The following is a 54,965-nucleotide window of genomic DNA, read 5'->3' on the forward strand; positions in this document are numbered from 1 at the left end:
ACCGCCGGGCCGGACGGCGCGTCGACGTGTCCCACCAGGACGGCGTTGCCGGTTTCACCGGGGCTGACCCCGTGCCGGTACCAGCCGGCGAGGGTGGGCCTGTCCAGTGGCGGCACCTCCAGCACCCCGGCGGCGTCGGCGCCGACGGGGACGATGTCGGCGCCTACGCCGATGGCGGGGATCTGCACCCGGACCGGCGCGGCGGGTGGCAGCGGAGCCAGGTCCGGTGCGGGGTGGGTGCGGGTCGGCGCGTCGGCCGACGGTCGTGGTGGCCGCGCCGGGTCGGCGGTGAGGCCGACGGTGATCAGCCCGAGCCCGGTCACGCCGAGCAGGGCCACCACTGCCGCCAGGGCCCGCCGCGACCGCACGTGTGCACCTCCGTACCGGATCGTCGGGGTGCCCGCACCGGTGTCACCGGCGCGGGCACCCGTCTCAGGGATGGAACGGCCGCCGATCAGGCGACAGTGGACACCGGACGGCGCCGGCGGATCAGGATCACCGCGCCGGCGAGGGCGGTGCCGAGCAGCGTGCCGCCGGCGGCGAGAGCGCCGGTGTCACGGTTGTCGCCGCCGGAGCCGGCCGGCGCGCCGCCGATCGGGGTGACGGCGAAGGTGGCGGTGCCGGCCGAGCTGCCGTCGCCGCAGGTCGCCGCCACCGTGTACGTGCCCAGGGTGAACCCGGCGGTGAAGAGCTCGGCGCTCAGCCCGCCGCCGGCGGCGGCCGTGGTGGATCGGACGTTCTGGTCGCGGTTGGGGCCGGTGACCCGGAAGAGGGCGTCACCCGACTTCGGGTTGCAGGTCGTCGCGGTGAGCACGACGGTCCCACCGACCGGGGTGGTGGCCGGTGACACAGTGGTGTCGGCCAGTGCGGCGCCTGGCAGCAGGAGCGTGCCGAGGCCCACGCCGAGCGCCGCCGAGCAGAGTGCTGTTGAGACCTTCATACGCGTCTTCCCTCACTTTTCGTCCGCTGACTGCGTGGGACGTCGTTCGGGTGGCCAACTCCGTGACTAGCACCGGTGTGCCCAACACTAGGTGGGTTGGGTCCTCGATCAGGTGAAAATGAGAAATCCTCGTTGCCGTCACGTGTCCACCCGAAGGCGGGGAGAGCTGCGGAAAGGCCCGGACGGCCCGACCGGCACCGGTGCTCCGATCGATGGCCATCCGGTCGGGCTGTCGTCGCTGTGTCGATGGCGAGGTATTGCCGGAGACGGCGGAAATGCACCGCCTGGCCGCCCGCGATCGACGACCGGGCGCGTCGGGTGCGCGCTCGGGTCAGTGGGCCTGGGCCGGGGTCGGGTCGGGCATCGGCTCGCCGGTCTCCAGCAGGGTCTTGAGGCTGGCCAGCAGCTCCGGCCAGCCGCCGCTGCCGTCGAGCTGGCCGCTGATCGCCCGGTGCATCTCACTGTCGGGGGAGAAGTCGTCGTGGATGACGGTCAGCCGGACGGTCGACGCGCTGTGCGGTTCGATCTCGAAGGTCACCGTCGACCGGCGCTCACCGAGGCGGGCGGCCAGCTCCTCGGCGGACCAGCCGAAGTGCTCGGCGTGCTCGGGTTGGAAGCCGTGCCAGCTGTAGGAGAGACGTCGGTAGGGCTCGGCGACGAGCACCCGTTGGCCGAGGTCGCGCGGCTCGCCGTCCGGTGCGTCCTGCCACAGCACTGGTGACCCGACCTGCCAGTCCGAAACCAGCGCGACTCCACCCCAGTAGCGACGGGTGAACGCCGGTTCGGTGAGCGCGGACCACAGTCGCTGCGCGGTGCTCGTGACGTAGGTGGTGTAGACGAAGGTCGGGCTCTCCATGGGTTGTCGCTCCAATGCGGTGGTCAGGTCGGCCAGGGTGGCAGCGCGCTCGCGGTCGTAGCGGCTGAGCCACCGGTCGGCGATGGCGTTGATCGGGGCGGCGTTGAGGTAGTGCAGCTTCTCTCGGCCGCGCCGCACGGTCGTGACGAGATTGGCCGCCTCCAGCACCGACAGGTGCTTGCTGACGGACTGTCGGGTGCCGGCCAGCCCGTCGCACAGCTCCCGCAGGGTCTGGCCGTTGCGCTCGTTGAGTCGGTCCAGCAGTCGACGCCGGCTGGGGTCGGCCAGCGCCCGAAACGCGTCGTCCATCGACCCTTCCCGCAACAGGCAACCATTCGGTTGCTTGTCAACTTAGGCAACCAATGGGTTGCCTGTCAACCTGGCTGTCGGGTGGCGGCACGCGTGCGAACCGGACCGTGTGGCAGCGTGGTGCGGGTGACCGACTCCGCGCCGCTCGACGTCGACCTCGCGCTGCTCGGTGGCGGCGGCGCCGCGTCGTTGCTGCTCGCCGCACTGGACCGGCACGGCGTCCGGGATCTGCGGATCGCCATCGTCGACCCGGTGCGCCGCCGCGGTCAGGACCGCACCTGGGCGTTCTGGGGTCACCCCGACAGCGACCTGGACCCGCTTCTGAGCGCGAGCTGGCAGCAGGTCGAGGTGGCGACGGCGGCGCGACGCCGCGTCCTGGACCTCACCCCGCTGCGGTACGCCATGCTCCGCTCCGGCCCGGTCTACGACCGGGCTGCCGACGCCGAGCGTCGCCTCGACACCATCCGGATCGTCGCGCCCGCCGAGACGGTGCGCGACGACGGTGACCGGGTGCTGGTGGGCACCGGCGACGGGCGCGGCGTACGGGCCGGCTGGGTGCTCGACTCCCGTCCCCGACCGCCGGCGCGAGCGGGGCGAACCACCTGGTTGCAGCACTTCCGGGGGTGGTGGCTGGAGGCTGACCGGCCGGCGTTCGACCCGACGCGCGCGGTGCTGATGGACTTCCGTACCCCGCAGCCGCCCCGGGGCGTCTCCTTCGGCTACGTGCTGCCGGTCAGCGACCGCTACGCCCTTGTCGAGTACACCGAGTTCTCGCCGTACCTGCTGACCGACGCCGGGTACGACGCGGCGCTGGCCGGCTACCGGGATCTGCTCGGGCTGGATCCGACCGGGCTGCGGGTGCGCGAGGTGGAGAACGGGGTGATCCCGATGACCGACGCGCCGTTCCCGGCCCGGCCCACCCCCCGCGTGGTCCGCCTCGGCACGGCCGGTGGCGCGACCCGCCCCTCCACCGGCTTCACCTTCTCCGCCATGTACCGCCAGGCCGACCAGGTGGCCCGCGCCCTCACTGCCGGCCGCGCGCCGGTGCCCGAGCCGGCGTACCCGCGCCGGCACCGCTGGATGGACGCGGTGGCGCTGCGGGCGCTGGACCGGGGCGGGGTGGGCGGTCCCGAGTTCTTCGACCGGCTCTTCGACCGCAATCCGGCCGAGCGGGTGCTGCGCTTCCTCGACGGCGGCACCACTCCGGCCGAGGAGGTCGCGATCATGAATTCGACCCGGCTGTGGCCGATGATCGCCGCGACCGCCGGTGACGCCGCACACCGGGTCCGCGACCGGCTGCGCCCCACCCGGCCCGCGCCGGCCATCCCACCCGCGGTGGTGGGTCCGGCGCCGACGGCTCGGCGCGCCGGCCCCCCGAGCGGGGAGGACGACGTCCGCGCCCGGTAGGTTGCCGGGCATGGTGGACGCGGCGGCCGGCAGGGGCGTGCAGATCTGGACCGACGGGGCGTGCAGCGGCAACCCCGGTCCGGGTGGTTGGGGTGCGCTGCTGCGCTACGGCGATCACGAGCGGGAGCTGTGCGGCGGTGAGGCCACGCCCACCACCAACAACCGGATGGAGCTGATGGCGGCCATCCAGGCGTTGGAGAGCCTGAACCGGCCGGTCACCGTGGAGCTGCACACCGACAGCACGTACGTGCGCAACGGCATCACCAGTTGGCTGGCGTCGTGGAAGCGCAACGGTTGGCGGACCGCCGCGAAGCAGCCGGTGAAGAACGCCGACCTGTGGCAGCGGCTGGAGGCGGCCTGCGAACGGCACGAGGTCACCTGGCTGTGGGTCAAGGGGCACAACGGCCATCCGGAGAACGAGCGGGCCGACGGGCTCGCCAACAAGGGTATGACCGAGGCCCGGGGCGCGCTGACCAGCCGCTGATCCCGGGTCAGCGAGTCGCGTCCGGGTGCCCCGGCATGCTGGAACCGCCGCCGCTGCTGCCGGAAGAACCACCGGCGACGCCCGAGTTGTCGGGCTCGGTCACGATGTCCGGCCGGACGTCGGTGTCCGCCGGTGCGGGGACCTCGGTGTCCGTCTCGACCTGCACCAGTGGCGCCTGGCCGGCCTCGTCCTCGCTGTGCTGTGGGTCGCCCGGCTGCTCACCTTGGCGATTTCGGTAGCCCACGCCGTGCCCCCCGTCGATACCGGTCCGCGTCGGCGCTGGCTACCCGGCGTCGTCCCGGCCGAAACCTGACCCGCCGGCGGGGACCGCCGACCCGACCGTTTCGGCCCGCGGCGCAGCGGACGGCAGCCGCAGCGTCCGGCGGCGGCTGAGCGCGACGACCAGCGCCAGCGCGAGCGCGCCGACGACCACCAGGAACGCCCAGGTGTTACCGAATTGGTCGTTGACCACGCCACTGGTCGCGGAGCCGGCGGCGATGCCGAGTTGCCCGGCCGTCTGCAACCACCCGTACGTCTCGGGGAGCCGGACCGCCGGGGTGGACCGCGCGAGGATCTCGTCGGTGACGGCGAGGAACGGCGCCAGCGCGAGACCGAAGACCGCCAGCGCCACGGCCATCTGTGGCACGTTGCGCGGCAGCAGCAGCGCCACCGAGGTGGCGGCCAGTGTGCCGAGCATCGTCAGGTACGCCGCCGCCGGGCTGCCGGGCCGCCCCCGGCTCGCCAGCAGCACGCCACCGGCCAGGCTGCCCACCGACCAGATGGTCACCAGCAGCCCGGCCTGGTCCGGGTGCCCGACGGTGGTGGCGAACGCGGGCACCAGCACCCACATCGCGCCGATCCCCATCATGTAGCCGACGTGGGTGCCGACGACGGTGCGGCGGGTGGCCTGGCCGGGCAGCGCGGAGCCCTTCCCGCGAGGCTGCCGGTCGGCCTCGCGCGGTGGCAGCACGGCGACCATGCCGAGCAGCCCGGCGCTGCCGATCACCGCGAAGGCGAGCAGTGCGGCAGTCGGTCCGCTGATCAGCAGGCTCAGTGTCACCGCCAGGGGGCCACCCACGTAGAGCACCTCCTGCCCGACGGCGTTGACCGCGTACGCGCGGGCCAGCGCGGCGGGGGCGACGAGCCGGGCCAGGTGGGCGCGTCCGCTGCCGACCGCCGGTGGGGTGCTGACGCCGGCCACTGTGGCCAGCGCCACGAACGCCGCCGGTTCGGTGGTGACGGCCAGGCCGAGCAGGGCGAGCAGGTGGGCGAGGCCGGTGGCGAGCAGCACCGGCCGGGCACCGAGCCGGCCCAGGAGTCGGCCGACCAGCGGCGCGGTGACCGCCAACCCGATCCCGCAGCCGGCGCTGGCCACGCCGGCGGTGGCGAAGCTGCCGGTGTTCTCGTGGCCGAGCAGTACGACGAGCAGCTGCCGCAGTGCGACAGGTAGCTGCGCCACTGTCATCAACACGATGAGCAGCACCGCCCGTCGGGGTACATTCACAACTTATGAATCTACCCGAGGACGGCTCGCCCAACCTGCTGGGCGCACTCGCCCTGCTCGTCGGCTCGCGGATGCGGGCCTCGGTCAGCGCGTCCGCCGGTGCCGGTGGCGCGCTCGCCGAGGCGCTCGTCGTCCTCAAGGACCAGCCGGGGGTGACCGCCGAGTGGTTGGGCCAGGTGCTGGGGCTGACCCAGCCCGGCGTCGCGCACCTGGTCCGGCGGCTCCGGGAGCAGGGCTGGGTGGAGCGGCGTCCCGGCGCCGACGCGCGCAGCCGCGCCCTGCACCTCACCACCGAGGGCACGGCGGCGGCCGCCCGGACCCTGCGCGCCCGGCAGGAGGTGCTGACCGCGCTGCTCGCCCCGCTGACCGTCGAGCAGCGCGCCCAGCTCGCCGACCTCGCCCGCGCCCTGCTGCACGACGAGGTGGCCGACGCCGCCAGCCTTGCCCACCTCTGCCGGCTCTGCGACCGCGCCCGCTGCCCACAGTGCCCGGTCCATGCCGGCTTCCAGGAGTTGACGGCAGCGTGCGGGGGATCAGATCAGGCCGTTCCTACCGGCGACGGCCCCGACGGGCGGGGGAGCGGGCCGGCTGACGGACCGGGGTGAGCGGCAGCGCCGTCCAGTGCGCCGGCCGGGTGAGCGTCTGCGGCAGCCCCGTGTGGGTGTCACCCCGGGCGGCGTCCAGCTGGGTCTGGTGCAGGAAGAGCGTGCGCCGCAGGTCCGCGCCCCGCAGGTCGGCGCCGCGCAGGTCCGCGCCGGTGACGTCGGCCAGGCCGAGGTCCGCTCCGCGCAGGTCGGCGCCGATGAGCAGCGCCCCGCGTAGGTTGGCCCGGCGGAGGTCTACGCGGCGCAGGTCCACCCCGAGCAGGTGCGCTCCCCGCCGGTCGGCGCCGCCGGGGGCGCGGGCCGCGTCGCTGGCTTGGGACAGCAGCGGGTTGACCCGGCTCCGGTGGTCGGCGACGTCCACCGCGCGAAGCTGCGCCGGGTCGCCCTCGGTGAGCGTCAGCGTCTCGGCGCGGGCGCGTTCCAGCTCGGCGCGCAGATCGGCCGGCGGGCGCAGCGCCACCGCCTCGGTGAGGTACCAGAGCAGTTCGTGCAGCGGTCGCAGCACCGCGAACGCCTCCGCCATCGCCGGCAACGTGTCCGGCGCGTCCCGCCAGTCCCGCCCGCCGAAGGTCACCTGGGCGACCTGCTGCCCGGCCCCGAAGCAGTCGAACACCGTGCAGCCGGGGAAACCACGCTGCCGCAGCTCGGTGTGGATGCCGCAGCGGTGGTCGGGGCGCAGGTTGGGGCAGGGCGAGCCGGCCGGCTTGTCGATGGCGAAGTCCGCCGACGCGGCGAAGGCGGGCACCACGCAGCACAGCCCGAAGCAGCGTCCGCAGTCGGCGCGTAGCTGCGCCGCCCCGGACGGCGGTGCGGTGCGGTGCGACACGCCGACGGTCCTCCTGACGATCAGGGTTGGGCCACCATTGTTTCCTGTGCCGCACCCACGGGTCGGTCGGGGGTCACCGTGCGTGCGTGTCGCCGGCCGTCGCGGGGCGCGGTGCCGGGGTGCGGGCATCGCCCGGTGGCGGCACCAGTCGGCGGACGTCCCGCTCGCCGTCGTCGTGCCCGTACTTCTGGTCGAAGTGCCGTTTCACGACGGCGACCGGCGTACGGTCCCCGTCGGAGGGCTCGGCCAGGGCGAACACCCCGGGCGCCGCCCCGGGCGCGCGGGGCGGCAGCACGGCTCGCACCGACAGCGGCCCGGTCACCCGGAACCCCCGGCAGTCGACGTAGTGCTGCCCGTCCACCGTCACGAACGGCACGCGTACCTCGACCACGTCCGACTCGTCGTGGCGCAGCGTGACCATGACCGACCAGTACCGTTCCAGGTCGAGGGTGGCCTGCTCGTGCTCCCACAGCTCCTCGAACCGGGCGTGCACGAACCCGCCCCACGGGCTGTCCATGTCCACCTCGAGCTGCGGCACGTTGAACGACAACTTCCCGATCGGGAAGAACGAGATCAGCGCCCGCCCGTCCCACTGGTAGAGCTGGATCGACGGGGACGCGTCGTAGAGCCGGACCTGTAGGCGGTGGCGCAGCCGCGAGTCGAGCGCGTCGGCGAACGCGGCCAGGTGGCGCAGGTTGGTGCGGATCTGTCGGGGCACGTCCACCCGTTGCCGTTCCAGCTCCTCGGAGCGCTGCTGGGCGGCGGTACAGTCGGGGTCGAGCAGGAGCAACTGCACCTGGGCACCGTTGGCGAGCGCCGCTCGCACCGCGCTCAGCGTCTCCTCACGGTGCCGTTGCTCCAGCAGGATCGTCCAGGTGTCGAGGATGCGCACCCGACGGCCGGAGCGGTGCAGCCGCGTCACGAACGCCTGTTGGTCGAAGCTGAGGTGCTCCTGCACCCGCGCCTTGCGGGCCTCTTCGAACAACGGGTCGAAGATGACGTACGAGATGGCCGCGAGGACCACGCTGGCCCCGAGGTTGAGCAGCAGGTCGCTGAGGAAGCCGGTGCTGCGCCAGGCGGCCAGCAGCATGACGACGGCGATCGCGAAGAGTGCCCCACCGACGACGAAGGCCCGTCGTTGCCGCCCGCCCCGACCAGCCCACCCGGGCATCCGGTCCCCTTCCGCCGTCGGTCGGCCCCACTGCCGCTTGCTGGTCACCGGAGTTCGGAGGATACGTGCCCGCTTTGCTGGGCGCTGTCCCGTTCTCCGAGCGGCTGGTTCGCCGCTCGGACCCGCTCCACCGCTCATAGGGTGACGGTAACGGAGTCGTGCGACCACGGAGGGTGGCGGGGTGGACAAGAGTGAACGCGAGCAGGCGCTCCACACTGTCCTGACCACTGAACGCTGCTGGTCAGACGGATCGCCAGTCGTCGTTCGTCAACGCCGCGGCCTGGGGACCCATCAGCAGCATGCCCCCGTCGACCGGCCAGGACGCGCCGGTGACGTAGCTGGCGGCGGGGGAGGCGAGCAACGCGACCACGGCGGCCACCTCCCGGGCGTCGCCGGGCCGGCCCAGCGGCACGCCGGGCCGTTCCTGGGTGAACGGGTCGACATCCTCCTGACCGGTCATCGGCGTGGCGATCTCGCCCGGGGCGACGGCGTTGACGGTGATTCCGTCGGCGGCCAGTTCCTGGGCCATCACCCGGGTCAGCAGCCCGAGCCCGCCCTTCGCGGCGCAGTACGCGGCGGAGCCCACCCGGGGCGCGTGCTCGTGCACGCTGGTGATATTGATGATCCGCCCGCCGGCGCCGGTGGCCCGCATCCGTCGCGCGGCCCGCTGGGCGCACAGAAATGGCGCGTCCAGGTCGACGGCGAGCACCTCGCGCCACTGCTCCCACCCGGTGTCGACGAACGGCGTCGAGGCCCCGGTGCCGGCGTTGTTGACCAGAACCCCGATGCCGCCCAGCCGGTCGGCCAACTCGTCCACCACCGCCGCCGCGTCCGGCAGTCGGGTCAGGTCCACCTCGGCGACCTCGCAACGTCGTCCTGTCGCGCGGACCTCGGTGGCCGTCCGCTCCGCGCCGTCGGGGTCGCCGTACCAGGTGATGCCGATCTCGAAGCCGGCCTTTGCCAGCGCCACCGCGCAGGCCTTGCCGATGCCGGAGTCCGCACCGGTGACGACGGCGATCCTCGGGTAGTTCTCGTATCGCTGTGGCATGCTGCCGCACTACCCCGGCAGGGCCGGCCCAACCGCCACGAGGACCACTGCTCATCTGCCGGCGGCGTACCGTCGCCTGATGCGGATCACCCGATTCACGCACGCCTGTGTCCGCGTCGAGCACGACGGCGGGGTGCTGGTCGTCGACCCGGGGACGTGGAGCGAGCCGCGGGCCCTGGTCGGCGCGGACGCCGTCCTCGTCACCCACGAGCACACCGACCACATAGACGTGTTGCGGCTCGCCGGTCTCGGTGTCCCCGTGTACGCGCCGGAGGGCGCCCGCCTGCCGGATCTCGCCCCGCTGCCGGTGACCCGGGTCCGTGCGGGCGAGCGGTTCACGGCGGCCGGCATTCCGGTCAGCGCGCACGGCGGCCGGCACGCCGCGATCCACGAGGGGCAGCCCGACTGCGCGAACCTCGGCTACCTGATCGGCGGCGAGCTCTACCACCCGGGCGACGCCCTGCACGTGCCGGACGAGCCGGTACGCACCCTGCTCGTCCCGGCCCAGGGGTCCTGGCTGCGCCTCGACGAGGCGATCCGGTTCGCCGGCGCCGTGGGCGCGGCGGCGGCGTACCCGATCCACGACGCGCAGCTCAACGAGCGCGGTCTGGCCGGTGTCGCGGGTTGGTTCGCCGAGACGATCCCCGGCTACCGTCACCTGCTGCCCGGCGACACCGCCTGACCCCTGTCGTCGCCCGCCGCCGGGGTGCGGAAACGCGGCGCGGCGGCGGTGAGCACCGCGGTCGCTGTCGGGGCGGCCCACCCGTCGGTCAGCTCCGTCACCAGGTCGGTGACCAGTCGGGTCACGGCCGGCCCGCCACCCGGGTGCAGCGCCTCGGCGACGATCAGCACCGACGAGGTGCCCGCCCGCACCGCCGACCAGCCGCTCTGCCGGTTCGTCCACCGTCGGGCGTGTGCCCGCCCGGCGGAGTCGACGAAGGTCACCTCGCCCGGCTCGGGATGCTCGGTGTCGCCGGCGAAACTCAGGTACGCCTCGTCGCCGTGCGCCGGCCGGACCACCAGGTCGCCGTCGACCCGGTCCAGGTCGAGCGCCGCGACCGGGATGGCGTACGCGGCCGAGATGGCGTTGCAGAGATCGACGAGCGGGTGCACCCGGGGCAGCTCGCCGTCCAGGCGTAGCCGGCGCAGCAGCGCCTCGGCGGCGCACCGGTACCTGGTGGGCCGCAGCCCCATCGCCGCGTACGCCCGCCGCCACGCCTGGATCTCCGGGAACCCGCTCTCGGCCCCACCGGCCAACCGCCGCCGCGCCTCGGTGAGATGGGCGGCCGTGCGTGCCGCCACGTCGGCGGTGGCGGTGATCCCGGCGGCCTGCACCACTCCGGCGACCAGGTCGGGGTACGCGTCGCGGAGCCGCGGGGAGTGTTCGAAGTACACGGTGGTCCTATCGTTCGGTGAGGGCGAGGGTCACGCCGAGCGCGACGAACGTGCCGGCGGCGGATCGGCGCAGCCAGTCGGTGACCCGGGGTCGGGTCAGCACCCGGTCGCGTACCCGGGCCGCGAAGATGCCGTAGCCGCTGAACACCACGAAGGTGAGCAGCATGAACACTGCGCCGCAGCCGAGCATCGCCCGGGTCGAGCCCGGCGCCGTGGTGTCCACGAACTGCGGCAGGAACGCGACGAAGAACATCGTCGGCTTCGGGTTGAGCAGGTTGACCAGCACCCCGGAGACGATCACCCGGATCGCCGAGCGGGGCGGGGCGTCGGTGGTCACCGCGAAGGCGTCGCGGTCCCGTGCCATCGACCAGGCCAGGTAGAGCAGGTAGCCGACGCCGAGGTAGCGGACGGTCTCGAACGCCACGGCGCTGGTCTGCATCAGCGCGGCCAGCCCGGTCATCGCGGCGAGCAGATGCGGCAACGTCCCCAGCGTGCAGGCGAACGCGGCCAGCACCCCGGCCCGCGCACCCCGCGACAGGCCGGCGGAGAGCGTGAAGATCACCCCGGTGCCGGGGGTGACCACCACGATCAGCGTGGTGATCAGGAATGGGATGGTCACGATCGTCCTCCGGCGGAGTTGGCAGGTGTGGCTTCTGTTCACTCTGCTGCCACAATGGTCCGATGGGCAGAGCCAAAGTGACTGCGTCCGAGAGGTCCATATCGGCCGGATCCGACTTCCTGCACCTGACCATCACCGACGCGACGCCGGGCGGGCGCGCCGACTGGCTGACCGACCGGCTGCGGCAGGCCATCGCCGAGGGGCGGGTGCCGGTCGGTGACCGGCTGCCCCCGACCCGGGTGCTCGCCGCCGACCTCGGTGTCTCCCGGGGCGTGGTCACCGAGGCGTACCAGCGCCTGACCGAGGAGGGGCACATCGCCGGTCGGGGCCGGGCCGGCACAGTCGTCGTCGCCGCGCCGGCCGCGCCCACACCCACCCCGACCGCCGCGCCGGCACCGGTCACGACCTTCCCGCCGGCACCGGGCACCGACATCTTCGACGCGGTACGCGCGGCGCACGCGACAATCGACCTGACGCCCGGCGTACCCGATCTGGCTGCCTTTCCCCGCGCGGACTGGCTGCGCGCCGAACGGAGCGTGCTGCGCCACCTCGCCGCGGCCGACCTCGGCTACGGCGACCCCTGTGGCACGCCCGCGCTGCGACAGGCCGTCGCCGCCTGGCTGGCCCGCAACCGCGGCATCAGCGTCGACCCCACCGAGGTGATCATCGTGGCCGGCGTCTCCCAGGCGCTCGGGCTGCTCGCCCAGGCACTCACCGCCGCCGGCGTCGACCGGATCGCCGTCGAGGACCCGGGCTCGCTCGGGGTGCGCCAGCACCTGAACAACTGGCGGATGGACACCCCGCCGATCAGCGTCGACGACGCCGGGCTGCGGGTCGACGAGTTGACCGCCAGCGGCGTGCCGGCCGTGATGCTCACCCCCGCGCACCAGTTCCCGACCGGCGTGGTGCTCGACGGTGACCGCCGCCGCCAACTCGTCGCCTGGGCGCGGGCCGGCGGTCTGATCATCGAGGACGATTACGACGCCGAGCACCGCTATGACCGTCCTCCGGTGCCGGCCCTGCGTGGTCTGCTGCCCGAGCAGGTCTGCTACGCCGGCAGCGTCTCCAAACTGCTCGCCCCCGCCCTGCGGGTCGGCTGGCTGCTCGTGCCGCCGCGACTGCGCGAGGCGGTGGTGGCCGCCAAGCGCAACGCCGACCTGGGCAACGCCGTGCTACCGCAACTGGTGCTGGCGGAGTTGATGACCTCCGGCGCCTTCGAGCGACATCTGCGGCTGCTGCGCCGGCGACACATCCGCCGGCGGGACGCGATGATCACCGCGCTGGCCCGGGCGTTGCCGTCGGCGACGGTGCACGGCGCCGCCGCCGGCCTGCACCTGATGATCACGCTGGACGACACAGTGGTCGACACCGAGTTGGCGGCGGCGACGCTGGCGCGCGGGGTGAAGGTGCAACCGCTGTCCTGGCACTGCCAACGGCCGTACCGGCCCGGCCTCGTGCTGGGCTACGCGGCCCGTACGTCCACCGAGATCTCCGACGGCGTCGCCGCTGTCGCCGCCGCCCTCCGCCACGTCCAACGGCCCTGAGCAGGGGGGTGGGTGCAGGGGACATGTCAGCGGTGGCGGACGTGTCGGTCGCCGTCATATCTGGTGTGGTCTATGTCACGGTAGCTTCGGCGCACGCCGACGCCCGTTGGCGCTGCCGAGAAGAGCGCTCATGCCCACACCGTTGAAAGCCGCCACCACCCTCGCGGCCGTGCTCCTGCTGATCCTGACCGTTGCGGCACCCGCCCAGGCCGCCAACCCAGCCACCAAGCCCCCGGTCTCCGGGTCACTGGGCACCTACAGCGTCTCCGGCGTCTACGTCGCCGGGGTCTCCTCCGGTGGCTACATGGCCACGCAGTTGCACGTCGCCTACTCATCCCGGATCCGGGGAGCGGCCGTCTTCGCCGCCGGGCCCTACTACTGCTCCCAGAACACCCTCACCCAGGCGCTCTACGGCTGCGGCGACAACCGGTACCCGACCAACGTGTCCGCCCTGCAGGCGTACACCCGGACCTGGGCGTCGTACGGCTGGGTCGACCCGGTCGGCAACCTGTCCGGCGATCCGGTGTACGTGTTCCACGGCGGCAACGACACCACGGTCAAGAAGTCCGTCACCGACGACCTGGTCCGCTACTACCAGCACTTCGGGGCCAGCGTGCAGTACGACAGCGGCTCCGCCGCCGGTCACTCCTGGGTCACCCCGTACGGCACGCTCGGATGCGCGCCGACCGCGTCGCCGTACCTCAACGACTGCGGTACCGACCCGCAGAACGCACTGCTGCGCAAGCTGCTCGGCGGGGTGAACGCACCGAACACCGGGGCGCTCGGCGGCTCGCTCATCCGGTTCAGCCAGAACACGTTCGCGGTCAACGGCTGGGCCAACGGGTTGAGCATGGACGGCAACGGCTTCGCCTACGTCCCGTCGGCCTGCGCGGCCGGCCAGTCGTGCCGGCTGCTGGTCGCCCTGCACGGCTGCGTGCAGTCCGCAGGCGCGGTGGGTACGACGTTCGTCGACCGGGCCAACCTCAACCAGTACGCCGACACCAACAACCTGATCGTCCTGTACCCGCAGGCGGCTGCCTCCCTCAGCAACCCGAACGGCTGCTGGGACTGGTGGGGCTACCTCGGAGCGACCAACTTCCCGATCAAGGGCGGCGCGCAGCTCGAGACCATCATGAACATGGTCCGCCGGCTGGACGGCTGAGTGCCCCCGGGCTGGCCGGACGGACCGGTCAGCCCAGGAACAGCTGGACGAGGACCAGCACGGCGAGCAGCGCCGGCCCCCGTGACCCCTGACGCATCAGGTCGACCGGGATCATCCCGAACGGTGTGTTGACCGTCGCGCCGCCGTAGTCGATCGGCGGGCGGGTGCCGGCCCGGAACGCGGCGGCCACCACCCCCAGCGCCAGCGTCGGCGCCAGCCAGGCCGGCCCCGGGTCGACGGTCGGCAGGGTCAGCAACCACCACAGGCCCGCGCCGACAGCCGGCACCACCACGTGGATCCCGCGCAGTAGGTTGTCGCTGCCACCGAGCGCCCGGCGCAGCCCGGGTGAGCGGCTGACCGACCGCAGACCGCCGGTCAGCCGGTTGGCGGCGAGGTACGCGAACACCACCTGCGCGGCCCCGGCCAACCCGGGCAGGGCGAGCGCGGCAGCGTACTGCACCCCGATCAGCGCCGCCCAGATCAGCACGGCGCTCGGGTGGCGGCGCAACCGGCGTACGTCGGCCTGGAGCAGCGCCCACCAGCCGGGGCCGGGCCGGAACCGGCGGCTGCGAACCCGGCCGATCCGGCGCCAGCGGCGGCTCTCCACCAGGCCGGCGAGCAGGCTCGGATCCAGCAGGATCGTGGCCGTGGCGGCGGCGTTGGCGAACTGCGCGCCGGTGGTCAGGGTGGCCCGGTCGACCCGGGGCAGCGCGCGTATTGCGAGGATCATGCCCACGCCCGCGAGGGGCACCGCGGCGGCGAACAACGCGACGATCGGCGTCGTCGCCGGCCGGGACAGCCCGTCGCCGAGGCGACCGACGAGCACCACCAGGGCGGTGATCACGGCCGCCGCCACCATCGGCACCGCACCGACCACTGTCGGCCAGCGTCGCCCCGACCGGCTGCTCTGGGCGACGACGCTGAGCGCCAGCGCCGCCGCGCCCCACCCGGCGCCGGCCGCCGCCGCCCAGCCCAGGGCGGACGGTTCGCTGACCCCACCGAGCGCCGCCACCGCCACTCCGAGCGCCGCGGTGCCGGCCGCCGCACCCAGCAGCAACAGGACGAAACGCGGCGCCAGCCAGGCCCGCCGGTCGATGGGCGCGCTGGTCGCCCAGCTCTGCGTCGCCGGGGTCACCAGCAGCGGGCCGAGCGCGCGCAGACCACGCCACGCTAGCCCCGCGCCGGCCAGCAGCGCGGCGACCGCCAGCCACCACCGCACGCCCGGCTCGGCCTGCCCCACAGTGGGGGAGTCCAGCAGGTCGCGGCTGGCGCTGATCGCGAACCAGCCGTACATGCCGACGAACAGGACCATGACGTACGCGTCGCCGAGCACGTCGCCGAGGGAATGGTCGTGGTGCCGGCTGCGGGCCTTGCGCAGGTGCGTCCGCACCTGTCGGGCGCTCGGCACCCCGACCGGCGTGTCGGCGATCGTGGCCGGCGCGGCGGTCACGTGCCGATCTCGATGCGCTCGTCGACCACCGCGTCGATCAGCTCCGGGTCGTGCGAGGCCAACAGCACGGCCGTGCCCGCCGCCCGTTCCCGCAGGAGTCGGTCGGCGAGCCACTGTCGCCCGCGGACGTCCAGCCGCTGCTCGGGCTCGTCCAGGATCAGCACCCGGCGGGGCCGGACGAAACAGGACGCCAACGCCAGCCGGCGGCGCTGCCCGCTGGACAGCGTCACCGGCAACTGGTCGCGGGCCGGCTCCAGACCCAACTCGGCGAGGACCTCCTCGACCGGCTCGGCGTCACCCCCGTGGGCGTACGCGACCAACTCCAGGTGCTCGACCACCGACAGGTCGGGGAAGAAGTCGATGTCGTCCAGGGCGGCCGCCACCAGCGCCCGCACCTGAGGATCGGTCTCGTCGGCCCGACGGCCCTGCACCAGCACCTCACCCGCGTCCGGCCGGTCAGCGCCGACGACACAGCGCAGCAGGGTCGTCTTGCCGCTGCCGTTCGGGCCCAGCACCACCGCGATCCGGCCCGCCGGGAGCGTGAAGCTCACCTCGTCGAGCACGATCAGGTTGCCGAAGTTGCGACTGAGTCCCCGTACCGAGAGCGCGTCCACGCTCACAGAGTCTCCCAGAGCCATGCCACCGACCAACCCGAGCGACCTACGTCACCCGGGTGTCGGCGTCGTCCTCCAGTCGGGCGTCGGCGGCGGCCAACCCCTGGGCGTCGGCGACCTCCTCGGCCACCGCCGCCGCGTCCGCCCAGTGCCGCCGCGCGTCGGCCCGGTCGCCCAGCGCGGCGCAGGCGTCACCCAGGTAGAGCAGGGTACGCGCCAGCCCGGCGGTCGGTCGGGTCTCCTCGCGCAGCCGGCGGCTCTCGGCCAGCAGCTCGTACGCCGTCCGCGCCTGCCCCGGGGTGCTGCTCAGCAGCGTCGCCCCGGCGTTGAGCAGCGCCGTCGCCCGGCTGGTCGGGTCGTTTACCGACTCGTACTCGCGCAGTGCGGCCCGCCACGCCTGGGCGGCGTCCAGGTGCTCGCCGAGCGCCGCGTGCACCAGCACCAGGTTCGTCAGCGCCGCCGCGTACCCGCGCGCGTCGCCAATCGACCGGAACGTGTTGGCCGCCCGCACCAGGTGGTGGTGCGCGGTGTCCGGTTCGCCCCGGGCCAGTTGGGCCGCGCCCAGGCCCAGCTCGGTGAGGGCGTGCCCGGCCCGGTCGGCGCCGGAGCGGTGTCGGCGGGACATCTCCAGGTGCTCCACCGCGTCGTCGAGCTGCCCCAGGTCGAGCAGGGCCAGCCCGAGGTTCATCCGCGCCTGGGCGTTGCCGCGTCGCCCCCGCTCGTTGACCGCGAGGGTGAGCGCGGCCGCCGCCCCCTGCGGGTCGTGCCGGCGTCGACGCAGCACCCCCAGCTCGTTGTGCGCCCATCCGGCGATCTCCGGACGGTCGTCGGCGGTCGGGGTGGCCAGCACGGTACGGCAGACCTGCTCCCACTCGTCGAGCCGCTCGGCGTACGCCAGCCACCCACACAGCGCCACGGCCAACCGGAACCACCACCGACGGACCCGGCGGGGCAGTGTCTCCTTCGCGCCGGCCGGCACCCGCACCACCGCCAGCAGCAACTCCTGGTGCAGGTCGAACCAGCCGTACGGGTCGTCGTCCAGCGGCAGCGACCACTCCCGGTCACCCGGGGAGCCGAGCACCGCCAGGTTGGCCGCGTGCCGTTCGGCCCGGCGGGCCAGGTGCCGGGTCAGCCGGGCCTGCGCGGCGACCCGGGCCCGGACCGGATCCGCGTCCCGCAGGTGCAGTCGGGCGCTGCCGGCCAGCAGGGGGCGGATCTCGTACCGGTCGCCGGGCGCGCCGACCACGAACGCCGCAGCGGCCAACCGGTCGAGCAGTGCGGTCACCAGCTCGGGGTGCCGCCCGGCCAACGCGGCGATGGTGGGCCGGTCCACCGGGGCGGGGACCAGCGACATCAGCCGGTACAACCGTCGGGCCTGGCGGGGCAACACCCGGTAGGCGATGTCCCGTTCGGTGACCAGGCGGGCCGCCGGTGAGACGGCGAGCCGCTGGTGCGGTGGCGTCTGCACCGCGCGGCGCAGCGCGTCCAGCACGTCGGAGTGCCGCCAGCCGTGCTGAGCGGTGCGGTAACCGAGCGCGCGGACGGTACGCGGTTGCCGCCCGCAAAGGTCGACGATCTCGCGTACCGCCGGGTCGGTGCGCGGGTCGGCGCGACGGACCCGGGCGGCGGGCGCGGCCCCGCCCGCGGTCGCGAACAGCTCCACCGCCTCGGACGTGCCCGGTTCGGCGATCCAGTGCGCGACCACACCCTCCAGACCGACCAGCGCCGGACCACCGGCGAGCAACAGGCGGCAGGTGCGCGCGGTGGGCGGCAACAGTGCCCGGACCTGGTCGGGACGGTCGACGTTGTCCAGCACCAGCACGATCTTGCGACCGTCGAGCTGACCGCGCAGCGCGTCGGCGGCGGCGGCGAGCGCGTCCGGCCGGCCGGAGGTCGGCGGGGCGGTGCCCAGGATCCGGGCCAGCGCGGTGAGCACCTGCCGGGCCGAGCGGGGTCGACCGCGCCGCCGCAGGTCCAGGTAGTACTGACCGTCGGGGAAATCCTCCCGGCACTCGTTCGCGGCCTGCACCGCGCACGCGGAGGTGCCCACCGCGCGTCGGCCCAGAACCGCCACCGCATGCTCCCGGGTGAGCAGACCGAGCAGCGCGTCGACGTGCTCCTCACGACCTGTGAACTCGGCCGTGTAGGGCAGATTGGGCGCCCCGGCGGCGGGGGTGGTGAGCACCTCCGTCGGCTCGGGGTCGACCTCCCGGCCAGCCCGGCGGCGGCGCACCTCGTACACCACGTAACCGACGACGCCGCCGGAGGCCAGCACGATGGTCACCGGCCCGAGCACGCTGGCCGCCAGCTCGGAGAGGACATTGCCGGCCAGGTTGCTGGCCACGTTGGCGAGGACGCTGCCGACCACGCCGCCGATCGCGATCAGCGCCGGCCACCGCGAGCCGCCACGCGAACCACCCGGCCCGGTCACCGCACACCCCCGGAGACGAGCCCGGCGACCAGGTGCCGCCGCGAGAGGACCACCAGCACCACGGGCAGCACCGAGGCGAGCACCGAGCTGGCGGCCAGCGCCCCACTGTTGCTCACGAAGCTGCGGGTCTGCTCGGCCAGGAACGGCCCGAGCGGCGACGACCCCGGCCCACCGAACAGTCGCCCCACCACCAGGTCGTTCCAGACCTGGACGAACTCCAGCACGGAGACCGCCACCACCGCGGACAGGTTGTGCCGCGCCAACCGGCGCAGGGTGTGCCACCACCGACGCCCGCCCAGCCGGGCGTCGCGGACCTGCTCCACCGGCAGGTCGGCGAACGCGTTGCGCAGCACCAGCACCGCGAACGGCACGCCCAGCGCGATGTGCACCAGGGCCAGGCCCTGGGCCGTGCCGGAGGAGAGCACCAGGCCCAGCACCTCGTTGACCGGCCCGGCGATGACCTGGATCGGCACGACGCTGGCCGCCAGCAGCAGCAGCCCGGTGGCCTGCGCGGCCGGCCCGGTCAACCACGCCAACGGGTACGCGGCCAGCAGCGCGACCACCAGCACAGTGGCGGTCACCGCGGTGGCCAGCAGCAGGGTGAAGCCCAGCGTGCGCCACAGCTCGGTGCCGGTGACCAGGTCGCGGTAGGACTCGCCGTTCGGCGGCGCCGACCACCAGCCGCGCGCCGCGGCGTCCACCCGGCCGTGCGCCGACGTGGCGACCAGCACCGCCAGCGGCACCAGCCAGGCGATCGCGGCACCCGCCGCGAGCAGCCGGAACACCCGTCGGGGCGGGGCGACCGGGGCGGGCTCCGGTGCCGCCTCGACGCGCGGCGGGGGCCAGGCCTGCCGGACGAAGAGCGCGGCCACCATGATCCCGCCGATCACCGCCACCAGCCACACCACGCCGAGCGCGGCGCCCTCGCCGGTGGTGGTGCCCCCGGACGTCTGCCAGATCCGCAGCGCCAGCACCGAGGCCTCGTCGCGGACCGAACCGGGGGTCATCACCAGGATCAGGTCGAACGTGCGGCTGGTGCCGACCGCCACCAACGCGAAGACCACAGCGGTCGTGCGCAGCAGCAGTGGCCGCCACTGCGCGTCCCACAGCACGTGGCGACGCGTACCGCCGTAGGCGCGCACCGCGTCGGCGAGGCTCGGCGGCACCGCGTCCAGCGCCGAGCGGAAGACCAGCACCGCCAACCCGACCCAGGCCCAGACGAACGCCGACATCAACGCGACGGTCACCATTCCCGGCCCGAGCAACTGCGGCGCGTCCTCGACCGAGCGGCCGGCCAGTCGGGTCGCGACCAGTGTGGCCAGCCCCCGGCTCGGGTCCGGGTCGTACATCAGCCGGAAAGTGACCCCGGTGACGACCAGCGGCAACGCCACCGGCACCAGGAGGATCAACCGGACCAGGCCGCCCTCCTGGGAACGGCGGGACGCGGCGGCGAGCAGGTAGCCCAGTGCCGTCACCACCGCCGGCACCAGCAGGGCCCAGAGGACCGTCCGGCCGACCACCGCGCCGGTGCCCGGGGCGGCGAGCGCGGTCTGGAAGTGCGCCGGGCCGACCCAGCGACCGTCGGTGGTGACGCTGGCGTGCATGGTCCGCAGCACCGGCCACAGCACCAGCCCGCCGAGCAGCACCGCGGCCGGCAGCAGCAGGGCCGACGTGGCCCCCGCCGCCGGATAGGCCCGACCCCGCCGGGCTGGGCCGACGTCGTCGAGGACCGCCAGTTCGCCGAGGACCCGTACCTGGCTCATCGGCCGCCCCCCGCGTTGCGGGCCGCCGCGGCGAGCAGGCCGGTGGCCCGGCGGATCGCCTCGCTGGCGCGGACCCCGTCGGTGACGTCGGCGAAGAAGCCCTGCATGATCCGCCAGATGCCGACCCCGTCGGAGCCGGTGAACGCGCCGGGCAACTGGTCGGAGAGGTCGAAACGCAGGGTGCCGGGCGTGCGCATCTCCTCGGCGAGACCCTGGCCGACGCGGTCCCGGTAGCTGCCGATCGCGACGTTGGTGTTGGGCGAGAGGTAGCCGCCGTCGCGCAGCCACGGCTGGAACGAGTCGGCCCTGGTGAGCCACTCGACCAGCTCGACTCCACCCCGGGCGTCGGCGAACGCCACGGCCGCGTCCCCGCCGACGATCAGCGGGCCGCCGCCCGGCTGGGCGCCCGGGAACCGGAACGTGACAGGTGCCTCTGGGCCGCGCTGGAACGGGTCGGCGACGTCGGCGGTGAAGTCGGCTCCGACGAGCATCACCGCCCGCTTCGTGTGCACCACCTGGATCACCGACTCCTCGTACTGGGTGAGCAGGGCACGGCGACCGCCGCCGACGAACGCCCCGTTGATGCTCCACAGCCCGGCGAGCCGGTCCAGTGCCTCGCGCACCGGTCTGCCCTGCCAGTCGGCGTCCGGCCGGGCCAGGGCGTTGTAACTCTCGGGTGCCACGTCGGCCAGCACGTTCTCGAACCAGTCGGTGAGCACCCAGCCGTCCGCGGCGCCGATGGCCAGGGGCGCCGGCCCGCCGTCGCGCCGGGCGAGCGCGCCGAGCTCCCGGGTCCGCCGGACCAGCGCGTCCCAGTTGGCCGGCTGCACGGGCAGCATCGAGGGCAGATGCCAGACCAGCGACTTGTGCGCCGCCTTGACCCAGACGCCGTAGCGCTGACCCTCGGCCGTCAGCAGCTCGCCCAACCCGGCAGGTACGGCGTACTCGGTGGACGCGCGCACCGGGCTCAGCCAGCCGCGCTGGGCGTACTCGGTGACCAGGCCGGGGCGCGGCAGGATCGCCACGTCCGGGCTGGTGCCGGCCAGGTGTCGGGCGCGCAGGAACGCGTCGATGTCGTTGCCGGCGCTGATCACCTGCACCGGGGCGGGGTAGCCGGCGACGACCTCGCGGAACCGGTCCAGCTCGCTGGTGCTCCAGACCACAGCTACCTGCACCGACCGGGTTCCGCCGGAGCAGCCGGCGGCCAGGGCGGTGGCGCCCGTGGCGGCGGCGCGCAGCAGCGTACGGCGACTCACCCGGGCGGCCGGCGTCATCGGGCCGCCTCGCTCGGCTCGGTGACCAACTCGTGTCGCACCGGTATCTCGGCCAGGGTGGCCGGGTCGGAGGTGCAGACCAGCACCGCCACCCCGGGGGCGTCCGGCGGCGAGAGGCGAGGCATCAGGTCACCGAGGCGGCTGTCGCCCGCCGAACCGGCCGGCAGGTCGACCACCAGCACCTCGGGCAGGCAGGCCGCCGCTCGGGCGAGCGCCACCCGGAACCGCTGGGCGTCGGAGATCTGGTGCGGCAGCAGGGCGAGGGAGAGCGCCAACTCGAGCCGGTCGACAACGGTGGCCGTCCAGTCGTTGGCCACCTCGTGCACCCGTTCGCGTTTGCGCTGGCCGTACTCGATGTTGCGCCGCACCGTGAGCTGCGGCAGCAGCGCGCCACCGGCGGGCACGTAGCCGATCTGCCGGCGGGGCGGCGGCAGGCTGGTGACGTCCCGGTCGCCGACGAGGACGCGACCGGTCACCGGCGGGGCCAGCCCGGCCAGCACCCGGGCGACCGCCGTGCCGAACCGGGGCGGCGCCACCAGGGCGACGAGCGTGCCGGCGGGAACGTCGAGGGTCACCGGCCCGGTGCCCGGGACGGCGACCAGTGCGCGTAGCCGTAACGTGGCACTCACCTCCGGTGACCATTGATGACCGTCCCAGGGTGGCACACCGTGACGACAACCGACGCTTCCGACCCTTCCACTGTGGAGAAGGTCGGGGCTGTTCAGGCGGGGGAGTAGAGCGCGGCGAGCCCGGCCGCCGTGGCGGCCAGCCGTTCGCGCAGCGCCACCGGGGCCAGCACCTCGATGTCGGCACCGAGGCGCAGCAGCTCACCGTGGGCGTGGGTGAGCGACTCGATCGGCAGCACCGCTGTCACCCAACCCCGCGCGTCCGGTGGCCCGGCGCTGCTGTCCATCGCTGTCACCACCGGATCGCTGCCGACCTCGCGCAACCGCTCCCGCCCGGCGGGGGAGAGCCGGACGTGGGCCTCGTCGCGGTGCAGCCGGGCCCGGAACTGCACCACGTGCGCCCGCCACCAGGACGGCAGGTCGAAGTCGGCGGGTCGGTCGAACTCCTGCGCCAGTGGGGTCAACGCGAGGATCTGGTTGACCCGGTAGGTCGCCGGCGCGCCCCGGCCGGGCTGGCCGGCCACCACATACCAACGGCCGCCCTTGAGCACCAGGCCGTACGGCTCCAGGACCCGGGTCACCTCGCCGGTCCAGCTGCGGTAGCGCACCTCGACGCGGTGCTGCCGCCAGACCGCCTCGGCCGTGCGGGCCAGCTCGGGGGAGGCGTCGCCGTCCGCGTACCAACCGGGAGTGTCCAGGTGGAAGCGTTGTTGCAGTCGGGTTGCCCGGTCGCGCAGCGGCGCGGGGAGCGCGGCGTGCAGTTTGAGTTGCAGCGCCGCCACCACGTCGCCGTAGCCCAACTCGTCGGCGGGGCCGGGCAGCCCGGCCAGGAACAGCCGGTCGGCCTCCTCGGCGGTCAGCCCGGTCAGTCGGGTCCGCCAGCCGTCGACCAGTTGGTAGCCGCCGGCGTGCCCGGCCTCGCCGTAGAGCGGTATGCCGGCGGCGTGCAGCGACTCGACGTCCCGGTAGATGGTGCGGGGGGAGACGGCCAACCGCTCGGCGAGCTGCGCGGCGGTCAACCGCCCGTGCGACTGGAGCAGCAGCAGGACGGAGAGAAGTCGAGAAGCCCGCACTTCACTGACACTAGTTGTCAGGGGACCCGTCCTACCGTCCCGGCATGGCATTTCGCGACAAGGATCTACGAACGCCCGGACCAGTGCTGATCGGCGGCCGGCAACTCAAGCGCTACCACATAGACCAGCCGGAGCGACCTGTCGAACCCGAGGTGGAGAAGGCCGCGTACGACCTGCTGCCCGACCTGCTGGCCGACGTCGTCGACGACGGCACCCCGGCCGCCGGGTGGGTGGTGCTGCACCGGGGCGCGGACACCGGCGCCTACCTGCTGGCGTACACGTGGGTGTGGGACAACGCGGTGGAGGTCCGTGTCGCCGCGGCCGGGCAGCCGGCGCTGGACTGTCCCGACGACGACCCGGCACACTTCGTCCACCTGCGACGCCCGGCGGTGGGCTGCGTCTGGGAGTTGGCGGTTCTGGAACACGAGCGGGCGGCCTGGGTCCGGCACATGCTGCTGCCGGAAAGTCCGAGTCTGACCGATTATCTGCGTGACACGCGAGCGGAAGGGCCGGTGGGCCGCTGATGGGCGACTTCGACTTCTTTGTGGGCACCTGGAACGTCGTCAACCGGCGGCGACGCAAGCGGCTGGTCGGCTCCGACGAGTGGGAGGAGTTCCCCGGGGTGTCGGTGGCGCACGGCTTCTTCGCCGGCGGCGGTCACTTCGACGAGATCACGTTCCCAACCAAGGGCTCCGCCGGCGCCACGATCCGGATCTTCGATCCGGCCCGGCAGGAGTGGTCGATCTACTGGATGAGCAGCGACACCGGGGTGCTGGGGCTGCCGCCGATGGTGGGCCGCTTCGTCGACGGGGTCGGCCACTTCTACGCCGACGACCAGCACGAGGGGCGCCCGGTCCGGTGCCGGTTCATCTGGTCCGGCATCAGCGCGACCACCGCCCGCTGGGAGCAGGCGTTCTCGGTCGACGGCGAGCAGACCTGGGAGACCAACTGGATCATGACCTTCACCCGAGCATCGGAGGACCGTTCCTTGTGATGGGGGTGTGGTTGACCGTCGTCTTCCGATTGCACCTGACCGGGATCTACGTCAACGATCGGGGCCGACGTCGCTGCGGCGCAACACCACGGTCAGCGCCACCAGAGCGACCAACAGGGCCGCGAGTACGTACACCGGGGCCGGACCGAGCGGTGCGAGCAGTGCCAGCAGCGCGACGACCGGGAAGGCGACGACCACCGCGCCGTGCTGCTGCCGGCGTACGTGCAGCACCCAGACCGTGAGCAGGAAGACGGCGATCGGGACGGCCACCGCGTACCCGGCGATCCTTCCCGAGATGTGCGCGAGGTGCCGTTCGTGGTCCACCGCAACGCTCAGACCCGCGCCGACCGCGGCGACCGCCGCGAAGATCAGGTAGTGGCCATAGCCCCAGACCAGCGTGTACGGCATCCGGTCGGGCGCATCGATGGGCCGGTCGAAGTAGAGCCACCACAGGGCGAACACGATCACGGTGGCCGCCGCCGCCAGCGACCAGAGGCGGCGGTCGCCGGCGTCCACTCCGGTCTGGATGGCCACCGACGTGGCCAGCACCACGTCACCGAGCACGATCAGGGTGAACAGCCCGTACCGTTCGGTGATGTGTCGCGGATGCCAGGGGGTCATGCCCGGGCGTTCGGCCACCGCCGGCACCAGCAGGTCGGCCACGACCAGCAACAGCAACGCCGCGGTCCCCCAACTGTGCGGCAGGGCCAGTCGGAGCAGCCAGCCGAGCTGGACGACGGTGACGCCGATCGCGTACCGGCGGGCCGCCGGGCGGTGCGCCGGGTCACCGGCGGCGGCCCGGCACCACTGCACGACGAGCGCGATCCGCATCACCACGTAGCCGTAGGTGATGACGCTGAAATCGCCGTCGTTGAACGCCCGAGGCACGCCGGCGGCGATGATCAACGCCCCGGCGATCTGTACCAGCGTCGCGATCCGGTAGAGGTCGTCGTCCGTGTCGTAGGCCGAGGCGAACCAGGTGAAGTTCATCCACGACCACCAGATCGCGAAGAAGACCATCAGGTACCTGGTCAGCGCGTGGCCGAGCTGATCCTCGGAGACGGCGTGGTGCAGGTTGGCGGCGGCCTGCGACACCGCCACCACGAAACACAGGTCGAAGAAGAGCTCCAGCGGCGTGGCCGTACGGTGCGGCTCGTCGCGACGGCGTGGCCGCATCGGCCGATAGAACGGCCGCACGGACCAAGGTTGGGTCACCGCAGCTCCTCAGGCCACCCGCCGGGTCAGCCGCGCCGACGGCCGTGGGTCAGCCCCTCCAGCACCAGGGTCAGCCCCGCGCCGATTAGCCAGACGTCCTTGGCCAGCCCGGCGCCCTGCTGGGTCGGGCGGATGCTGCCGGGTTCGCGCATCCCCGGCGTCTTCAGGTACAGCTGCACGAGGCCCGCGCCGAACGCGGTCAGGCCGAGCCCGACCAGGGGCGCCGGGACGAACGGCGCGATCAACGCGGCTCCCAGGGCGATCTCCGAGTACGACAGCAGCTTGGCGAAGCGCGCCGGCTCCAGCTGACCGAGCTGGGGCATGGCGGCGACGGCCATTCCGTGCAGGCCCTCCGCGGCGGTCCCCTCCAGAGTGCGCTTGCCCAGACCCGAGTTGAGGAAGTACGCGCCGATGGTGACCCGTAGCGGCAGGTGCGCGAATTTCATTGTCACTCCCGTTGGCCGTGGTCGAATGCGGCCCGCGTACCCCGCACCGCCCGCGATAACCCGCCGGCCGACTGGGCTGGCCGTGGTGGTCGCGGTAGGTTCGCCGGGGGCCCACCGCCGAGCCCGTGGCACACCCGCCCACCCCGGCACCCGGCCCCGCCGCAGACCACCAGCAGGAGGCGAAGTGAGCCAGGAAGTCCGGGGAGTCATCTCCCGCAGCAAGGGCGCGCCGGTCGAGGTCACCACCATCGTGGTGCCCGATCCCGGGCCCGGTGAGGCGATCGTCCGGATTCAGTCGTGCGGGGTCTGCCACACCGACCTGCACTACCGCGAGGGTGGCATCAACGACGACTACCCGTTCCTGCTCGGTCACGAGGCGGCGGGCATCGTGGAGCAGGTCGGCGACGGCGTCACCGACGTGGCCCCGGGCGACTTCGTGGTGCTCAACTGGCGGGCGGTCTGCGGAGTGTGCCGCGCCTGCCGTCGGGGGCGGCCCTGGTACTGCTTCAACACCCACAACGCCACCCAGCGGATGACCCTCACCGACGGCACCGAACTCGCCCCGGCGCTGGGCATCGGGGCGTTCGCCGAGAAGACCCTGGTGCACGCCGGGCAGTGCACCAAGGTCGACCCGGCGGCCCGGCCCGCCGCCGTGGGTCTGCTGGGCTGCGGGGTGATGGCCGGGCTGGGTGCGGCGATGAACACCGGAAACGTCACCCGGGGCGACTCGGTCGCGGTGATCGGCTGCGGCGGCGTCGGGGACGCGGCGGTCGCCGGTGCGGTCCTCGCCGGCGCCACCACGATCGTCGCGGTGGACACCGACAGCCGCAAGCTCGACTGGGCCCGCACGTTCGGCGCCACGCACACAGTGAACGCGTCCGAGACCGACCCGGTCGAGGCGATCCGTGCGGCCACCGGTGGCTTCGGCGCCGACGTGGTGATCGACGCGGTGGGCCGGCCGGAGACGTGGAAGCAGGCGTTCTACGCTCGCGACCTGGCCGGCACCGTGGTGCTGGTCGGCGTACCGACCCCGCAGATGCAGATCGAGTTGCCGCTGCTGGACGTCTTCGGGCGCGGCGGCGCCCTCAAGTCCAGTTGGTACGGCGACTGCCTGCCCAGCCGGGACTTCCCGATGCTCACCGAGCTGTACCTGCAGGGCCGGCTCGACCTCGACGCGTTCGTCACCGAGGAGATCGCGCTCGACCAGGTCGAGAACGCCTTCGATCGGATGCACCACGGCGACGTGCTCCGCTCGGTGGTGGTGTTCCCGTGACCGCCCGCGTCGACCATGCGGTCACCTCGGGCACGTTCTCCCTGGACGGGCAGACCTTCGACGTGGACAACAACGTCTGGGTGATCGGTGACGACCGCGAGTGCGTCGTGCTGGACGCGCCGCACGACGTGGCGGCGATCCTCGCCCTGGTGGGCGACCGGCAGGTCCGGGCGATCCTGGCCACCCACGCCCACGACGATCACGTCCGGGTGGCGCCCGAGGTGGCCGAGGCCACCGGCGCGCCGGTGCTGCTGCACGCCGCCGACCGGGTCCTCTGGGACATGGTCCACCCGCACCTGCCACCCAACGGTGAGCTGCACGACGGGCAGAGCATCGAGGTGGGCGGCACGACGCTGCGGGTTCTGCACACCCCCGGGCACAGCCCCGGGGCGTGCAGCTTCCACGCGCCGGAGCTGGGCGCGGTGTTCACGGGCGACACGCTCTTCGCTGGTGGGCCCGGCGCGACGGGCCGCTCGTACAGCGACTTCGACACCATCGTCCGGTCGATCCGCACCCGCCTGCTGACCCTTCCCGCGGACACGGTTGTGCACACCGGCCACGGCGACGACACGACGATCGGCGCGGAGGCGCCGCACCTGCAGGAGTGGCTGGACCGCGGCCACTGACGCCCTGCCGTTTGGCTGACGACTTGGTATTGGCGCGTTGGTCGACGGGCTCAGCGTCCGTCGGCCACCGGCGCGACACTAGGATCCCGCTCATGGCCGCCGACTCGCGCGCTCCCGCCGACTTGCCTGCTCCCGCCGTCCGTCAGTTGCGCCTCGTGGTGGAGGCTGCCGACCACGAGGCCGCCGTGGCGTTCTTCCGGGACGCGCTGGGCCTGCCGGAGGAGGCGGCGTTCAGCGGCGAGGGGGATGCCCGGGTGGTGATCCTGGACGCCGGCCACGCCACCCTGGAGATCGCCAACCCCGCCCAGAAACGCCTGATCGACGAGGTCGAGGTGGGTCGGCAGGTCGCGCCGCGGATCCGGGTGGCCTTCGAGGTGGACGACGCCGAGGCGACGACCGCCCGACTGGTGGCCGCCGGGGCCAGCGAGGTCGCGCCGCCGACGCGTACGCCGTGGCAGTCGCTCAACTCCCGCCTCGATGCCCCCGCCGGGCTCCAGATCACCATCTTCCAGGAACTGCTCCCGCCGGACGAGGGTGTCGGGACGCGGGATGCGGAGTCCGAAGGTGACGGCGACAACTAGGTCCGGCAACCGCTACCTCAACCGCCGTGCTGGCTTGGACGCCCACTCACGGTAGCGACAAACCGCTAGCTGCCTGCCTCCCATCACCGTGCACGGCCCCTTTGCTCTGCTTACCTATAAGCGCCACGTTCGGCGAGCTGCGGATATGCCCTTTCCGCCAGCCACGGAGGTCTCGCACCCTAGTCACGGAATGTGACCGGTGCGTATAGGTAAGCAGAGCAAAGGCTGGCGTTCGGACAGCGCCCCCGGGTTCCGAAAACACCATCCGTCACGGCTGTCTGGCCTGATGTCGGCGAAGCCTCCGTGTCCGGGTCTGCGCCGTGACCGGGACCGGGACCGGGCCAGCCTTCCGCCATTTCCGGAATGCCCGACAGGTGAACCCGGTTGTGTCCCCCGTACCGCCGGAGCCCAAACCCTCTTCCGCGGTCATCTCCCGAGAAGCGTTCACCCCGGAACGCTTCGCACGATCGAAAGGGCAACCATCGTGAAGGTCGACTTCACTCGATGGCTCCCCGCCATCGCTAAGGACTCGTACCGCAAGACCGCGCTGAGCGTGGCGGGTGTTGCTGCTCTCGGTGGTCTGGCCCTCGCGCCGACCGCGGTCGCCGCACCGGTCACCTCCGGACCGCACCAGGGCGCTGTCGCCGCCATCGACCGCGCTACCGGAAAGGCCGCCACCACGGCCCGCCAGGACGACCAGCCCGTCGAGTCGGGCCTGACCACCGGCTCCGCCACCGGCAAGCCGCCGGCCGGCAAGCCGAGCCGAGCCCAGCTGATCCCGCACGGCATCGAGGGCGCGCAGTCGCGCGTACCGCTCGACGACGCGCAGCTGGCCAACGCCCGGGCCATCGTCGACGCCGCCAAGAAGACCGGCGTCGGTGACCGGGGCGCGGTGATCGGCGTCGCCACCTCGCTGCAGGAGTCGAAGCTGTACAACCTCGGCCACCTCGGCGCGTACAACGACCACGATTCGCAGGGCCTGTTCCAGCAGCGTCCGTCGTCCGGTTGGGGCACGCCCGACCAGATCACCGACCCGGAGTACGCCGCCACGGCGTTCTTCACCGCACTCAAGAACGTCGGCGGCTGGCAGGACCTGCCGCTGACCACCGCCGCGCAGACCGTGCAGGTCTCCGCCTTCCCGTACGCGTACGCGCAGTGGGAGGAGCAGGCGGCGGACATCGTCCAGCAGCTCTGGTGACACCCACACACGAGGCCGGCCGGCTCCCTTCCACGGGAGCCGGCCGGTTCTTCGTGTCCGGGTACCTCAGCAGGCCGGGTAGAGGCGACGGGTACCGACCCCGGCCGCGTACGCGTCCCGGTCGCTGAACCGGCAGCCGTAGTCGGGTCGGGCCACCACCGCCGGGTCGGTCACTGTGTCGCCGGCCGGGCGCTTGCCGGTGCGTACCCAGGACACCAGGTCGTCCCAGGCGGCGCCGGCCTCCGCCGGAGTGAACTCGCAGTGTTGCGTGGCCCGGATGGCCCGCTGAACCACCAGCCTGCTGCGACCGTTCCGCGCCACGTCGGTGGCGTACGCCTGCTCCATGCTGAACGGTACGAACAGGTCGCCGAGGCCGTGCAGGCTGAGCACCGGCGCGGTCGGGCGGCCGGCGATGCGCGGCACCTCGGTCAGCGTCGGCAGGAGCCGCTGCCGCAGGTTCTCCGGGGCGACCCGCTGCACCGTGGCGTTGACGTTCACCGGGCTGTTCGGGGTGTAGCGGGTGAGCAGGTTGGTGGAGAGCTGGCCGGGCCGCTGCGCGGGGGAGTCGCCGCTCCCGGTGGGCACGCTGATCGAGAAGAGGAAGTCCTTCCAGACCGCGAACGCGGCGTCGGCGCCCGGACGTGGCCCACCGGAACGGTTCACCGTGATCGCCCGCAACTGCTTGCCCCGGTCCGTTGTGGTGTCCGGCCCGGTGGGGGCCAACCCGGCCAGGCCGAGCGCCACCTGGATGCGGGGCACCGCATTGGTCAGGTAGTCAGCCGGCGTGGGGTAGGCCGGCACCCCGGCGAGTGTCTGCGCGACCAGGTTGTAGTCCAGGTAGAAGTCGAGCAGCGTCTGATCACCGAGCACACCGCACATCGGCAACGCGCCGTCGTAGAAGCCGGGGTACTGCTCCAGTGAACGACCGATGACGTACCCACCCATCGACACCCCGGCGACGTAGGTGTGCTGGGGTCGGCGGACCGTCCGCCCGAAGTGGTCGGCGAGATCCTTCGTCCCCAGCACCCCGGAGCGGATGTCGAAGCCGTTCCGGTCGTACGAGGACGACGCCCAGGCGTACCCCTGCTCCAGCAGGCGCTGGCGCAGCCCGAACGCCGGCGGTTCCGGCGAGAGCACAGTGCCCTGGCCGCGGTAGCCGTGCGCCCACAACACCAGGTCGCCGTTCCACCGGGCGGGGACCTCGATGATGTACCCGGCGTGGCGGTGCACGCCCTGGCGTACCGTCGTCGGCTTGCCGCCCACGACCAGCGGCGCCAACGGCGGATTCTCGATGGTGTAGCCGGGCAGCGGCTCGCCGCCCCTCGCGTCGCGACCGGTGGCGCTGGCCGGCGCGGCACCGGCCAGCCCGACCGCGAGGGTCAGCGTCGCAGCGGCGGCGAGCAGGCGGCGGAGGGTACGAACGGGTGTGGACAGCATCAATGCTCCCCATCGGACGGTTGTCGCCCGGGGGCGACCAGCGGGACAGTTGCCTACCGGCCGGTAGCATCCTGAACCTAGAACCGCCGTCGACCAGTGTCAATGGGTTCGCTGATCAGCCGGTCAACGCGACGGTCCAGCCGTACCCGGTCGTTCGGGCCGGTGGGCCGATCGGGTTGACTTGTCGTCGTGGACGAGTCGATCTGGGCGGCGGCCCGAGCGTCACGCGGCTGGCTGGACGAGGCGAACGGCACCGGGCAGACCGAACTGACCTGCCGCATCCTCAAGCTCACCGAGGAAGCGGGCGAGGCTTCGGCTGCCTGGATCGGTCTGCTCGGGCAGAACCCGCGCAAGGGTGTCACCCACACCCGCGAGGACGTCGCGGCGGAGTTGGCCGATGTCGCCTTCACCGCGTTGGTGGCCATCGAAAGCCTCGGGCTGGACGCGCAGACGGCTCTGGACGCCTGCGCCGCAAAGGTGCGCTCCCGCCTGACCGGCCAATAACCACCCCTAGCGTGCGGGCCCCTCTCCCGGCGGTCGGCCGACCTGTGTGTGAACTTTGCCGGCACTGGGTGTTGTGCGTCGGTCGCTTCATTCGTGATCGACTCGGGTTTCGTGAAGTCGGCCGGTCCGGGCGTCCGGAATGCCGGGTGTCGTCTGGGGCGGTTTGCCCTTTGTTGGATGGTTGTGGGGTGTGGCCGGGCGCACCCGTGGGCCGGAATCATGGCCGGGCCGGGGTCGTTACACACCCTGACGATCGCAGCACCACCGACCCGCCGCCGCACCCATGGGCTGGTCGCGCAGGCCGGAATGCCAGCCTCCCCCCGGTCGTTACAGATGGACCCGGCGCCACGAGCCCCCCGCTCGCCAGGTCGCCGACCTAGACGCCCGACCGGGCGTCACCCCCAAGACTTTTCCCCTTGTTAGTGCAGCGCCGGACATGTCGGCAGCAACCTGCAGGAAGGCGGGGTGGACGAGGTGCTCATACCCATCACCGCCGTCTCCCTCTTTGGCGGTGTGGGTGTTCTACCCCCGAAGGAGCTACCCCCATGAACACGATCTTCCGTAAGAGCATGCTGTCTGTTGCTGGTCTCGCGTTCGCCGGTGGTGTGTTCGCCGGCCCGATCGCCGCCCACGCCGCTACCCCGGCCGTGGATGCCAAGGCGGTTGCGGTGGCCGTGCAGTCGGCGGCGCCGAAGCCGCAGGGCGAGCAGTCCCACATCACCCTCAACGACGAGCAGACCACCAACGTGAAGGCCATCATCGCGGCCACCAAGAAGGCCGGCCTCCCCGAGCGGGCCGCGGTCATCTCGATCGCGACGAGCCTGCAGGAGTCGAAGCTGGAGAACCTGGGTCACCTGGGTGACCGGAACGACCACGACTCGCTGGGCCTGTTCCAGCAGCGCCCGAGCTCGGGTTGGGGCACCCCGGAGCAGATCACCGACCCCGAGTACTCCACCACCGCGTTCCTCAAGGGCCTCAAGCAGGTCGACGGGTGGCAGGACATGCCGCTGACCGACGCCGCCCAGACGGTGCAGGTGTCGGCCTACCCGGACGCCTACGCCCAGTGGGAGCAGCAGGCCACCGACCTCGTCGCCCAGCACTGGAACAGCTGACCCACACCACCACAGCACCAAGCACCACCGCACGGCAACACCACCGCACGACACCGACTGCTGGCCGGCACCCGCAACCCGGGTGCCGGCCAGCGGCCTTTCTGCTCTAGCCGGTACTGGCCGCCGTTCACCAGTCGCCGTCCTCGTTCACTGGCCACTGACCGGAGTGACGTGATCGGCGCCGAGTGATCCGATCGGCCGGCGGGTACGTACCCCTGGACGGGGACCGGCGGAGGGACACAGGCATGGCCGCAGTGGGGTACGGCGCGGATCGCGAACCGGAGTCAGCGCCGGAGCCGTCCGGTGGGGCCGCACCGCGACGGTGGTCCACCGGTGTACGCCTGTTGGTGGCTGCTGCCGCCGTCGTCTTGCTCCTGGGTGCGGCAGCGGTGGCCGTGATCGTTGCCGATCCCGACCACCTCGGCATGACCTACTCCGGCCAACCCGACGGCACTCGCCCGGACGGCACTCGCCCGGACGGCACTCGCCCGGACGGCACTCGCCCGGACGGCACTGGCCCCGGTGACGGCGGCCGCCCAGGTGGCGTCGCTGACCCGGACGCGGCTGAGGGGCGCCGCGGTGGTGCGGGCGCTGCTGGCGAGCAACTGTTGACAGCGCCGCTGGCGGGTCGGCAGAAGGGCACCTTCGTGCTCGCGGATGGGCTGCACTCGTTCGAGCTGCGGGTGGCCGAGTTGGGCGATGACCTGTACCGGATCAGTACCCCGGCGGGCTCGGGCGTGGCGGGCCGACCGGCGGTGCAGGGGGAGACCGTGCGGCTCGACCTCGTGGAGTCCGGGACGCGCGGGCCACGGGCGGTGCGGGTGTTGCTCAACGAGCGGGTCGCCTGGCGTGTCCACCTCGTTGGCGGGGTGAGCAGTCAGGTGCTGGACCTGACCCGGGCCCGGCTGCTGGGCGTGGAACTCGCCGGGGGTTCCAGCCGTACCGAGATTCTCCTGCCACCGATCACCGCCGCCGGCCCCGGCAACCCCACCGGCCCGCGCTCAGACCAGCCTGCCACCATCCTGACCGTACGACTCACCGGTGGGACCAGCCAGCTCGACGTGCGGGTCCCGGGGGAGACTCCGGTACGGGTTCGGGCGGGAGCCGGCGCCGGCTCGGTGGTGGTACGCGACGACCGCTGGGATGGGGTGGCCGCGGGCTCGGTGCTGGGTACGCCGGGTTGGGACCGGTCGGCGGAGCGCCTGTACCTGGACCTGGTCGCCGGTGCCAACAGCGTGCTGGTCTCCTCCAGCAACCGGTAACCCACGCCGGGCCAGCCCACGCCGGCCAGCCGACCCTGACAACCACGGGCTGGTGAACCCGCCCGCCCTCGGCTGGAAGCACCGCGGTCGCGAATGGGCGTGCGCGTACAGTCGGGCGGTGGAGCGTACTGAATCAATGCTGGCGCAGACCCGACCGCCTGGCGTGGCCGACGTCGATCCCGGCAGTGTGTTGTTGCCTGGCCACGACGTGCCGTTGGGTCGGTACACCACGGTGCGGCGGCTGCTTCCGCAGCGCGCCCGCCGGATGGTTGGCGCGTGGTGTTTCGTCGATCATTTCGGCCCGGACGATGTGGCGCAGCGGCCCGGTATGGAGGTGCCGCCGCACCCGCACACCGGGCTGCAGACGGTGACCTGGCTGCTCGACGGCGAGATTCTGCACCGGGACAGCCTCGGCAACGTGCAGCCGATCGTGCCCGGCCAACTGAACGTGATGACCTCCGGGAACGGTATCGCCCACTCGGAGCGCTCGCCGGCCACCCATCCGCCGGTGATGCACGGTGTGCAGCTCTGGGTGGCGCTGCCGGACCCGGCGCGGGCCGGAGCGGCCGACTTCGCGCACCACGCCGACCTGCCGCGCTGGCGGGACGGCGATCTGGACGTCACAGTGCTGGTCGGCGAGTTCGCCGGGGAGCGGTCACCGGCAGTGGTGCACACCCCGCTGGTGGGGGTGCAGTTGGAGCTGCGCGGCGAGGCGCCGGCGACGATGGCGTTGCGGCCCGATTTCGAGTACGCCGTGCTGGCGATGTCCGGGTCCGCGGAGGCGGCCGGGGTCGGGTTCGAACCGGGGGCGCTGCTGTATCTGGGCTCGGGCCGCCGGGAGCTGACAGTGCGGGGCGGGGCCGGGGCCCGGTTGCTGCTGCTGGGCGGAACGCCGTTCGAGGAGCCGTTGGTGATGTGGTGGAACTTCGTGGGCCGGTCACACGAGGAGATCGCCGCCGCCCGGGAGGACTGGATGGCCGGCGACGGGCGCTTCGGTGTGGTCGCCGACGATTCGGCGCCGCCGCTGCCGGCGCCCGCCCTGCCCACGACCCGCCTCAAGGCCCGCGACCGCACCGGCGGCATGCACGGGTGACGGGCACGCGCGGCCGGTGTGTGACCCCTGGTGGCGCGGGTAGTCGCCGGCATGGCGACCAGTTTGATCACTCCGGTGGAGGACCGTAAACGTCTGGCGCGCCGGCTCGCCGGTGGCGGGCGGGGCTTCGCCGAGCAGTACGGGTTCCGGGTGACCAACAACCCGGCGAGTCTCTTCCAGGTGCTGTACCTGTCGGTGCTGCTGGCCCGTCGTGGTGACTTCCGGCGGGCGTTGGACGGGGCACGGGCGTTGCGCGACGAGGGGTGGGACAACGCGGCCCGGCTCGCGCGTTCGCTGCACGAGGACCGGGTCCGGGTGCTGCGCGCCAGCGGCCAGCGCGGTGACGTGGACGCGCTGGCCGCTGTGCTGGGTGACCTGGCCCGGACGGTGATCGAGCGGTACCGGGGTGATCTGCGCCGGCTGCGGGCGGTCGCGCACCACGACCCGGTCCGGGAGCGCGCGCTGCTGGCCGAGCTTCCGGGCGTGGACGATCAGGTCGTCGTCCTGTTTCTCCGCGAGGCGCAGGCGTTGTGGCGGGAGGTGGCCCCGGTCGCCGACCGGCGGGCGCTGGCTGCCGCGCGTCGGCTCGGGCTGGGCAGGTCGGCGGATGACCTGGCCGGCCTGGCCACTGGCGAGTCCGAGCAGTTGGCCTGGTTGGTGGGGGCGTTGGCCCGGGTCGACCTGGAGCACCGGTACGCGGAGGTGACCGGTCGGCCGTGACGTGCCCTGGCCCACACTTCCCCAAATTCTGACCAAACGGAGGATGTTCTGCCGTATGGTTGGACCCGGCAGTGCTGGCCGCTCGGTTCGAGCGGACCTCCACCGCCTGGTGACCGCGACCGGTTCGGATGCGGTTCACCGCCTGGGCAGGCTTGCGTGGCGCCCTGGGTCGCGGTTCGTGACCAGGGGCGCCCGCCTGTCCCGGCCCTTCGATCGGCCCCGCCCCGTGTCACGCTCCGGGGGTCCGGGCGGCCGGCTGAGTCCCTCTCACCGCGCCAGACCCGCCAACAGGTTCACGGTCACGGCGATGATGAACGCGCCGAACAGGTACGACACCATCGAGTGGCGCAGCACCGTACGACGCATCTCGTTGCTGGTCAGGTTGGTGTCGGAGATCTGGAACGTCGTTCCGATGGTGAACGCGACGTACGCGAAGTCGGAGTAGCGCGGCGGTTCGGGCTGGTTGAAGTTCACCCCGCCGTCCGGGCCGGTGTAGTAGATCCGGGCGTACCGGGCGGCGAACACGGTGTGCACCACGAACCAGGAGAGCACCACGCTGAGCACGCCCACGCCGCTGTGCAGCTCCCGGGCCATCCCGGGGGGCGCGCTCTGCGCGCTGGCCACGACCAACCCGACGGCCAGCAGGCTGGCCAGGCAGGCGACGAGCAGCAGGCTGTCCCGGATCGCCCGGTTCGGGTCCTCGTGGACGGCCAGTTGGGCGGTCCGCTCGGCGTCCATCGGCCAGATCTTGTGCCAGACCAGCACGAGCCAGCTCAGCGCGCCCACGTCCCAGCCGGCCAGCGCGGCGAGCGGTAGGGGCAGTAGCAGCGCGAAGACGAAGCCGGCGATGACCCCGACCACCGCCACAACGGCGAGCTGCTTCGCAGCCGGGAAACGCACGTCCGCTGGCCGGTCGGGGCCGGTCTGGGTCACTCGGGACGCTGCCGGGGCGGGGTGGTGGGCGCCACCGCCGGGTCAGATGCCGCGCAGGTGCTGCGAGACCCGGTTGTGCTTCTTGTCCCGGGCCTGCTCGGCCCGCTGGGCGGGGCCGACCTCGGGCGCCGCCTCGATCCCGGCCGACCGGGCCACCTCGGTCCCGTTGGCGTAGTCGACCGGCGGCAGGGCGCGCAGCGCCTTCAGCACGTCCGGCGGGGCACCCTCCCGTTCGGCCTCGCGGACCACGTCGTCCTTCTCGGCCGGGTAGTCCAGGCTCGACAGGTACTGCAGGACGTCGGCGTAGCTCGCCATGGCGTGGGCTCCCTCGGGCATCGATGTGGTGACGACCGGCGGCGGTTACCCGCCCGCCGGCCGGTCACGCCCGCCCGGCGCAGGAAACCGGCGCCGTTTCTCCTCGGCCGGCGCGGGTACCCGCAGACGCCGACGCGAGCAAGGGAGTACGCGATGAACTACGACACCTTCATCGACCAGGTTTCCCAGCGCACCGCCACGTCGTCCGAGCGGGCGGTCGAGCTGACCCGGGCCGTGTTGGAGACGTTCGCCGAGCGGTTGACCGGCGGTGAGGTCCTGGACCTGGCCGCCCAGTTGCCCCAACCGCTGCAACTCGTGCTCAAGCCGAGCCCGAGCACCGAGCAGGCGGACCGGTTCGGCGCTGCGGAGTTCGTCGCCCGGGTCGCGTTGCGCGCCGGTGTGCCGGAGCCCGCCGCCGAGGACGCCAGCCGGGCGGTCTTCACCACCCTGCGCGAGGCGATCACCGGCGGTGAGTTCGACGACGTGGTGACCCAACTGCCACGGGACTATCGGGGCCTGGTCGAGCAGGCGATGGCCCCGGGCGCGACGTTGCGCCGCGGCTGACAGCGCTCGTACCGGGCACACACAGCGGTTTACCAGGGCAACCAGCGATGTCCCGCTTGGCGTGGCGATTGCGCCTGACCTAACCTTGTCGTGCGAGGGGAGTACTTCCCACGAACCATTCCGGTCAGTACGGCGCGCCCGGCGCGCCTCGGGTGGTTGCCCACCAGGTGGTGGGTGAAGGAGACCTCGAACATGACGGTGTTCGAGGAGACCCCACATGAGTCAAGTGTCGTATCTGTCCGCCGCCAGTGACCTGTCGTCGGTGGGCACGCCCACGCTGTGGGCGGTCACCATCATCGGGGTCCTCCTGCTGTTGGTGCTGGACTTCCTGGTCACCCGCCGCCCGCACGAGGTGTCCATGCGGGAGGCCATCGGCTGGTCGGCGTTCTACATAGCGCTGCCGTTGGCGTTCGGCGGCTGGATCTGGTCGCGATTCGGCTCCCAGCAGGGCGTCGAATACCTGACCGGCTACCTGGTGGAAAAGTCGCTCTCGGTCGACAACCTCTTCGTCTTCATGTTGCTGTTGGCGGCGTTCGCGGTGCCGGCGGTGCTCGCCCAGCGGGTGTTGCTCTACGGCATCGCCGGCGCGCTGGTGCTGCGGGCCGTCTTCATCGCCCTCGGCGCGGCGGCGTTGCAGACCCTCGACTTCGCCTTCCTGCTCTTCGCGATCATCCTCATCGCCACAGCGGTGAAGCTGCTGCGCGATGCCATGTCCGGGCATCAGCAGGAAGTCGACATCAACAAGATGCGGTCGGTGAAGCTGCTGCGCAAGTTCATGCCGGTGGTCGACGACTACCACGGCACCAAGATGACCGTCCGACAGGGCGCGAAGCGGGCACTCACGCCGTTCGCCCTGGTGGTGGTCGCGGTGCTGGCCACCGACATCGTCTTCGCTGTCGACTCGGTGCCGGCCGTCTACGGCATCACCGAGGACCCGTACCTGGTGTTCGCCACAAACGCGTTCGCCCTGCTCGGCCTGCGGGCGCTCTACTTCGTCCTGCATGCGGCGCTGAGCCGGCTGGTGCACCTCAGCTACGGCCTGGCCATCATCCTGGCGTTCATCGGCCTCAAGCTGGGTCTGCACTGGGCGCACGGCATCTGGGACAGCGTGCCGCAGATCCCCACCCTGGCCTCGCTCGGCGTGATCATCGGTGTGCTGGTGGTGGTCACGGTGACCAGCCTGCGCTCCACCCGCGGTGGCGACCTGCCCGAGGACCGCAAGGTCGTCGCGGAACGGCACTGACCGCGACGCGCCGGCTGACGACGGGGTACGCGGGAAAGCTCCCGCCCCCACCGGCGCGGGTGGTACGACTGTGCAATGGGAATCGTGTCACCGGGCTTTCAGGGTCGGCCCCGAACGCAGGAGCCGGCCCTGCCACCCGGTCAGTATCTGACCGAGGACTTTCCGGTGCTCTCGGCCGGCCCGACGCCCCGGGTGTCACTGGACACCTGGGAGTTCGTCATCTCCGCCGAGAACGGCAGCGAACACCGGTGGTCGTGGCAGGAGCTGATGGCCCTGCCACAGGAGACGCCGATGGTGGACATCCACTGCGTCACCCGCTGGTCCAAGCTCGGCACCAACTGGCAGGGCGTCTCGCTGGACACGCTGCTCGCCGACGTCGATACGGGGGCGCACTTCGCGCTGGCGCACTCCTACGGCGGGTACACCACCAACCTGCCGCTCGACGACCTGCGCGGCGGCCGGGCCTGGGTGGTGCACACCTTCGACGGCGCCCCGCTGCCCGCTGAGCACGGCGGGCCGGCGCGACTGCTGGTGCCGCACCTGTACTTCTGGAAGTCCGCCAAGTGGGTGCGCGGCCTGCGGCTCAAGACGATGGACGAGCCCGGGTTCTGGGAGACCGCCGGGTACCACGACTACGGTGACCCGTGGCGCGAACAGCGGTACCAGGGTGACTGAGCGCGCCGTGGCGACGAACACCCAGCGTCGTACGCCGAACCGTTGGCAGGTCGGCCGGCTGGTGGAGCGCCGGGTGGAGACACCGACCGCGCAGACGCTGGTGCTGGAGGTGCCGGACTGGCCGGGGCACCTGCCCGGGCAGCACGTCGACCTGCGGCTCACCGCCCCGGACGGTTACCAGGCGGCCCGGTCGTACTCGATCGCCGGGCCGGCCGTGGACGGGCCGGGAGGACCGCGCATCGAGGTGACAGTGCAGCGTGTGCACGACGGCGAGGTGTCGCCGTACCTCATTGATGTCTTCGGGGCCGGCGACCCGGTCGAGGTCCGCGGACCGCTCGGTGGCTGGTTCATCTGGCGGCCCGAGGAGAGCGCGCCGGTGCAGCTCGTCGCGGGTGGCTCCGGGATCGTGCCGCTGATGGCGATGATCCGGGCGCGGCGGGCGGTGGGCAGCAAGGCACCGTTCCGGCTGATCTACTCGGTGCGCACCCCCGGCGACGTGATCTACGCCGACGAGCTGCGCCGCCGGGTCCGCGACGACTTCGGCCTCGACGTCGCGTACGTCTACACCCGTGAGGCACCCGAGGGTTGGCGTGGTGAGCCGCACCGGATCGGGCTCGCCGACGTCAACACGCACGGGTGGCCGCCGGATTTGGAACCACTCACCTACGTCTGTGGCCCGACAGCGTTCGTGGAGACCGTCGCCGACCTGCTGGTGGGGCTGGGTCACCCGTCCCGTCGGGTCAAGACCGAACGCTTCGGCCCCACCGGCTGACCACCCGCTCGCTCACGCAGTGCCGAGGAGATTTCGATGACCGAGATGTCGTACCTGGACGGCAACATGCTCGACGGCCCGATGCGTGAGCTGTTCACCGTCGACCTGAGCAGCGCGATGGGCCGCTGTGAGAACTGCGGGACGACCGGGTCGATGGCCAGCCTGCACGTCTACTCGAACGCCCCGGGTCTCGTCGCACGCTGCCCCTCCTGCGAGGAGGTGATGGTGCGTCTGGTGCGTGGGCCGGACCGGGCCTGGCTGGACATGCGCGGCACCACCTACCTCCAGGTGCCGATGCCGATGGAGCAGACGTTCCCCGGCCCGCTCTGACGAAACGCTCGCCCGGCTGAGGCAGGATGGCCGGACGAGCACCGGTCGATGGCGTGGCGCTGTGGGATCCGCCGATTCTCGCCTCGACGGCTCACTGTGCGGTGCCCGCGAGCAGCCACCGTCGGACGGGGATCTCCAGCAACGCCCGCTCGCCGTCCGGGCCGACCTGCTGGCCGACGTCCCAGCCGTCGTACTTGCGCGCGAACGCCTCGGCGACAATTCTCGGGAATCCACTCCGGTGCACGTGGGCGGCACCCTCCGCCACCACCGGCGCGTTGCCGCTCTCCAAGGCCAGTGACACCCGTGGGTCGGCCACGACGTTGCGGGCCTTGACGCTGCGGCTCTCGCAACCGACCCAGAACGTCGTCGAGAGGTAGACGAACCAGACCGGCGTCAGGTGCGGGGACCCGTCGCGCCGCACCGTGCACAGCCAGACGTTCAGCTCCCGCGACAGTCGCTCTTCGACGTCGGCCGGGGGGATGGAGGGGGTTCGGCTCACCGGGCCAGTGGATCACAACCCCGCACGTCCCGACGACGGTCTGTCAACTGATGTGGGGCCGCGTGCGGCGGCCGAAACTCGGGTGCGGTCGATCTGGCACACCCCTAGGCTCCGGCTCGGACGGCTGTCACGGCGTCCGGTCGATGGGAGATGAGCGCAGCGATGACCGCACACCTGTTCGCGATCAGCTTCGACGCGAGCGAGCCTCTGCGGCTCGCGCAGTTCTGGGCCGGGCTCCTGGGGCGGGAGATCGTCGACGATCCACACGACGGCGTCCTGCTCCTGCCCGCCAACGACAACGAGTACCACATCCGCTTCGCCGTGAACCACCAGCCGAAGGTGGTCCAGAATCGGATGCACTTCGACCTGACCAGCGGTTCGCTGGAGGGCCAGCGGCAGACGGTGGCCAGGGCACTGGAACTCGGCGGACGGCACACCGACATCGGGCAGGGCTCGGAGATCGATCACGTGGTGCTCGCCGACCCCGAGGGCAACGAGTTCGACGTCATCGCACCGGGCAACAGGTTCCTCGCTGGCTGCGGCTTCGTCGGTGCGCTGGCCTGCGACGGTTCGCAGGCCGTCGGCTACTTCTGGAGTGCTGCGCTGGGCTGGCCGCTGGTCTGGGACCAGGACGAGGAGACCGCGATCCAGTCGCCGCGGGGCGGCACGAAGATCTCCTGGGGCGGTCCGCCGTACATGTCGAACGGAGGCAGGGATCGGGTGCGTTTCGACATCGCACCGGGTGTCGACGTCGCTTGGCAGGTCGAGGTCGACCGTCTGCTGTCGCTCGGGGCGACGCGAGTCGACACCGACCAGGATGGGGCAGGCCGAGTCGTGCTGGCCGACCCCGATGGTCAGGAGTTCAGCCTGCTGACGTCCCGCTAGCCCGCGTCGCGACGCGCCCGCGGCGGCTGGTTGGACAACAGCGGCACCGGTCGGTCAGAGTGGTCCGCCGTGAGGTACCTGCGTACCGGTGGTCCCGCCGCGATCCGGCGACCCCGGCCCACCGACTCGGACGAGTTCGTCGCCGCCGCGCGGCGCAGTCGGGACCTGCACCACCCCTGGTTGGCCGCGCCGACCAGCCCGGAGGAGTACGAGCTCTATCTGCGCCGGATCCGTCGCCGCGACAGCGCCGGCTACCTGATCTGCGACCGGGCCAGCGGCGAGATCGCCGGCTACGTGAACATCAGCGGGATCGTGCTCGGTGCGCTGCGTGGTGGCTACCTGGGGTACGCGGCGTTTCTGCCGTACAGCGGGACCGGGCACGCGTCGGCGGGCGTCGCCCTGGTGATCGACCACGTGTTCACCTCGGTCGGCTTGCACCGGCTGGAGGCGAACATCCAACCGGGCAACGAGCCGTCGCGGCGGGTGGCCCGCAAGCTCGGTTTCCGCTTGGAGGGCTTCTCCCCGGACTACCTGTTCATCGACGGCGCCTGGCGCGACCACGAGCGCTGGGCGATCACCGCACCAACCCCGGCCTGACCTTCGGCCCGGCCGCGCCGGGCCGACGGAGCAGCGGACCTTTCACCCGGACCGGGTGATGACGCCCCGTACTGTCCTTCCTACGGTGGGTGCATGGCTGCCGTTCGCGCGACCCCTGCCAACCCCCTCCCCGGTCTGTCCGCCGTGGCGGCGGACAGCGCCGATCAGCGGGCCATCCCGCCCGAGTTGGGCCCCGACTCGCTCGCGGTGCTCAGCGGGCCCACGTTCCTGTACTCCAACGCGTGCGGGGATGTGCCGACCGGCAGCATCGGTGGGCTCGTCCACCTGGACACCCGCCTGATCAGTGGCTGGAACCTGACCGTCAACGGCGGTGAGCTGTTGCTGCTGCGCGCCGAGACCATCGACCATTACTCCGCGCAGTACGTCCTCACCAACCCGGAGTTGCCCGGGCTGCCGCCGAACACGCTGGGCGTGCGGCGACTGCGCTACGTCGGCGACGGGTTTCACGAACGCGTGGAACTGATCTCGTTCCGGCGGGAGCCGGTCCGGGTGGAGCTGCGGCTGGCCGTCGCCGCCGACTTCGCCGACCTGTTCGAGATCAAGTCGACGGTCCGGGACCGTTCCGCCGAGATCAGCCGTGAGCACGCCGCCGACGGGTCAGAGCTGTGCTTCTCCTACCAGCGCGGCGACTTCTCCGCCCAGACCCGGGTGTGCTGCGCGAAGCCAGCCGACCGCATCGAGGGCGACGACCTGGTCTGGGACCTGAGCCTGGGCCAGGGCGAGGAGTGGCAGGTCGACCTGCACGTGCCGCTGCCGCCCGGGATGGGGGTGGTGGAGCCGGTCCGGGGCGACATCGCCGACGTCATTCACGGCCGGGCCGACGACCCGCTGCGCCGGTGGCTGGAGGACCGGGCGGTGCTGCGTAGCGACAACGCGGCGTTGGAGCACACGGTGCGGCAGTCCCGCAGCGACCTGGCGGCGTTGCGGCTCGACCTGGAGGTCAAGGGTCAGCGGATTCTCCTCCCCGGTGCCGGACTGCCCTGGTTCCTCGCCGTCTTCGGGCGGGACACCCTGATCACCGCGTACCAGACTCTCGTCGCCGGGCCCGCGCTGGCGAAGGGCACGCTGCTCGCTCTGGCCCGGCTTCAGGGTGAGACGTGCGACGACTTCACCGACGAGGAGCCCGGCAAGATCCTGCACGAGGTGCGCAGCGGCGAGTTGACCCGCAGCGGCGAGAAGCCGTTCGGGCCGTACTACGGCACTGCCGACGCCACTCAGCTCTGGTTGATCCTGCTCTCCGAGTACTGGCGCTGGACGAGCGACGACGAGACCGTCCGGCACCTGCGGGACAACGCGGTGGCCGCGTTGCGCTGGATCGACGAGTACGGCGACCGGGACGGTGACGGCTACGTCGAGTACGCCACCCGGTCGCCCGAGGGGCTGGGCAACCAGTGTTGGCGGGACTCCCCGGACGGCGTCTGCTTCGCCGACGGCCGAATCCCCGTGCTCCCGTTGGCGACCAGCGACCTCCAGGGCTACACCTACGACGCCAAGCTGCGGCTGGCCGAGTTGTTCGACGGGCCGTTGGACAATCCCACGTTGGCGCGCCGGCTGCGCGACGAGGCCAACACCCTGTACGAGCGGTTCAACCAGGACTTCTGGATCGAGGAACGGGGCGGCTACTACGCGGTCGCCCTGGACGGCGACAAGAACCGCGTCGACTCCAAGACCTCCAACATGGGTCACCTGCTGTGGAGCGGGATCGTGCCAGCGGAGCGGGCCGACGCGGTGGTGCGTCAACTCATGTCGCCGGACATGTTCTCCGGTTGGGGAATCCGCACGCTGTCGCGGGAGGAGCGGCTCTACAACGCCCTCGGCTACCACCTGGGCACGGTCTGGCCGCACGACAACTCCATCGCCGCGCTCGGCCTGGCCCGGTACGGCTACCGGGCCGAGTCGAACCGGATCAGCCTGGCGATGATCGAGGCGGCCGAACAGTTCGGTCACCGGCTGCCCGAGGCGCTCAGCGGGTTCGATCGGGAGCGGCTGCTCTTCGCCGTGCCGTTCCCGACCGCGTGCAGCCCGCAGGCGTGGGCGGCCGGCACGCCGCTGGCCCTCATCCGCGCCATGCTCGGCGTGAACCCGGTCAACGGCCGGCTGGTCCTCGATCCGGACGTCCCGGAGGAACTGGGCCGGATCGCCGCCGAGCGGGTCCGGGCGTTCGGCCAACAGTGGGAGTTGGAGGCGATCGGTCGCAGCGGCCACGTCCGGCTTCAGCCGAGCTGAGCACGGCTGGCGCGTAGGACGTTTGTCGCGGGCTCCGACGGGAAACGGCCCGCAATGACGAAACCTCGTGTGGTGATCGTGGGGGCCGGGTTCGCCGGTTACCACGCGGCGAAGACGTTGAGCCGGATCGCCCGGGATCGGGCCGAGATCGTGGTGCTGAACTCCACCGACTACTTCCTGTACCTGCCGCTGCTGCCCGAGGTGGCGGCCGGGGTGGTCGAGCCCAAACGGATCGCCGTGCCGCTGACCGGGACGCTCAAGGGCGTACGGGTGGTGGTCGGCGAGGCGGACCACGTCGACCTGCAGAACCGGTGGGTCGGCTTCACCCAGGCCGAGGGGGAGAAGAACCGGCTGGCGTACGACCGGCTGGTGCTGGCCGTGGGCAGCGTCAACAAGCTGCTGCCCATCCCGGGGGTGACCGAGTACGCGCACGGCTTCCGTGGCCTCCCCGAGGCCGTCTACCTGCACGATCACATCGTCCGGCAGCTCGAGCTGGCCGAGCAGGCCGAGGACCCGGCCGAGCAGCAGGCCCGGTCCACGTTCGTGGTGGTCGGGGCGGGCTACACCGGCACCGAGGTCGCGGCGCACGGGCAGCTGTTCACCGACGCGTTGCACGCCCAGCGGCCCCGGCTCACCGTCCGACCCCGCTGGATGCTGCTCGACGTGGCGTCCCGGGTGCTGCCGGAGTTGGACAAGCGGATGTCGGACACCTCGCACAAGGTGCTCAACCGGCGTGGGGTGGACGTGCGGATGGGTACCTCGGTGGCCGAGGCGACCTGCGACGGGGTGAAGCTCACCGACGGCGAGTACGTGCCGACCTGCACCCTGGTGTGGTGTGTGGGGGTGCGCCCCGACCCGTTCGTCAACGAGCTGGGCCTACGGACCGACCGGGGCCGACTGGTCACCGACGAGTTCCTCAACGTTCCCGGCTATCCGGAGGTCTTTGCCTGCGGTGACGCCGCCGCGGTGCCCGACCTCGTCAATCCGGGCAAGGTGTGTGGGATGACCGCCCAGCACGCGCAGCGGCAGGGCAAGCGCGCGGCGTACAACATCGCCGCGTCGTACGGGTTCGGCCGCCGTAAGCCGTACAAGCACCACGACCTGGGCTGGGTCGTCGACCTGGGTGGCAAGGACGCGGCGGCGAACCCGTTGCAGGTCAACCTGGCCGGGTTGCCGGCCAAGGCGGTCACCCGGGCGTACCACCTGATGGCGATGCCGGGAAACCGCACCCGGGTCAGCGCCGACTGGGCGTTGGACGCCGCGTTGACCCGCTCCGCGGTCCAGTTGGGGCTGGTGCCGGCCAACGCGGTGCCGCTGGAGAGCACCACACCCGAGGTCGCGACCCGGTCCCGCTGAGCCGGGCTCCCGGCCAGGTAGTCGGGAGCAGGGCGGGCCCCGACCAGGTCGTCGCGGAGCGGGCCGGCCGCGACGGTCAGTCGGTGGAGTTGGCCGGCCGCGCGGACCGCGCGGCCGGACCGGCCGGCGGGGCGGGCCGCAGCCGACGCGGGCCGTACTCGCGCAGCAGGGTCTGGACGATGCCGGCGGCGGGGATGGCCAGCAGCGCGCCGAGCAGACCGGCCAGCTCCGCCGCGAGCAGCACACTGACCAGCACCGTCAACGGGTTCAGCCGGACCGCGCGGGACAGGATGAGCGGCTGGAGCAGGTGGTTCTCCACCTGTTGGTAGACCACGAAGAAGACCAGCACCACCACCCCGGCGGTGGGGGAGTGCAGGAAACCGGCACCGGCCGCGATCACCGCGCCGAGGGTCGCCCCGACCAGCGGTATCAGGTCGGCCACCGCCACCAGCAGGGCGATCACCGCCGCGAAGGGCACCCCGGTGAGGGTCAGCACCACGAAGGTCAACGCCCCGCAGATCACGCTGATCAGCAGGTTCCCGGTGAGATAGCCGGTGACGGTGCGCGACACCTCCCGGCCCACCCGGCGCAGCCGCTCACCCTGACCGTCCCCGGCCGCCGCGAGCAGGCCGCGGGTGATCCGCGGCGCCTCCAACACCATGAGGTACGCGAGCACGATGACCGTGACCAGCCCGGCGACCGACTCGACGACGCCGCGCAGCACACCGACCGCGGGTTGGCGCAGCCGCCCGCCGAGGTCGCGCAACTGCTCGGAGTGTTCGCTGACGTAGCGGCGTGCCCCGGTGCGCTCCAGCGCCTGCCCCACCGGGCCCCGTCCGGCGCGGGCCTCCCGCAGCAGCTCGGGTGCCCGGTCGGCGAAGCGGCCCAACTCCCCGAACAACGGCACCAGGATGAGCGCGGCCAGGATCGCCAGGAGCACGAACGCGGCGAGGAACACCAGCAGTGTGGCCAGCGCCCGACGCCGGACGAAGCGGCGTTGCAGCCGGTCGACGAGGGGTTTGAGCGCGACGGCGAAGAACGCGGCTACCACCGCCCAGACCAGCACCCGCCGGGTCGCGTACACGAATCCCAGCGCGAGCGCGGTCGCCAGCACCAGACCGATGACGATCAGAGTTCGGCGGCCGGTCGCCCGATCGTCGACGTCGCTCATCCGGCGGGCCTTCCCCGCGCGGGCCGTCGGAAACCCGGCATTGCGGGCACAACGGCGATCAGTGGCGGGAGTTGTCGTCCTCGTCGGTGACCGGGTGGGCGCCGGCGACGAACGTGTCGAGCGCGGCGGCGTGCAGCAGCCCGCCGGGCACCGGGTCGCGCAGGGCGGCCACCGCCAGCCGGGCCACCGGCAGCCCGCCGGGGCGGGAGGTCGCGGCCAGCACCAGGTTGCCGTACCTGCGGCCACGCAGCATCCGCCGGTCCCCGACCACGCACACGTCGGCGAAGACCGCCCGCAAGGTGGCCACCTGCGCCCGGGTACCGACCAGCGGAGGCAGGTCGGTGACGTTGACGAGGTACGACCCGTCGGGGCGCAGGACGCGGGCCACCTCGGCGGCGAACTCGACGGTGCGCACGTGCCGGGGCATCCGGGCCGCGCGGTAGATGTCGGCGATCACCAGGTCGTACCGGCCGTCCGGGGTGCCGGTCAGTGCCTCCCGGGCGTCGGCGACCTCCACCCGCACCTCCGGCGGCACCGGCGGCAACTCCCGGGAAACCAACTCGACCACCGCCGCGTCCCGCTCGACGACCCGTTGCGGGGAGCCGGGCCGGGTGGCGGCCAGCCAGCGGGGCAGCGTCAACGCGCCGCCACCCAGGTGCAGGACGTTCAGCGGGGCGCCGGCCGGGGCCGCCACCTCCACCGCCGAGGCGATCCGCCGGACGTACTCGAAGTGCAGGTGCCGAGGATCCTCGACATCCACGTACGACTGCTCGACGCCGGCGGACAGCAGCGTCCGCCCGGTCCGGCGGACCGGGTCGGCGACCAGCTCCAGCCGGTCGGCGGCGCGGTTCATGACTGGCACGCTAGCCGAGCCCACGGCGCACCCGGCACGGCGGACGGGCCGGCGGAGCGGGGTCGCCCCCGGCCCGCCGGCCCGACGGTGTCGTGGTGGGCGGTCAGCCGCCGGCCATCCCGGCCCCCACCTCGTCGATCGCGTCGTCGATCTGGCGGGCGAGGTCCACGTCGAGCGCGGTGACCCCGTTGGCCTGGCTGGTCCGTACCGTCAACACGGCGGCGGTGTCGCCCGGACGCCCGATGCTCGGGCCGCGGCCGTTGTCCTGGCGCAGCCGGTCGAGGCGGGCCAGCACCCGGTCCAGGTTGTCGGGCGGCAGCGCGACCACCCGGTAGAGGCCCTGGCTGTCGCCGGCCCAGTAGGGCAGGTCGTCCAGCGCCGCGCTGATCTCGTCGGCGTCCAGGGTGGGTGTGGTGGTGGAGGCGCCCACCAGGCCGCCGCCGGCCTCCGGCGGGTTCAGCAGGTCGCGCAACCCGTCGGGTACGTGCAACGACTCGACCAGGTCGCCGTCCTGCTCGGCGAGCGCGGCGATCGTCGCCTCGGCCTGGTACCGGGCCTGCTCCGGGGTGTTGCCGCTGATCCGGCCCACCTCGGCCAGGAAGCCGGGCAGGTCCTGGTGCCGTTCGATGCCGTCGACCGGCAGCACGTCGTGCAGCGACGCCGGCACCGCGGCGAGCAGCCGCTGCCGCTCGGCGGCCTCCAGGGCGAACGCGAGGACCAACACGGTCGCTTCGGTGCCCACCTTGGCGGTCTTGAAGTCGACCCCGGCGCGACGCCGGACCTCGTCGACCAGGTCGTGGTAACCCATGCTGTTCACACCGGACGCGCCGCTCGGCGGGGACGGCTGCGGTCGCGGGTTGTCGGCGCTACCGACCGGCGGCGGTGCCGGCCCGCCGCGCGTGGTGTCCGACTTGTGCGCTCCGGCCGCTGGTGGGCCGGCCCGCTTACCCGCATCAAGGCTCGTGAGCTGCTTGGACGCGCTCAGACTGGCGCCGATCTCGCTGGGCTGGCGATTCTGCTCCCGGGCCTGCCGGGCCAGTGCCCGACGCCTCTGGTTGTCGCCCTCCATCTGCTTGCGCATGCTGGCATCCCTTCCGCTGGGGATCGTGGCTGCGCCAGTCGCCTTCCCGCCGTCCCGGAGAAGGAAACAGAGGCCGCCGGCCGGGTCGGAGCGGCCTGCCCCACGCTTCATCCGGCGGGGGTGAGGGGCGCTCACCCGCACGGCCCGCACGATCGGGTCAGGACCGGAGATTCTTCCGAGGTACGCGGAAGGAAGGTCGTCATGAAGGAAGTTGTCGAGATCGTCCCCGCTCGACCCGGCTGGTACGCCCGCTGGCAGCTCACACCCGAGGTCACCAGGTGTTACCCGGTGAGCCTCTGGGCGCTGCTCGAGGAGGCCGACGGAACGGGCCGCGAGGTGATCGGGATGGACTGCATCGGTCAGTGGCCCGGCGCGGACGACAACGAGGCGGGTGGGCAGTTCGTCCGCTACCTGTACCAGACGCCCGACTCGGGGGAGCCCGAGGACGTGGACGCGGCCCCGATCGGCGAGCTGCGTGAGGACGGCCCCCGGCTCCAGCCGATGACGGCACCCTAGACATTCCTCCGGCCCCCGACCCCAGGTCCCAGGGTCGGGGGCCACCCCGTCTCGCTTCCCGGGGGTGACCTGCGGGTCAACCGATGGCGCGCACGTCGTCGTCGGCGTACGCCTCGGCCAGCAACTCACTCAGGCCCGTGCGGTCCAGCATCCGCTGAAGCTGAGGGCTGACCCCGGTCAGTCGGATCGCCCCGGCGGCGCGGTGCTGCACCACCAGCAGCGCGCTGAGCCCGGACGAGTCGCAGAGGGTCACCCCGGTCAGGTCGACGAGAACCGGGGCGTCGTCGCCGCGCAGCTCGGCCGCCGCGGCGATCAGCTCGGGCGCGCTGTCGTAGTCGAGTTCGCCGGTCAGCCGGAGTCGGACGTTCCCGGCGGCGAGCCGGGTTGTCTCGATGGTCAACAGCTGGTCGGGCATCCCACCATTCTCCTTGTCGACCGACAGAACGCAAAGCGGGGGCGGCGATACGGCCGCGTGTCCCTCGTCCGCCGCCCCCCGCCGTGGCGATGCCCGCCACCTGCCGCGAGATGCCGCTTTCCGGGTTCGGGCGTAGGGTGGCTGGAGAGTTTTGACAGTGGACGCCGGTTCCGGCACGGGTTCGGTGAACGACAAGGAGTGAGGCTCAGCTGGTGACTGCTTCCGACGTCAGGGACTGGGACCCGGGCGACGGACGGCTCTCCACGCCGAGCACGACACGACCCTCGGCGTGGTCCGCCGACGTTCGTCGCCCCACCGCGGCCCTGCCACCGCTGGCCCCCGACCGGGGGCAGGCCACGCCCGACTGGTTAGAGGTCGTCGAGCACTTCCGGGAGGGCCTGGTGGTCTGCGACGCCGATGGCGTCGTGCGGCACGTCAGCCCGGTGGCTGAGCGGTTGCTGCCCGAGGTGACGCCCGGCGAGCTGCTCAGCGCGGCCGGTGTACCCGGGTTGAGCGAAGGCGTCCCCGGAAGCTTCACCCACCGCGAGCGCCGGCTCACCGCGCGCCAGGTGCCGCTCTCTGGTGACCGCTGCTGCTGGTACGTCGAGGACGTCACCGACAGCGTCAGTCGCGCCGACGCGCTGCTCGCCGAACGGGCCCGCTCGGCGTTCCTCGCAGTGGTCGGCGACAAGCTGGGCAACCCGCTGCACCCGGATCGGGCGGCCGCCGCGGTCGTCCGACTCGCCGTGCCGACCCTGGCTGAGGTGGCGGTGCTGGTGCTCGCCCCGCGGGCCGGGCGCGCCCGCTGGTGGCGGGCGTCGCGCACCGACGACGAGGTGCCGACGGTGGACAGCGGCGTACTGGTCGGCGGCGAGCTGCCGAGCGCCATCGCCGACGGGTTGACCGGGGCCGAGCCGCACGCGGTGGACTGGCTGGTCGAGCAGGCGGTCGACGCCGGTTGGCTGCCGGGGCTGGCCGGCACCGACAGCGCCGCCCGGGTCGTCCCGCTGCCGGGGCGTGACGCGCCGGTCGGGGTGCTGCTGGTGGCCCGTCGCGCCACCCGCTGGTACGACGAGGACGACGTTGAGCTGGTCCGCGCGTTCGCGGCCCGCGCCGGTGCCGCGTTGACCACCGCGCTGCTCTACCGCGACCAGGCCGAGGTGGCCGACACCCTCCAGGCCAGCCTGCTGCCTGTCGAGCCGGTCGAGGCCGCCGGTGTGCAGTGGGGCACCGCGTACCGGCCCGCGCAGGCGGGGCTGCGCATCGGCGGCGACTTCTACGGTTCGCACCGGCTCACCGACGGTGGTTCGGTGTTCTTCCTCGGTGACGTGTCGGGCAAGGGCGTCGAAGCCGCCGTCTTCACCGGCCAACTGCGCCAGTGCCTCCAGGCGCTGCACCGGTTGGAGTCTCACCCGGAGCGGCTGCTGCGGCTGCTCAACGACGCGTTGCTGGAGACGACCCAGGCGCACGGCCAGGGCCGCTTCGCCACGATCGTGCTCGGCGTGGCCCGCCCGGAGCGCGACGGCGGCCTCACCCTCACCATGGCCGGCGGCGGGCACCTGCCACCACTGGTGCTGCGCGCCTCCGGCGAGGTGGAGACGGTGCCGTTGCGCGGCATGCTGATCGGAGTGGTCCCCGACCCCCGCGTCGGGGAGGTGACAGTGCGGCTGGCGCCGGGCGAGACCTGCCTGCTCTACAGCGACGGGGTGACCGAGGCCCGGGGCGGCCGGCGCGGCGACGAGCAGTTCGGCGCGGAGCGGCTGGTCAGCGCGCTGACCGACTGCCACCGGATGCCCGCGCCTGCCCTGGCCGAACGGGTCGAGCAGCTCACCTGCGACTGGCTGGCACAGGGCGACCACGACGACATCGCCGTGTTGGCGCTGCGGGCGGCCGGCCTGGGCGGTCGCGGTGCACGGCACCTGCACTCGGTGCCCGCCGGCATCGGCCAGACGGAGGGGACTGACGCGTGACCGCCGCCACGGCCACCACCGACCTCGGCGAGGCGTACTCCGGGTACCTGGACCACCTTGCCGACGCGGACGAGTACGCCGCTACCGACCTGGCGATCGGCCTGCTCGACGCGGGCGTCCCGGCGGAGCGGGTGCTGCTCGACCTGGTCGCGCCCGCCCAGGCCGAGGTGGGCGAGCGATGGGCGCGAAACGAGTGGAGCGTCGCCCAGGAGCACGCGGCCACCCACATCAGCGAGCAGGTGGTGGCGGCGGTCTCCGCGCACGTCAAAGCGCGGCCGACCGGTGGCCGGGTCGTGGTCGCCTGCATGGACGGCGAGTGGCACGCGCTGCCGCCCCGGCTGGTGGCCGAGATACTGCGGTTACGCGGGTGGCAGGTGACCTTCCTGGGCGCCAGCGTCCCCGCGGCGCACCTCGTGTCGTACCTGCACCGCTACGACGCGCACGCGGTCGCGCTGGCGTGCGCGCTGCCGATGCGCCTGCCGTGCGCCCACCGGATGATCGAGGCCTGCCGCCGCTCGGACGTGCCGGTGGTGGTCGGCGGGCGTGGGTTCGGCACTGATGGCCGGTGGGCGCGTCGGCTCGGGGTGGCCTGGGCGCCGGACGCGCCCTCCGCAGCCGAGTTGATCGCCGACGAGCGGGCGTTGCGCGGGGCGCCGCCGGCCCGGCTGGCCCACCTGGCCGACGACGAGTACGCCAGCCTGGTGCGCCGTCGCGGCGAGCTGATCGACAGCGCATTGGCGGAGCTGCGGCAGCGGGTGCCGGCGGCGCGGGCGTACACCGCCGCGCAGCTCGACGCGACAGTGAGCGATCTGGGCCACATAGTGGATTTCCTGGCGGCGGCGGTCTACGTCGACGACCCCTCGTTGTTCACCGAGTTCGTGGAGTGGCTGTTGGGGATTCTGGGCAGTCGTGGGGTGCCCGCCGGGGCGGTCGTCCTGCCGCTGGAGCACTACGCCGCCGCGTTGCGGGACTTCCCCCGGGCGGCGCGGGCGTTGGCGCTGGGATGCGCGGCGCTGCCCGGCACCGCGCGCTGACCCGACCCGCCGGTGGCATCCGGATCGATCACCGCGCTCGGCGGCGGACGAGTCACCTCTGCGTATACTTGCCGGACTGCAAACGTCCCACCCGAGGGTGGAGCGAGGGGGAGAACGGTGACGTTCAGCGTCAACTACGTCGAGCGCGACGGTGGTGGCGCCTGCCTGCGGCTCGTGGGCGAGCTGGACCTGAGCACCGCCCCCGAGCTGAGCGCCGCGATCGACCGGCTCACCGCGGCGGGCAAGACCCGGGTGCTGCTCGATCTGACGGACCTCACGTTCTGCGACTCCACCGGTATGGCCGTGTTCGTCCGGGGCGACAATCAGGCGGCGGCCGACGGTGGGTGGCTCCGGCTCACCGGCGCCCACGGGCGGGTCGAGCGGGTGCTGGGCGTGACCGGCCTCGCCGACGTGTTGCGCTACGAACCGGAGTCGGTCGACCCCGCGTCCCGCAGTGCTTCCTGATGGGCTAGATTTCCCCGCCAGCATTTCCCCGCCAACGCGGTGACCGTCAGGGTCCCGTCTCCGCCGACTCCGAGGCAGGTAGTGATGGGCGTAGACAGCCCGCAGCCGGTACGCATCCTGGTGGTCGACGACGATCCGGGTGATGTGCTGATGATCGAGGAGGCGCTGGCGGACTCCGACGTCGAGAAGATCATCGACGTGGTGAGTGACGGCGAGGAGGCGATGGAGTTTCTCCGCGCCGAGGGCCGGCACGAGCAGGCCCGCCGACCGGACGTGATCCTGCTGGATCTGAACATGCCGCGGATGGACGGTCGGCAGGTGCTCGGGGCGGTCAAGCAGGACGAGGATCTGCGGACCATCCCGATCGTCGTGCTGACCACCTCCAACGCCGACACCGACATCGTCGGCAGCTACACGTTGCAGGCCAACGCGTACGTCACCAAGCCGATCGACCTGGACGACTTCAACGACGTGGTTCGCCGCATCGACGAGTTCTTCGGCCGGGTCGTCGTGCTGCCCAAGCGCATCTGAGGCCCGCGCCACCTGCGCGCATGCTGAACATTTTTCCCGAACACCCTCGGCGCGAGCGGTCGCGGCCGAGGATCCAGGTGGGGAAGTAACAGCAGCTGCCTGGGGGGCGACAGTATGAGGTTCTCCGTCGTTGAGACCGGTTACGACCAGCGGCAGGTGGATTACTGCCTGGACGAGTTGGGGATCCGGTTGTCCCGGCTGGCGGCGCGGGCCGAGGGCGCGGCCGGGGCGGCCCGGGAGTGGGACGAGATCCGCCAGGAGGCAGCCTCGCTCAGCGCGCTGCTGCAACGACTCGACCTGGGCGACGCCACCGCCCCCCGGCACTTCGGTGGCGCGGTGCGTCGCGAGGCCGCCGAGATCCTGGCCGAGGCTCGCGCCGAGCTGGACGAGGCCCGCGAGGAGGCACGGCGGGTGCGGGAGCGGGCGTACGCGGAGGCTGTGCAGGCCCGACGTGACTTCGAGGCGGCGCTGGACGCCCGTCGACGGCGCGAGGTGCGGGTGGACGAGATCCTCAGCCAGGTGACTGTCGACCAGGTGCCCGCCGACACCCCCACCGCAGCCGCCGGGGTGCCGGGCAGCCGGGTCGGGGTCGGCGGCCCGGACGCGGACGCGGGCGCGGAGTCACCGTCGGGCCGTAGCTGAGACGTGCGGGCGTGCGTGCCCCCGCTCAGGCGGTGAGCGCCGCCGCGACAGTGGTCGCCCGGTCCTCGTGCTGGGCGTACGCGTCGGGATACGCGGAGATCTGCACGGACTGGGCGGCGGCGGTGACGCTCAGGTCCTGCCAGCCGGGGATCTCGTTGAGCGCCGTGTAGAAGGCCCGCGCGGCGTACGACGGGCGCATCAGCTGGGCCACAGTGCCCCAGCCGCTGCTGGGCCGCTGCTGGAACAGCCCGACCGAGTCGTGGTCGGAGCCGCTGCCCTGGTTCGGGTACTCCGCCGACTCCGGGAGGA

Annotated in this window: 59 protein-coding genes and 2 pseudogenes (2 of these 61 running past the window's edge); 33 read left to right on the forward strand and 28 right to left on the reverse strand. The window is 72.6% G+C overall.

Features of this window, described 5'->3' with window-relative positions; all coding sequences use genetic code 11:
- From PSH03_RS16195 to PSH03_RS16205, 3 genes are all read right to left on the reverse strand, one after another.
- On the reverse strand, positions 1 to 368 hold the 5' portion of the coding sequence (locus PSH03_RS16195; RefSeq protein ID WP_238689625.1) for a class F sortase. 244 nt of this gene lie to the left of the window's left edge; only the first 368 of its 612 coding nucleotides appear in the window; it begins with the start codon at positions 366 to 368; its stop codon lies beyond the left edge, outside the window.
- Positions 369 to 454: 86 nt separating this feature from the next.
- The gene (locus PSH03_RS16200; RefSeq protein WP_091406610.1) at positions 455 to 940 is read right to left on the reverse strand and encodes a hypothetical protein; all 486 of its coding nucleotides are present in this window, start codon (positions 938 to 940) and stop codon (positions 455 to 457) included.
- Positions 941 to 1,271: 331 nt separating this feature from the next.
- Positions 1,272 to 2,105, reverse strand: a complete 834-nt coding sequence (locus PSH03_RS16205) for an ArsR/SmtB family transcription factor (RefSeq protein WP_210787372.1) — start codon at positions 2,103 to 2,105, stop codon at positions 1,272 to 1,274.
- Positions 2,106 to 2,198: 93 nt separating this feature from the next.
- Between PSH03_RS16205 and PSH03_RS16210 the strand changes: the two genes are divergently transcribed.
- Positions 2,199 to 3,512 (forward strand): lycopene cyclase family protein, encoded by a 1,314-nt coding sequence (locus PSH03_RS16210; protein WP_372494770.1) that lies wholly within the window; start codon positions 2,199 to 2,201, stop codon positions 3,510 to 3,512.
- 10 nt (positions 3,513 to 3,522) lie between these two features.
- Positions 3,523 to 3,996 (forward strand): ribonuclease HI, encoded by a 474-nt coding sequence (gene rnhA / locus PSH03_RS16215; RefSeq protein ID WP_091406604.1) that lies wholly within the window; start codon positions 3,523 to 3,525, stop codon positions 3,994 to 3,996.
- Between the two features lie 7 nt (positions 3,997 to 4,003).
- On the opposite strand, the gene PSH03_RS16220 is transcribed toward rnhA, so the two are convergent.
- Complete coding sequence (locus PSH03_RS16220; protein ID WP_203117470.1) at positions 4,004 to 4,240, reverse strand: preprotein translocase YidC; 237 nt, start codon at positions 4,238 to 4,240, stop codon at positions 4,004 to 4,006.
- A gap of 39 nt (positions 4,241 to 4,279) precedes the next feature.
- Complete coding sequence (locus PSH03_RS16225) at positions 4,280 to 5,500, reverse strand: MFS transporter (protein ID WP_238689627.1); 1,221 nt, start codon at positions 5,498 to 5,500, stop codon at positions 4,280 to 4,282.
- Positions 5,501 to 5,505: 5 nt separating this feature from the next.
- Between PSH03_RS16225 and PSH03_RS16230 the strand changes: the two genes are divergently transcribed.
- Positions 5,506 to 6,105: a MarR family winged helix-turn-helix transcriptional regulator gene (locus PSH03_RS16230; RefSeq protein WP_238689628.1), complete on the forward strand. Its 600-nt coding sequence runs from the start codon at positions 5,506 to 5,508 to the stop codon at positions 6,103 to 6,105.
- Here the strand turns inward: PSH03_RS16230 and PSH03_RS16235 are convergent.
- The 3 genes from PSH03_RS16235 to PSH03_RS16245 form a co-directional block, all read right to left on the reverse strand.
- Entirely contained in the window at positions 6,050 to 6,931 is an 882-nt protein-coding gene (locus PSH03_RS16235; protein ID WP_238689629.1) for a pentapeptide repeat-containing protein, read from the reverse strand. The two genes, PSH03_RS16230 and PSH03_RS16235, sit on opposite strands and share 56 nt — an antisense overlap.
- Before the next feature lie 73 nt (positions 6,932 to 7,004).
- Positions 7,005 to 8,150, reverse strand: coding sequence for a DUF5919 domain-containing protein (locus tag PSH03_RS16240; RefSeq protein WP_238689630.1), 1,146 nt, complete (start codon positions 8,148 to 8,150; stop codon positions 7,005 to 7,007).
- Positions 8,151 to 8,343: 193 nt separating this feature from the next.
- Entirely contained in the window at positions 8,344 to 9,150 is an 807-nt protein-coding gene (locus tag PSH03_RS16245; protein WP_210785105.1) for an SDR family oxidoreductase, read from the reverse strand.
- A 79-nt stretch (positions 9,151 to 9,229) separates the two neighbouring features.
- Between PSH03_RS16245 and PSH03_RS16250 the strand changes: the two genes are divergently transcribed.
- Positions 9,230 to 9,832: an MBL fold metallo-hydrolase gene (locus PSH03_RS16250; protein WP_238689631.1), complete on the forward strand. Its 603-nt coding sequence runs from the start codon at positions 9,230 to 9,232 to the stop codon at positions 9,830 to 9,832.
- On the opposite strand, the gene PSH03_RS16255 is transcribed toward PSH03_RS16250, so the two are convergent.
- Both PSH03_RS16255 and PSH03_RS16260 read right to left on the reverse strand, forming a co-directional pair.
- Positions 9,805 to 10,545, reverse strand: a complete 741-nt coding sequence (locus PSH03_RS16255) for a B3/B4 domain-containing protein (RefSeq protein WP_238689632.1) — start codon at positions 10,543 to 10,545, stop codon at positions 9,805 to 9,807. The two genes, PSH03_RS16250 and PSH03_RS16255, sit on opposite strands and share 28 nt — an antisense overlap.
- A gap of 7 nt (positions 10,546 to 10,552) precedes the next feature.
- Positions 10,553 to 11,164, reverse strand: coding sequence for a LysE family translocator (locus tag PSH03_RS16260; protein WP_091406584.1), 612 nt, complete (start codon positions 11,162 to 11,164; stop codon positions 10,553 to 10,555).
- Between the two features lie 62 nt (positions 11,165 to 11,226).
- Between PSH03_RS16260 and pdxR the strand changes: the two genes are divergently transcribed.
- Together pdxR and PSH03_RS16270 are read left to right on the forward strand one after the other, a co-directional pair.
- Entirely contained in the window at positions 11,227 to 12,708 is a 1,482-nt protein-coding gene (gene pdxR, locus PSH03_RS16265) for a MocR-like pyridoxine biosynthesis transcription factor PdxR (protein ID WP_238689633.1), read from the forward strand.
- 130 nt (positions 12,709 to 12,838) lie between these two features.
- Positions 12,839 to 13,870 carry an extracellular catalytic domain type 2 short-chain-length polyhydroxyalkanoate depolymerase gene (locus PSH03_RS16270; RefSeq protein WP_238689634.1) on the forward strand — a complete coding sequence of 344 codons (1,032 nt, stop codon included), beginning with the start codon at positions 12,839 to 12,841 and terminating at the stop codon, positions 13,868 to 13,870.
- A gap of 28 nt (positions 13,871 to 13,898) precedes the next feature.
- Here the strand turns inward: PSH03_RS16270 and PSH03_RS16275 are convergent, their stop codons facing one another.
- The 7 genes from PSH03_RS16275 to PSH03_RS16305 form a co-directional block, all read right to left on the reverse strand.
- Complete coding sequence (locus PSH03_RS16275; RefSeq protein ID WP_238689635.1) at positions 13,899 to 15,320, reverse strand: DUF6297 family protein; 1,422 nt, start codon at positions 15,318 to 15,320, stop codon at positions 13,899 to 13,901.
- Positions 15,317 to 15,940 carry an ABC transporter ATP-binding protein gene (locus PSH03_RS16280; RefSeq protein ID WP_238689636.1) on the reverse strand — a complete coding sequence of 208 codons (624 nt, stop codon included), beginning with the start codon at positions 15,938 to 15,940 and terminating at the stop codon, positions 15,317 to 15,319. The genes PSH03_RS16275 and PSH03_RS16280 overlap by 4 nt, the downstream gene beginning before the upstream one ends.
- Positions 15,941 to 15,980: 40 nt before the next feature.
- Entirely contained in the window at positions 15,981 to 18,365 is a 2,385-nt protein-coding gene (locus PSH03_RS16285; protein WP_238689637.1) for a tetratricopeptide repeat protein, read from the reverse strand.
- Positions 18,362 to 20,128 (reverse strand): ABC transporter permease, encoded by a 1,767-nt coding sequence (locus PSH03_RS16290; RefSeq protein ID WP_238689638.1) that lies wholly within the window; start codon positions 20,126 to 20,128, stop codon positions 18,362 to 18,364. Before PSH03_RS16290 ends, PSH03_RS16285 begins: the two co-directional genes overlap by 4 nt.
- Entirely contained in the window at positions 20,125 to 21,402 is a 1,278-nt protein-coding gene (locus tag PSH03_RS16295; protein WP_238689639.1) for a type 2 periplasmic-binding domain-containing protein, read from the reverse strand. Before PSH03_RS16295 ends, PSH03_RS16290 begins: the two co-directional genes overlap by 4 nt.
- The gene (locus PSH03_RS16300; protein WP_238689640.1) at positions 21,399 to 22,031 is read right to left on the reverse strand and encodes an ATP-binding cassette domain-containing protein; all 633 of its coding nucleotides are present in this window, start codon (positions 22,029 to 22,031) and stop codon (positions 21,399 to 21,401) included. Before PSH03_RS16300 ends, PSH03_RS16295 begins: the two co-directional genes overlap by 4 nt.
- Before the next feature lie 92 nt (positions 22,032 to 22,123).
- Positions 22,124 to 23,101: a helix-turn-helix transcriptional regulator gene (locus PSH03_RS16305; RefSeq protein WP_238689641.1), complete on the reverse strand. Its 978-nt coding sequence runs from the start codon at positions 23,099 to 23,101 to the stop codon at positions 22,124 to 22,126.
- Between the two features lie 44 nt (positions 23,102 to 23,145).
- Here PSH03_RS16305 and PSH03_RS16310 point away from each other — a divergent pair, with 44 nt between their 5' ends.
- Both PSH03_RS16310 and PSH03_RS16315 read left to right on the forward strand, forming a co-directional pair.
- Positions 23,146 to 23,625, forward strand: a complete 480-nt coding sequence (locus tag PSH03_RS16310; RefSeq protein WP_210785119.1) for a hypothetical protein — start codon at positions 23,146 to 23,148, stop codon at positions 23,623 to 23,625.
- Positions 23,625 to 24,095, forward strand: coding sequence for a hypothetical protein (locus PSH03_RS16315; RefSeq protein ID WP_238689642.1), 471 nt, complete (start codon positions 23,625 to 23,627; stop codon positions 24,093 to 24,095). Before PSH03_RS16310 ends, PSH03_RS16315 begins: the two co-directional genes overlap by 1 nt.
- A 51-nt stretch (positions 24,096 to 24,146) precedes the next feature.
- On the opposite strand, the gene PSH03_RS16320 is transcribed toward PSH03_RS16315, so the two are convergent.
- Positions 24,147 to 25,310 carry a low temperature requirement protein A gene (locus PSH03_RS16320; protein ID WP_238689643.1) on the reverse strand — a complete coding sequence of 388 codons (1,164 nt, stop codon included), beginning with the start codon at positions 25,308 to 25,310 and terminating at the stop codon, positions 24,147 to 24,149.
- Positions 25,311 to 25,336: 26 nt separating this feature from the next.
- Entirely contained in the window at positions 25,337 to 25,756 is a 420-nt protein-coding gene (locus PSH03_RS16325; RefSeq protein ID WP_210785122.1) for a hypothetical protein, read from the reverse strand.
- A 184-nt stretch (positions 25,757 to 25,940) separates the two neighbouring features.
- Between PSH03_RS16325 and PSH03_RS16330 the strand changes: the two genes are divergently transcribed.
- The 5 genes and pseudogenes from PSH03_RS16330 to PSH03_RS33165 all read left to right on the forward strand — a co-directional run.
- Positions 25,941 to 27,029 carry an S-(hydroxymethyl)mycothiol dehydrogenase gene (locus tag PSH03_RS16330; RefSeq protein WP_210785123.1) on the forward strand — a complete coding sequence of 363 codons (1,089 nt, stop codon included), beginning with the start codon at positions 25,941 to 25,943 and terminating at the stop codon, positions 27,027 to 27,029.
- Complete coding sequence (locus PSH03_RS16335; RefSeq protein WP_210785124.1) at positions 27,026 to 27,655, forward strand: MBL fold metallo-hydrolase; 630 nt, start codon at positions 27,026 to 27,028, stop codon at positions 27,653 to 27,655. The genes PSH03_RS16330 and PSH03_RS16335 overlap by 4 nt, the downstream gene beginning before the upstream one ends.
- A 92-nt stretch (positions 27,656 to 27,747) precedes the next feature.
- Positions 27,748 to 28,236 carry a VOC family protein gene (locus PSH03_RS16340; RefSeq protein WP_238689644.1) on the forward strand — a complete coding sequence of 163 codons (489 nt, stop codon included), beginning with the start codon at positions 27,748 to 27,750 and terminating at the stop codon, positions 28,234 to 28,236.
- 484 nt (positions 28,237 to 28,720) lie between these two features.
- Positions 28,721 to 28,913: pseudogene (locus PSH03_RS33160) on the forward strand (hypothetical protein); the annotation flags it as partial.
- Positions 28,914 to 28,993: 80 nt separating this feature from the next.
- Positions 28,994 to 29,434, forward strand: a pseudogene (locus PSH03_RS33165) (hypothetical protein); the annotation flags it as partial.
- A 66-nt stretch (positions 29,435 to 29,500) separates the two neighbouring features.
- Here PSH03_RS33165 and PSH03_RS16350 read toward each other — a convergent pair.
- Positions 29,501 to 30,871 (reverse strand): alpha/beta hydrolase family protein, encoded by a 1,371-nt coding sequence (locus PSH03_RS16350; protein WP_238689645.1) that lies wholly within the window; start codon positions 30,869 to 30,871, stop codon positions 29,501 to 29,503.
- Positions 30,872 to 31,060: 189 nt separating this feature from the next.
- On the opposite strand from PSH03_RS16350, the gene PSH03_RS16355 reads away from it, so the two are divergent.
- The 5 genes from PSH03_RS16355 (at position 31,061) to PSH03_RS16375 (ending at position 35,562) form a co-directional block, all read left to right on the forward strand.
- Positions 31,061 to 31,375 carry a MazG-like family protein gene (locus PSH03_RS16355; protein ID WP_238689646.1) on the forward strand — a complete coding sequence of 105 codons (315 nt, stop codon included), beginning with the start codon at positions 31,061 to 31,063 and terminating at the stop codon, positions 31,373 to 31,375.
- Positions 31,376 to 31,920: 545 nt separating this feature from the next.
- On the forward strand, positions 31,921 to 32,487 hold the full coding sequence (locus PSH03_RS16360) for a hypothetical protein (RefSeq protein ID WP_238689647.1): 567 nt from the start codon (positions 31,921 to 31,923) through the stop codon (positions 32,485 to 32,487).
- Positions 32,488 to 32,732: 245 nt separating this feature from the next.
- Positions 32,733 to 33,749, forward strand: a complete 1,017-nt coding sequence (locus PSH03_RS16365; protein ID WP_238689648.1) for a hypothetical protein — start codon at positions 32,733 to 32,735, stop codon at positions 33,747 to 33,749.
- A 118-nt stretch (positions 33,750 to 33,867) separates the two neighbouring features.
- Positions 33,868 to 34,842, forward strand: coding sequence for a pirin family protein (locus PSH03_RS16370; RefSeq protein WP_210785129.1), 975 nt, complete (start codon positions 33,868 to 33,870; stop codon positions 34,840 to 34,842).
- A gap of 51 nt (positions 34,843 to 34,893) precedes the next feature.
- On the forward strand, positions 34,894 to 35,562 hold the full coding sequence (locus PSH03_RS16375; protein WP_238689649.1) for a hypothetical protein: 669 nt from the start codon (positions 34,894 to 34,896) through the stop codon (positions 35,560 to 35,562).
- Positions 35,563 to 35,829: 267 nt separating this feature from the next.
- Here the strand turns inward: PSH03_RS16375 and PSH03_RS16380 are convergent, their stop codons facing one another.
- A complete protein-coding gene (locus tag PSH03_RS16380; protein WP_210785131.1) occupies positions 35,830 to 36,495 on the reverse strand; it encodes a DUF1345 domain-containing protein in 666 nt (221 codons plus the stop codon).
- A 42-nt stretch (positions 36,496 to 36,537) separates the two neighbouring features.
- Positions 36,538 to 36,810, reverse strand: coding sequence for a DUF2795 domain-containing protein (locus PSH03_RS16385; RefSeq protein ID WP_030332551.1), 273 nt, complete (start codon positions 36,808 to 36,810; stop codon positions 36,538 to 36,540).
- Positions 36,811 to 36,963: 153 nt separating this feature from the next.
- Here PSH03_RS16385 and PSH03_RS16390 point away from each other — a divergent pair, with 153 nt between their 5' ends.
- From PSH03_RS16390 to PSH03_RS16410, 5 genes are all read left to right on the forward strand, one after another.
- On the forward strand, positions 36,964 to 37,374 hold the full coding sequence (locus tag PSH03_RS16390) for a DUF2267 domain-containing protein (protein WP_238660011.1): 411 nt from the start codon (positions 36,964 to 36,966) through the stop codon (positions 37,372 to 37,374).
- 217 nt (positions 37,375 to 37,591) lie between these two features.
- Positions 37,592 to 38,617: a TerC/Alx family metal homeostasis membrane protein gene (locus tag PSH03_RS16395; RefSeq protein WP_210785133.1), complete on the forward strand. Its 1,026-nt coding sequence runs from the start codon at positions 37,592 to 37,594 to the stop codon at positions 38,615 to 38,617.
- A 75-nt stretch (positions 38,618 to 38,692) separates the two neighbouring features.
- Complete coding sequence (locus PSH03_RS16400) at positions 38,693 to 39,292, forward strand: sulfite oxidase-like oxidoreductase (protein ID WP_210785134.1); 600 nt, start codon at positions 38,693 to 38,695, stop codon at positions 39,290 to 39,292.
- Positions 39,293 to 39,299: 7 nt separating this feature from the next.
- Positions 39,300 to 40,064 carry a ferredoxin reductase gene (locus tag PSH03_RS16405; RefSeq protein WP_210785156.1) on the forward strand — a complete coding sequence of 255 codons (765 nt, stop codon included), beginning with the start codon at positions 39,300 to 39,302 and terminating at the stop codon, positions 40,062 to 40,064.
- Between the two features lie 36 nt (positions 40,065 to 40,100).
- Positions 40,101 to 40,394 (forward strand): DUF6510 family protein, encoded by a 294-nt coding sequence (locus PSH03_RS16410; protein ID WP_210785135.1) that lies wholly within the window; start codon positions 40,101 to 40,103, stop codon positions 40,392 to 40,394.
- A 91-nt stretch (positions 40,395 to 40,485) separates the two neighbouring features.
- On the opposite strand, the gene PSH03_RS16415 is transcribed toward PSH03_RS16410, so the two are convergent.
- Complete coding sequence (locus tag PSH03_RS16415) at positions 40,486 to 40,893, reverse strand: pyridoxamine 5'-phosphate oxidase family protein (protein WP_238689650.1); 408 nt, start codon at positions 40,891 to 40,893, stop codon at positions 40,486 to 40,488.
- Positions 40,894 to 41,055: 162 nt separating this feature from the next.
- Here PSH03_RS16415 and PSH03_RS16420 point away from each other — a divergent pair, with 162 nt between their 5' ends.
- From PSH03_RS16420 to PSH03_RS16435, 4 genes are all read left to right on the forward strand, one after another.
- Positions 41,056 to 41,778 (forward strand): VOC family protein, encoded by a 723-nt coding sequence (locus PSH03_RS16420; protein WP_238689651.1) that lies wholly within the window; start codon positions 41,056 to 41,058, stop codon positions 41,776 to 41,778.
- A 69-nt stretch (positions 41,779 to 41,847) separates the two neighbouring features.
- Complete coding sequence (locus PSH03_RS16425; protein WP_238689652.1) at positions 41,848 to 42,375, forward strand: GNAT family N-acetyltransferase; 528 nt, start codon at positions 41,848 to 41,850, stop codon at positions 42,373 to 42,375.
- Between the two features lie 93 nt (positions 42,376 to 42,468).
- Positions 42,469 to 44,622, forward strand: a complete 2,154-nt coding sequence (locus PSH03_RS16430) for an amylo-alpha-1,6-glucosidase (RefSeq protein WP_238689653.1) — start codon at positions 42,469 to 42,471, stop codon at positions 44,620 to 44,622.
- A gap of 54 nt (positions 44,623 to 44,676) precedes the next feature.
- Positions 44,677 to 45,978, forward strand: coding sequence for an NAD(P)/FAD-dependent oxidoreductase (locus PSH03_RS16435; protein ID WP_238666780.1), 1,302 nt, complete (start codon positions 44,677 to 44,679; stop codon positions 45,976 to 45,978).
- Between the two features lie 76 nt (positions 45,979 to 46,054).
- Here PSH03_RS16435 and PSH03_RS16440 read toward each other — a convergent pair whose 3' ends face one another.
- From PSH03_RS16440 to PSH03_RS16450, 3 genes are all read right to left on the reverse strand, one after another.
- The gene (locus PSH03_RS16440) at positions 46,055 to 47,149 is read right to left on the reverse strand and encodes an AI-2E family transporter (protein WP_238689654.1); all 1,095 of its coding nucleotides are present in this window, start codon (positions 47,147 to 47,149) and stop codon (positions 46,055 to 46,057) included.
- Between the two features lie 58 nt (positions 47,150 to 47,207).
- Complete coding sequence (locus PSH03_RS16445) at positions 47,208 to 48,002, reverse strand: spermidine synthase (RefSeq protein ID WP_238689655.1); 795 nt, start codon at positions 48,000 to 48,002, stop codon at positions 47,208 to 47,210.
- Between the two features lie 103 nt (positions 48,003 to 48,105).
- The gene (locus PSH03_RS16450) at positions 48,106 to 49,083 is read right to left on the reverse strand and encodes a DUF2267 domain-containing protein (RefSeq protein ID WP_210785143.1); all 978 of its coding nucleotides are present in this window, start codon (positions 49,081 to 49,083) and stop codon (positions 48,106 to 48,108) included.
- A gap of 201 nt (positions 49,084 to 49,284) precedes the next feature.
- Here PSH03_RS16450 and PSH03_RS16455 point away from each other — a divergent pair, with 201 nt between their 5' ends.
- Positions 49,285 to 49,599: a hypothetical protein gene (locus PSH03_RS16455; protein WP_091408152.1), complete on the forward strand. Its 315-nt coding sequence runs from the start codon at positions 49,285 to 49,287 to the stop codon at positions 49,597 to 49,599.
- A gap of 76 nt (positions 49,600 to 49,675) precedes the next feature.
- Here the strand turns inward: PSH03_RS16455 and PSH03_RS16460 are convergent, their stop codons facing one another.
- Positions 49,676 to 50,014 (reverse strand): STAS domain-containing protein, encoded by a 339-nt coding sequence (locus PSH03_RS16460; RefSeq protein ID WP_238689656.1) that lies wholly within the window; start codon positions 50,012 to 50,014, stop codon positions 49,676 to 49,678.
- Positions 50,015 to 50,226: 212 nt separating this feature from the next.
- On the opposite strand from PSH03_RS16460, the gene PSH03_RS16465 reads away from it, so the two are divergent.
- The 5 genes from PSH03_RS16465 (at position 50,227) to PSH03_RS16485 (ending at position 54,656) form a co-directional block, all read left to right on the forward strand.
- Entirely contained in the window at positions 50,227 to 51,984 is a 1,758-nt protein-coding gene (locus PSH03_RS16465) for a PP2C family protein-serine/threonine phosphatase (protein ID WP_238689657.1), read from the forward strand.
- The gene (locus PSH03_RS16470; RefSeq protein WP_238689658.1) at positions 51,981 to 53,018 is read left to right on the forward strand and encodes a cobalamin B12-binding domain-containing protein; all 1,038 of its coding nucleotides are present in this window, start codon (positions 51,981 to 51,983) and stop codon (positions 53,016 to 53,018) included. The genes PSH03_RS16465 and PSH03_RS16470 overlap by 4 nt, the downstream gene beginning before the upstream one ends.
- A 117-nt stretch (positions 53,019 to 53,135) precedes the next feature.
- Positions 53,136 to 53,483, forward strand: coding sequence for an STAS domain-containing protein (locus PSH03_RS16475; RefSeq protein ID WP_238689659.1), 348 nt, complete (start codon positions 53,136 to 53,138; stop codon positions 53,481 to 53,483).
- 84 nt (positions 53,484 to 53,567) lie between these two features.
- The gene (locus PSH03_RS16480; RefSeq protein WP_210785148.1) at positions 53,568 to 54,014 is read left to right on the forward strand and encodes a response regulator; all 447 of its coding nucleotides are present in this window, start codon (positions 53,568 to 53,570) and stop codon (positions 54,012 to 54,014) included.
- 114 nt (positions 54,015 to 54,128) lie between these two features.
- Positions 54,129 to 54,656 (forward strand): ATPase, encoded by a 528-nt coding sequence (locus PSH03_RS16485; RefSeq protein WP_238689660.1) that lies wholly within the window; start codon positions 54,129 to 54,131, stop codon positions 54,654 to 54,656.
- Between the two features lie 25 nt (positions 54,657 to 54,681).
- Here the strand turns inward: PSH03_RS16485 and PSH03_RS16490 are convergent, their stop codons facing one another.
- Positions 54,682 to 54,965 carry the final stretch of a hypothetical protein gene (locus tag PSH03_RS16490; protein ID WP_238689661.1) on the reverse strand. It continues 565 nt past the right edge of the window, so 284 of the gene's 849 nt are visible here — the last part of the coding sequence; the start codon falls outside the window, past its right edge; its stop codon occupies positions 54,682 to 54,684.

Source organism: Micromonospora salmantinae (assembly GCF_022230905.1).
GTDB classification, from domain to species: Bacteria; Actinomycetota; Actinomycetes; order Mycobacteriales; family Micromonosporaceae; genus Micromonospora; species Micromonospora salmantinae.

What these genes read in the sequence shown, in the direction of transcription:
- PSH03_RS16200 (WP_091406610.1), bottom strand. Translation starts at nt 940, where the DNA reads ATGAAGGTCTCAACAGCACTCTGCTCGGCGGCGCTCGGCGTGGGCCTC.
- PSH03_RS16205 (WP_210787372.1), bottom strand. Translation starts at nt 2,105, where the DNA reads ATGGACGACGCGTTTCGGGCGCTGGCCGACCCCAGCCGGCGTCGACTG.
- rnhA (WP_091406604.1), top strand. Translation starts at nt 3,523, where the DNA reads ATGGTGGACGCGGCGGCCGGCAGGGGCGTGCAGATCTGGACCGACGGG.
- PSH03_RS16230 (WP_238689628.1), top strand. Translation starts at nt 5,506, where the DNA reads ATGAATCTACCCGAGGACGGCTCGCCCAACCTGCTGGGCGCACTCGCC.
- PSH03_RS16245 (WP_210785105.1), bottom strand. Translation starts at nt 9,150, where the DNA reads ATGCCACAGCGATACGAGAACTACCCGAGGATCGCCGTCGTCACCGGT.
- PSH03_RS16250 (WP_238689631.1), top strand. Translation starts at nt 9,230, where the DNA reads ATGCGGATCACCCGATTCACGCACGCCTGTGTCCGCGTCGAGCACGAC.
- pdxR (WP_238689633.1), top strand. Translation starts at nt 11,227, where the DNA reads ATGGGCAGAGCCAAAGTGACTGCGTCCGAGAGGTCCATATCGGCCGGA.
- PSH03_RS16270 (WP_238689634.1), top strand. Translation starts at nt 12,839, where the DNA reads ATGCCCACACCGTTGAAAGCCGCCACCACCCTCGCGGCCGTGCTCCTG.
- PSH03_RS16290 (WP_238689638.1), bottom strand. Translation starts at nt 20,128, where the DNA reads ATGAGCCAGGTACGGGTCCTCGGCGAACTGGCGGTCCTCGACGACGTC.
- PSH03_RS16295 (WP_238689639.1), bottom strand. Translation starts at nt 21,402, where the DNA reads ATGACGCCGGCCGCCCGGGTGAGTCGCCGTACGCTGCTGCGCGCCGCC.
- PSH03_RS16310 (WP_210785119.1), top strand. Translation starts at nt 23,146, where the DNA reads ATGGCATTTCGCGACAAGGATCTACGAACGCCCGGACCAGTGCTGATC.
- PSH03_RS16315 (WP_238689642.1), top strand. Translation starts at nt 23,625, where the DNA reads ATGGGCGACTTCGACTTCTTTGTGGGCACCTGGAACGTCGTCAACCGG.
- PSH03_RS16325 (WP_210785122.1), bottom strand. Translation starts at nt 25,756, where the DNA reads ATGAAATTCGCGCACCTGCCGCTACGGGTCACCATCGGCGCGTACTTC.
- PSH03_RS16340 (WP_238689644.1), top strand. Translation starts at nt 27,748, where the DNA reads ATGGCCGCCGACTCGCGCGCTCCCGCCGACTTGCCTGCTCCCGCCGTC.
- PSH03_RS16350 (WP_238689645.1), bottom strand. Translation starts at nt 30,871, where the DNA reads ATGCTGTCCACACCCGTTCGTACCCTCCGCCGCCTGCTCGCCGCCGCT.
- PSH03_RS16360 (WP_238689647.1), top strand. Translation starts at nt 31,921, where the DNA reads ATGAACACGATCTTCCGTAAGAGCATGCTGTCTGTTGCTGGTCTCGCG.
- PSH03_RS16365 (WP_238689648.1), top strand. Translation starts at nt 32,733, where the DNA reads ATGGCCGCAGTGGGGTACGGCGCGGATCGCGAACCGGAGTCAGCGCCG.
- PSH03_RS16375 (WP_238689649.1), top strand. Translation starts at nt 34,894, where the DNA reads ATGGCGACCAGTTTGATCACTCCGGTGGAGGACCGTAAACGTCTGGCG.
- PSH03_RS16385 (WP_030332551.1), bottom strand. Translation starts at nt 36,810, where the DNA reads ATGGCGAGCTACGCCGACGTCCTGCAGTACCTGTCGAGCCTGGACTAC.
- PSH03_RS16390 (WP_238660011.1), top strand. Translation starts at nt 36,964, where the DNA reads ATGAACTACGACACCTTCATCGACCAGGTTTCCCAGCGCACCGCCACG.
- PSH03_RS16395 (WP_210785133.1), top strand. Translation starts at nt 37,592, where the DNA reads ATGAGTCAAGTGTCGTATCTGTCCGCCGCCAGTGACCTGTCGTCGGTG.
- PSH03_RS16400 (WP_210785134.1), top strand. Translation starts at nt 38,693, where the DNA reads ATGGGAATCGTGTCACCGGGCTTTCAGGGTCGGCCCCGAACGCAGGAG.
- PSH03_RS16410 (WP_210785135.1), top strand. Translation starts at nt 40,101, where the DNA reads ATGACCGAGATGTCGTACCTGGACGGCAACATGCTCGACGGCCCGATG.
- PSH03_RS16420 (WP_238689651.1), top strand. Translation starts at nt 41,056, where the DNA reads ATGACCGCACACCTGTTCGCGATCAGCTTCGACGCGAGCGAGCCTCTG.
- PSH03_RS16430 (WP_238689653.1), top strand. Translation starts at nt 42,469, where the DNA reads ATGGCTGCCGTTCGCGCGACCCCTGCCAACCCCCTCCCCGGTCTGTCC.
- PSH03_RS16435 (WP_238666780.1), top strand. Translation starts at nt 44,677, where the DNA reads ATGACGAAACCTCGTGTGGTGATCGTGGGGGCCGGGTTCGCCGGTTAC.
- PSH03_RS16440 (WP_238689654.1), bottom strand. Translation starts at nt 47,149, where the DNA reads ATGAGCGACGTCGACGATCGGGCGACCGGCCGCCGAACTCTGATCGTC.
- PSH03_RS16445 (WP_238689655.1), bottom strand. Translation starts at nt 48,002, where the DNA reads ATGAACCGCGCCGCCGACCGGCTGGAGCTGGTCGCCGACCCGGTCCGC.
- PSH03_RS16450 (WP_210785143.1), bottom strand. Translation starts at nt 49,083, where the DNA reads ATGCGCAAGCAGATGGAGGGCGACAACCAGAGGCGTCGGGCACTGGCC.
- PSH03_RS16455 (WP_091408152.1), top strand. Translation starts at nt 49,285, where the DNA reads ATGAAGGAAGTTGTCGAGATCGTCCCCGCTCGACCCGGCTGGTACGCC.
- PSH03_RS16460 (WP_238689656.1), bottom strand. Translation starts at nt 50,014, where the DNA reads ATGCCCGACCAGCTGTTGACCATCGAGACAACCCGGCTCGCCGCCGGG.
- PSH03_RS16480 (WP_210785148.1), top strand. Translation starts at nt 53,568, where the DNA reads ATGGGCGTAGACAGCCCGCAGCCGGTACGCATCCTGGTGGTCGACGAC.
- PSH03_RS16485 (WP_238689660.1), top strand. Translation starts at nt 54,129, where the DNA reads ATGAGGTTCTCCGTCGTTGAGACCGGTTACGACCAGCGGCAGGTGGAT.